The organism is Microbacterium oxydans, assembly GCF_900095745.1.
GTDB lineage: Bacteria > Actinomycetota > Actinomycetes > Actinomycetales > Microbacteriaceae > Microbacterium > Microbacterium oxydans_B.
Genome location: NZ_FMIR01000018.1, coordinates 509,307 through 566,442 on the forward strand (window position 1 = coordinate 509,307; position 57,136 = coordinate 566,442).

General features: G+C 68.1%; 50 protein-coding genes and 3 tRNA genes (2 of these 53 only partly in view). 24 read left to right on the forward strand and 29 right to left on the reverse strand.

Features of this window, described 5'->3' with window-relative positions; translation table 11 throughout:
- From ftsH to BQ2383_RS15225, 7 genes are all read right to left on the reverse strand, one after another.
- A protein-coding gene (ftsH, locus tag BQ2383_RS15195; RefSeq protein ID WP_091035756.1) for an ATP-dependent zinc metalloprotease FtsH crosses the window boundary here: on the reverse strand, positions 1-1,553 show its 5' portion. Its footprint begins 448 nt before the window's first position; the window shows 1,553 of its 2,001 coding nt (coding positions 1-1,553); it begins with the start codon at positions 1,551-1,553; the stop codon falls past the left edge of the window.
- A 71-nt stretch (positions 1,554-1,624) separates the two neighbouring features.
- A complete protein-coding gene (gene hpt / locus BQ2383_RS15200; RefSeq protein WP_029262844.1) occupies positions 1,625-2,176 on the reverse strand; it encodes a hypoxanthine phosphoribosyltransferase in 552 nt (183 codons plus the stop codon).
- Positions 2,177-2,231: 55 nt separating this feature from the next.
- The gene (locus BQ2383_RS15205) at positions 2,232-2,684 is read right to left on the reverse strand and encodes a hypothetical protein (RefSeq protein ID WP_091035758.1); all 453 of its coding nucleotides are present in this window, start codon (positions 2,682-2,684) and stop codon (positions 2,232-2,234) included.
- 148 nt (positions 2,685-2,832) lie between these two features.
- A complete protein-coding gene (locus BQ2383_RS15210) occupies positions 2,833-3,336 on the reverse strand; it encodes a hypothetical protein (protein ID WP_231481839.1) in 504 nt (167 codons plus the stop codon).
- Positions 3,337-3,362: 26 nt separating this feature from the next.
- Complete coding sequence (locus BQ2383_RS15215) at positions 3,363-3,806, reverse strand: hypothetical protein (protein ID WP_136025628.1); 444 nt, start codon at positions 3,804-3,806, stop codon at positions 3,363-3,365.
- A 62-nt stretch (positions 3,807-3,868) separates the two neighbouring features.
- Positions 3,869-5,764: an alpha/beta hydrolase gene (locus BQ2383_RS15220; RefSeq protein WP_091035760.1), complete on the reverse strand. Its 1,896-nt coding sequence runs from the start codon at positions 5,762-5,764 to the stop codon at positions 3,869-3,871.
- Positions 5,761-6,030 carry a hypothetical protein gene (locus BQ2383_RS15225; protein ID WP_029262849.1) on the reverse strand — a complete coding sequence of 90 codons (270 nt, stop codon included), beginning with the start codon at positions 6,028-6,030 and terminating at the stop codon, positions 5,761-5,763. Before BQ2383_RS15225 ends, BQ2383_RS15220 begins: the two co-directional genes overlap by 4 nt.
- Positions 6,031-6,168: 138 nt before the next feature.
- Between BQ2383_RS15225 and BQ2383_RS15230 the strand changes: the two genes are divergently transcribed.
- Positions 6,169-6,765, forward strand: coding sequence for a DUF937 domain-containing protein (locus tag BQ2383_RS15230; RefSeq protein ID WP_091035763.1), 597 nt, complete (start codon positions 6,169-6,171; stop codon positions 6,763-6,765).
- Positions 6,766-6,818: 53 nt separating this feature from the next.
- Here BQ2383_RS15230 and tilS read toward each other — a convergent pair whose 3' ends face one another.
- The gene (tilS, locus tag BQ2383_RS15235; protein ID WP_091035934.1) at positions 6,819-7,820 is read right to left on the reverse strand and encodes a tRNA lysidine(34) synthetase TilS; all 1,002 of its coding nucleotides are present in this window, start codon (positions 7,818-7,820) and stop codon (positions 6,819-6,821) included.
- A 64-nt stretch (positions 7,821-7,884) separates the two neighbouring features.
- Here tilS and BQ2383_RS15240 point away from each other — a divergent pair, with 64 nt between their 5' ends.
- Positions 7,885-8,532, forward strand: coding sequence for a TMEM175 family protein (locus tag BQ2383_RS15240; RefSeq protein WP_091035765.1), 648 nt, complete (start codon positions 7,885-7,887; stop codon positions 8,530-8,532).
- A gap of 40 nt (positions 8,533-8,572) precedes the next feature.
- Positions 8,573-9,064: an inorganic diphosphatase gene (locus BQ2383_RS15245; protein ID WP_046014122.1), complete on the forward strand. Its 492-nt coding sequence runs from the start codon at positions 8,573-8,575 to the stop codon at positions 9,062-9,064.
- A 79-nt stretch (positions 9,065-9,143) separates the two neighbouring features.
- Here the strand turns inward: BQ2383_RS15245 and BQ2383_RS15250 are convergent, their stop codons facing one another.
- Positions 9,144-10,475, reverse strand: a complete 1,332-nt coding sequence (locus BQ2383_RS15250; protein WP_091035768.1) for a M23 family metallopeptidase — start codon at positions 10,473-10,475, stop codon at positions 9,144-9,146.
- A gap of 210 nt (positions 10,476-10,685) precedes the next feature.
- Here BQ2383_RS15250 and BQ2383_RS15255 point away from each other — a divergent pair.
- The 4 genes from BQ2383_RS15255 to BQ2383_RS15270 all read left to right on the forward strand — a co-directional run bounded on the left by BQ2383_RS15255 (position 10,686) and on the right by BQ2383_RS15270 (position 11,422).
- Positions 10,686-10,758: transfer RNA gene (locus BQ2383_RS15255), tRNA-Glu, on the forward strand.
- Between the two features lie 29 nt (positions 10,759-10,787).
- Positions 10,788-10,861: transfer RNA gene (locus tag BQ2383_RS15260), tRNA-Asp, on the forward strand.
- Between the two features lie 72 nt (positions 10,862-10,933).
- Positions 10,934-11,006 (forward strand) — tRNA-Phe (locus BQ2383_RS15265).
- A 125-nt stretch (positions 11,007-11,131) separates the two neighbouring features.
- A complete protein-coding gene (locus tag BQ2383_RS15270) occupies positions 11,132-11,422 on the forward strand; it encodes a hypothetical protein (protein ID WP_091035770.1) in 291 nt (96 codons plus the stop codon).
- Positions 11,423-11,440: 18 nt separating this feature from the next.
- On the opposite strand, the gene BQ2383_RS15275 is transcribed toward BQ2383_RS15270, so the two are convergent.
- Positions 11,441-12,286, reverse strand: coding sequence for a hypothetical protein (locus BQ2383_RS15275; protein WP_091035773.1), 846 nt, complete (start codon positions 12,284-12,286; stop codon positions 11,441-11,443).
- Positions 12,287-12,335: 49 nt separating this feature from the next.
- Positions 12,336-13,661, reverse strand: a complete 1,326-nt coding sequence (locus BQ2383_RS15280) for a VCBS repeat domain-containing M23 family metallopeptidase (protein WP_091035777.1) — start codon at positions 13,659-13,661, stop codon at positions 12,336-12,338.
- A 137-nt stretch (positions 13,662-13,798) separates the two neighbouring features.
- Between BQ2383_RS15280 and BQ2383_RS15285 the strand changes: the two genes are divergently transcribed.
- On the forward strand, positions 13,799-14,101 hold the full coding sequence (locus BQ2383_RS15285; protein ID WP_091035937.1) for a hypothetical protein: 303 nt from the start codon (positions 13,799-13,801) through the stop codon (positions 14,099-14,101).
- Positions 14,102-14,303: 202 nt separating this feature from the next.
- Positions 14,304-15,695 carry a cell division initiation protein gene (locus tag BQ2383_RS15290; RefSeq protein WP_091035940.1) on the forward strand — a complete coding sequence of 464 codons (1,392 nt, stop codon included), beginning with the start codon at positions 14,304-14,306 and terminating at the stop codon, positions 15,693-15,695.
- Between the two features lie 86 nt (positions 15,696-15,781).
- Here BQ2383_RS15290 and BQ2383_RS15295 read toward each other — a convergent pair whose 3' ends face one another.
- The 4 genes from BQ2383_RS15295 to BQ2383_RS15310 all read right to left on the reverse strand — a co-directional run bounded on the left by BQ2383_RS15295 (position 15,782) and on the right by BQ2383_RS15310 (position 19,725).
- Positions 15,782-16,900: a fatty acid desaturase family protein gene (locus BQ2383_RS15295; protein ID WP_244176030.1), complete on the reverse strand. Its 1,119-nt coding sequence runs from the start codon at positions 16,898-16,900 to the stop codon at positions 15,782-15,784.
- Positions 16,901-17,047: 147 nt separating this feature from the next.
- The gene (locus BQ2383_RS15300; RefSeq protein WP_140403370.1) at positions 17,048-17,332 is read right to left on the reverse strand and encodes a hypothetical protein; all 285 of its coding nucleotides are present in this window, start codon (positions 17,330-17,332) and stop codon (positions 17,048-17,050) included.
- 202 nt (positions 17,333-17,534) lie between these two features.
- Positions 17,535-18,503 carry an intradiol ring-cleavage dioxygenase gene (locus BQ2383_RS15305; protein WP_091035781.1) on the reverse strand — a complete coding sequence of 323 codons (969 nt, stop codon included), beginning with the start codon at positions 18,501-18,503 and terminating at the stop codon, positions 17,535-17,537.
- A 79-nt stretch (positions 18,504-18,582) separates the two neighbouring features.
- Entirely contained in the window at positions 18,583-19,725 is a 1,143-nt protein-coding gene (locus BQ2383_RS15310) for a low temperature requirement protein A (RefSeq protein ID WP_091035945.1), read from the reverse strand.
- 351 nt (positions 19,726-20,076) lie between these two features.
- Here BQ2383_RS15310 and BQ2383_RS15315 point away from each other — a divergent pair, with 351 nt between their 5' ends.
- The 3 genes from BQ2383_RS15315 to BQ2383_RS15325 are packed head-to-tail and all read left to right on the forward strand — an operon-like array spanning position 20,077 to position 23,937.
- Positions 20,077-21,603, forward strand: coding sequence for a sugar transferase (locus BQ2383_RS15315; protein WP_091035784.1), 1,527 nt, complete (start codon positions 20,077-20,079; stop codon positions 21,601-21,603).
- Between the two features lie 4 nt (positions 21,604-21,607).
- Entirely contained in the window at positions 21,608-22,804 is a 1,197-nt protein-coding gene (locus tag BQ2383_RS15320) for a glycosyltransferase (RefSeq protein ID WP_091035787.1), read from the forward strand.
- Positions 22,801-23,937, forward strand: coding sequence for a glycosyltransferase (locus tag BQ2383_RS15325; protein ID WP_091035789.1), 1,137 nt, complete (start codon positions 22,801-22,803; stop codon positions 23,935-23,937). The genes BQ2383_RS15320 and BQ2383_RS15325 overlap by 4 nt, the downstream gene beginning before the upstream one ends.
- Before the next feature lie 34 nt (positions 23,938-23,971).
- Here BQ2383_RS15325 and BQ2383_RS15330 read toward each other — a convergent pair whose 3' ends face one another.
- The 9 genes from BQ2383_RS15330 to BQ2383_RS15370 form a co-directional block, all read right to left on the reverse strand.
- Positions 23,972-25,306, reverse strand: a complete 1,335-nt coding sequence (locus BQ2383_RS15330; RefSeq protein ID WP_091035792.1) for a lipopolysaccharide biosynthesis protein — start codon at positions 25,304-25,306, stop codon at positions 23,972-23,974.
- A 10-nt stretch (positions 25,307-25,316) separates the two neighbouring features.
- A complete protein-coding gene (locus tag BQ2383_RS15335; protein ID WP_244176023.1) occupies positions 25,317-27,860 on the reverse strand; it encodes a right-handed parallel beta-helix repeat-containing protein in 2,544 nt (847 codons plus the stop codon).
- A gap of 278 nt (positions 27,861-28,138) precedes the next feature.
- Positions 28,139-29,491 (reverse strand): polysaccharide biosynthesis tyrosine autokinase, encoded by a 1,353-nt coding sequence (locus BQ2383_RS15340; protein ID WP_091035795.1) that lies wholly within the window; start codon positions 29,489-29,491, stop codon positions 28,139-28,141.
- A 55-nt stretch (positions 29,492-29,546) separates the two neighbouring features.
- Entirely contained in the window at positions 29,547-30,857 is a 1,311-nt protein-coding gene (locus BQ2383_RS15345; protein ID WP_091035798.1) for a hypothetical protein, read from the reverse strand.
- A gap of 204 nt (positions 30,858-31,061) precedes the next feature.
- Positions 31,062-35,759, reverse strand: coding sequence for a PKD domain-containing protein (locus tag BQ2383_RS15350; RefSeq protein WP_205828739.1), 4,698 nt, complete (start codon positions 35,757-35,759; stop codon positions 31,062-31,064).
- An 85-nt stretch (positions 35,760-35,844) separates the two neighbouring features.
- Positions 35,845-36,396, reverse strand: a complete 552-nt coding sequence (locus tag BQ2383_RS15355) for a DUF4352 domain-containing protein (RefSeq protein WP_205828738.1) — start codon at positions 36,394-36,396, stop codon at positions 35,845-35,847.
- A 174-nt stretch (positions 36,397-36,570) separates the two neighbouring features.
- Positions 36,571-37,188: a hypothetical protein gene (locus BQ2383_RS15360; RefSeq protein WP_167381641.1), complete on the reverse strand. Its 618-nt coding sequence runs from the start codon at positions 37,186-37,188 to the stop codon at positions 36,571-36,573.
- Positions 37,185-37,904: a CDP-alcohol phosphatidyltransferase family protein gene (locus BQ2383_RS15365; RefSeq protein WP_091035807.1), complete on the reverse strand. Its 720-nt coding sequence runs from the start codon at positions 37,902-37,904 to the stop codon at positions 37,185-37,187. Before BQ2383_RS15365 ends, BQ2383_RS15360 begins: the two co-directional genes overlap by 4 nt.
- On the reverse strand, positions 37,895-38,848 hold the full coding sequence (locus tag BQ2383_RS15370; RefSeq protein WP_244176024.1) for a glycosyltransferase family 2 protein: 954 nt from the start codon (positions 38,846-38,848) through the stop codon (positions 37,895-37,897). The genes BQ2383_RS15365 and BQ2383_RS15370 overlap by 10 nt, the downstream gene beginning before the upstream one ends.
- A gap of 197 nt (positions 38,849-39,045) precedes the next feature.
- Here BQ2383_RS15370 and BQ2383_RS19545 point away from each other — a divergent pair, with 197 nt between their 5' ends.
- Positions 39,046-41,037 (forward strand): glycosyltransferase, encoded by a 1,992-nt coding sequence (locus BQ2383_RS19545; RefSeq protein ID WP_244176025.1) that lies wholly within the window; start codon positions 39,046-39,048, stop codon positions 41,035-41,037.
- Between the two features lie 39 nt (positions 41,038-41,076).
- On the opposite strand, the gene BQ2383_RS15385 is transcribed toward BQ2383_RS19545, so the two are convergent.
- Positions 41,077-42,099, reverse strand: coding sequence for a glycosyltransferase family 4 protein (locus tag BQ2383_RS15385; protein WP_091035809.1), 1,023 nt, complete (start codon positions 42,097-42,099; stop codon positions 41,077-41,079).
- A gap of 217 nt (positions 42,100-42,316) precedes the next feature.
- On the opposite strand from BQ2383_RS15385, the gene rfbA reads away from it, so the two are divergent.
- From rfbA to BQ2383_RS15400, 3 genes are read left to right on the forward strand one after another with little or no spacing between them, the layout of a single operon-like run.
- Entirely contained in the window at positions 42,317-43,189 is an 873-nt protein-coding gene (gene rfbA / locus BQ2383_RS15390) for a glucose-1-phosphate thymidylyltransferase RfbA (protein ID WP_091035958.1), read from the forward strand.
- Entirely contained in the window at positions 43,186-44,184 is a 999-nt protein-coding gene (gene rfbB, locus BQ2383_RS15395) for a dTDP-glucose 4,6-dehydratase (protein ID WP_091035812.1), read from the forward strand. The genes rfbA and rfbB overlap by 4 nt, the downstream gene beginning before the upstream one ends.
- On the forward strand, positions 44,184-45,599 hold the full coding sequence (locus BQ2383_RS15400; RefSeq protein WP_091035815.1) for a sugar nucleotide-binding protein: 1,416 nt from the start codon (positions 44,184-44,186) through the stop codon (positions 45,597-45,599). The genes rfbB and BQ2383_RS15400 overlap by 1 nt, the downstream gene beginning before the upstream one ends.
- Here the strand turns inward: BQ2383_RS15400 and BQ2383_RS15405 are convergent.
- Positions 45,596-46,816, reverse strand: coding sequence for a glycosyltransferase (locus BQ2383_RS15405; RefSeq protein WP_091035816.1), 1,221 nt, complete (start codon positions 46,814-46,816; stop codon positions 45,596-45,598). The genes BQ2383_RS15400 and BQ2383_RS15405 overlap by 4 nt on opposite strands.
- A gap of 119 nt (positions 46,817-46,935) precedes the next feature.
- Here BQ2383_RS15405 and BQ2383_RS15410 point away from each other — a divergent pair, with 119 nt between their 5' ends.
- Complete coding sequence (locus BQ2383_RS15410) at positions 46,936-47,391, forward strand: adenylyltransferase/cytidyltransferase family protein (protein WP_091035818.1); 456 nt, start codon at positions 46,936-46,938, stop codon at positions 47,389-47,391.
- Positions 47,392-47,416: 25 nt separating this feature from the next.
- On the opposite strand, the gene BQ2383_RS15415 is transcribed toward BQ2383_RS15410, so the two are convergent.
- Positions 47,417-47,809: an SIP domain-containing protein gene (locus BQ2383_RS15415; protein WP_091035822.1), complete on the reverse strand. Its 393-nt coding sequence runs from the start codon at positions 47,807-47,809 to the stop codon at positions 47,417-47,419.
- A gap of 129 nt (positions 47,810-47,938) precedes the next feature.
- Here BQ2383_RS15415 and BQ2383_RS15420 point away from each other — a divergent pair, with 129 nt between their 5' ends.
- From BQ2383_RS15420 to BQ2383_RS15440, 5 genes are read left to right on the forward strand one after another with little or no spacing between them, the layout of a single operon-like run.
- Positions 47,939-48,439, forward strand: a complete 501-nt coding sequence (locus tag BQ2383_RS15420) for a hypothetical protein (RefSeq protein ID WP_347876382.1) — start codon at positions 47,939-47,941, stop codon at positions 48,437-48,439.
- Positions 48,436-49,470: a cation transporter gene (locus tag BQ2383_RS15425; RefSeq protein WP_091035824.1), complete on the forward strand. Its 1,035-nt coding sequence runs from the start codon at positions 48,436-48,438 to the stop codon at positions 49,468-49,470. Before BQ2383_RS15420 ends, BQ2383_RS15425 begins: the two co-directional genes overlap by 4 nt.
- Positions 49,467-49,730, forward strand: coding sequence for a glutaredoxin family protein (locus tag BQ2383_RS15430; RefSeq protein ID WP_029262885.1), 264 nt, complete (start codon positions 49,467-49,469; stop codon positions 49,728-49,730). Before BQ2383_RS15425 ends, BQ2383_RS15430 begins: the two co-directional genes overlap by 4 nt.
- Positions 49,731-49,761: 31 nt before the next feature.
- Complete coding sequence (locus BQ2383_RS15435) at positions 49,762-51,156, forward strand: MFS transporter (RefSeq protein WP_237682290.1); 1,395 nt, start codon at positions 49,762-49,764, stop codon at positions 51,154-51,156.
- A gap of 28 nt (positions 51,157-51,184) precedes the next feature.
- Positions 51,185-52,981 (forward strand): aldehyde dehydrogenase family protein, encoded by a 1,797-nt coding sequence (locus BQ2383_RS15440; protein WP_091035826.1) that lies wholly within the window; start codon positions 51,185-51,187, stop codon positions 52,979-52,981.
- 3 nt (positions 52,982-52,984) lie between these two features.
- Here BQ2383_RS15440 and pip read toward each other — a convergent pair whose 3' ends face one another.
- Both pip and BQ2383_RS15450 read right to left on the reverse strand, forming a co-directional pair.
- The gene (gene pip / locus BQ2383_RS15445) at positions 52,985-53,992 is read right to left on the reverse strand and encodes a prolyl aminopeptidase (protein WP_244176026.1); all 1,008 of its coding nucleotides are present in this window, start codon (positions 53,990-53,992) and stop codon (positions 52,985-52,987) included.
- A 29-nt stretch (positions 53,993-54,021) separates the two neighbouring features.
- The gene (locus BQ2383_RS15450) at positions 54,022-54,906 is read right to left on the reverse strand and encodes a neutral zinc metallopeptidase (RefSeq protein WP_091035966.1); all 885 of its coding nucleotides are present in this window, start codon (positions 54,904-54,906) and stop codon (positions 54,022-54,024) included.
- Between the two features lie 52 nt (positions 54,907-54,958).
- Here BQ2383_RS15450 and BQ2383_RS15455 point away from each other — a divergent pair, with 52 nt between their 5' ends.
- Both BQ2383_RS15455 and BQ2383_RS15460 read left to right on the forward strand, forming a co-directional pair.
- The gene (locus BQ2383_RS15455) at positions 54,959-55,948 is read left to right on the forward strand and encodes a malate dehydrogenase (protein WP_091035832.1); all 990 of its coding nucleotides are present in this window, start codon (positions 54,959-54,961) and stop codon (positions 55,946-55,948) included.
- 112 nt (positions 55,949-56,060) lie between these two features.
- Positions 56,061-57,136: the 5' end (the start) of a DUF6571 family protein gene (locus BQ2383_RS15460; protein ID WP_091035835.1), read on the forward strand. 1,213 nt of this gene lie beyond the right edge of the window; the window shows 1,076 of its 2,289 coding nt (coding positions 1-1,076); the start codon lies at positions 56,061-56,063; its stop codon lies off the right edge, out of view.

Sequence of the window (57,136 nt, forward strand, 5' to 3'; positions counted from 1 at the left end):
CCGTACTCGAGCACCATCTTGCGGGCGATCGAGGTCGCCTTCTCGATGTCGTTCGATGCACCGGTGGTGGGGTCGTGGAAGATGATCTCCTCCGCGACGCGACCGCCCATGGCGTAGGTCAGCTGGTCCTGGAGCTCGTTGCGGGTGATCGAGTACTTGTCGTCCAGCGGCAGCACCATCGTGTATCCGAGGGCCTTGCCGCGGGGCAGGATCGTGATCTTGGTGACCGGGTCGGTGTAGTTCATCGCCGCCGCCGCGAGGGCGTGTCCACCCTCGTGGTACGCGGTGATCAGCTTCTCCTTGTCGCGCATCACACGGGTGCGGCGCTGCGGTCCGGCAATCACGCGGTCGATGGCCTCGTCGAGGGCGCGGTTGTCGACCAGCTGCGCGTTCGAGCGGGCGGTGAGCAGCGCGGCTTCATTGAGGACGTTGGCCAGGTCTGCACCGGTGAACCCGGGGGTCTTGCGGGCGACGACTTCGAGGTCGACGTTCTTCGAGAGCGGCTTGCCCTTGCTGTGCACCTCGAGGATCCGCTGGCGGCCCTTGAGGTCGGGGGCGTCGACGCCGATCTGGCGGTCGAAGCGGCCGGGGCGCAGCAGTGCCGGGTCGAGGATGTCGGGGCGGTTGGTCGCGGCGATCACGATGACGTTCGCGTTCGGGTCGAAGCCGTCCATCTCGACCAGCATCTGGTTGAGGGTCTGCTCGCGCTCGTCGTTTCCGCCGCCCATGCCGGCACCGCGGTGGCGGCCGACGGCGTCGATCTCGTCGATGAAGATGATGGCGGGGGCGTTCTCCTTGGCCTGGCCGAAGAGGTCGCGCACACGGGAGGCACCGACACCGACGAACATCTCGACGAAGTCCGATCCGGAGATCGAGTAGAACGGGGCGCCTGCCTCGCCGGCGACGGCGCGGGCGAGGAGCGTCTTGCCGGTTCCGGGAGGGCCGTACAGGAGCACGCCCTTCGGGATGCGGGCGCCGATGGCCTGGAACTTCGCGGGATCCTGCAGGAACTCCTTGATCTCGTGGAGCTCTTCGATGGCCTCGTCGGCACCGGCGACGTCGGCGAAGGTGACGGTCGGCGTCTCCTTGTTGACGAGCTTGGCCTTGGACTTGCCGAACTGCATGACCTTGCCGCCGCCGCCCTGCATCGACGACAGCAGCCACCAGAACAGGAGGCCCAGCAGCACGAGCGGGAGGAGGAGCGAGAGGAAGCCGTCGAACCAGGTCGCACGCGGCACGGCGTCGTTGAAGCCGTCCTTCGGAGCGGCTTCGTTGATCGCGGTGACCACCTCGTCGGCGCGGGCGTCGACGTAGTAGAACTGCACGTTCTCGGAGCCCTCGAACGCCTTGGACAGCGTCATGTCGACGCGCTGGTCGCCGTCGGTGTTGACGACCTCGGTGACCGTGGTGCCGGAGAGGAGCTTGAGCCCCTCCTGCGTCGTGATCTGCTTGGGCGCACCCAGATTCGAGATCAGCAGGAAGCCGCCGAACAGCAGCAGGCCGATCAGCGCGACGTAGATCAGCGGATTCCGGGTGAGCTTCTTCACATCCATGATCGGATCAGCGTATCGCGCGCGCCCTAGGGGGTCGCTGTACGTTCACCCACGGCGTAGCGTGCCGCGCGTCAGGAGTAGACGTGGGGGGCGAGCACCGCGACGTCGCGCAGGTTGCGGTAGCGCTCGTCGTAGTCGAGGCCGTATCCGACGACGAAGTCGGTGGGGATGTCGAAGCCGACGTACTTGCAGTCGATGTGGACCTTCGCGGCCTCGGGCTTGCGCAGCAGGGCGAGCACCTCGATCGACTCGGCGCCGCGGGATCCGAAGTTCTCGAGTAGCCAGCTGAGGGTCAGACCCGAGTCGATGATGTCCTCGACGATCAGGACGTGCTTGCCGTTGAGGTCGGTGTCGAGGTCTTTGCGGATCTGCACCACACCGCTCGACTTGGTGCTGGCGCCGTAGCTCGAGACCGCCATCCAGTCCATCGGGGCGTGGAACGGCAGAGCGCGGGCGAAGTCGGCCATGACCATGACGGCCCCCTTGAGCACGCCGACGAGGACCAGGTCCTTGCCCTCGTAGTCCTGGGCGACCTGCGTCGCCAGCTCATCGAGCTTGGCGAGGATCTCCTCCTCTGTGACGAGGATCTGAGCAAGGTCGTCCTGGATCTCCGCGGCGCGCATGGATCGATTTTAGGTGACGGAACCGGGTGCTCCGGTTCAGGGTTCTCCGTTGCGATCAGGAATGGATCTCGTCGTTGTCGCCGCGGGTGGTCTTCGGGCTGAGCACGCCGATCTCGATGGTCTCGTACTTGCCCTCCTCGGAGCGCACCCACGTTACCTCGACATACCAGTCGTCCTTACCGTAGGCGTCGGCGGTGCGTCGCCCCTCCGACGTCTCACGAGCGTCCGTGTGCTCCCACCCGTCTGCAAGTAGTTGCGCCGCGATCGCCTTCGCCGCCTCTTCAGACGCCCCGTCGCGCTGAACCGGCTCGACGTAGGTGTCGACCTGCCACCAGACAGAGTCCTCGGCAGACGGTTCGGCGGAGACCGGGTTCTGGAGCATCCGCCCTCGGGACTCCACATCGGGCGTCGTCGTCGGCGCGAGGTCCGCCGGGATCATCCCCACGATCTCCTCCGCCAGCGCCTCAGCCGTCACCCGATACTCGTCAAGGCGACTCTCGGCCGTCATCGCACACCCTCCCACGATGCATGCCGCAGCAAGCACCGCCAACGCACCCCAGAGACGCCTCATGCGTCAGGACGACAGCTCGTCGCTGTCGACGCGCACCATCTCCGGGCTCACCATGAGGACGCGCTGGCTCCCTGTTCGGCCTCGGTCAAGAGGAGATGTCATCATGGTCTCCGCGCACCGTCGTGGGGCTGACAACCGAGATGTCGAACCGTTCGACCTTGCCTGGTTCAGACTTCACCCACGCGATCTCCACGTACCAATCGTCCTGTCGGAAGCCGTCCGTGATCGTGCGGCCTTCGCCTGTCTCGCGGACGCGCTCCACCGTCCAACCATCCGACTTCATGGCCTCCGTGACGGCGGCAATCGCCTCAGCCGCTGCACCCTCCCACTCCACAAGGCTGACGTAGGCGCGAGCCTGCCACCAGGCGGGATCGCCCGGACGTTTCTCGGCGGTGACACCGTTCTGCGGCGCCTGCCCCCGCGACTCCAGCTCAGTATCGAGCGCCGGCTCCAGGTGAACGGGGATGAGCTCGACGACACTCATCGCGAGCGTCTCACTCTCCGCCTTGTACTCGTCGAGTCGACTCTCCGGTGTCGGTGGCACCGCGCATCCTCCCAGAATCAGCACGCAGACGAGCGCGATCATCATTCCCGTCAGTCTTCGCACCATTCGGCTCAGGAATGGATCTCGTCGTGATCGCCACGGATCGTGTCAGGGCTCACCACGAGGACCCTCAAGCTCTCGATCGTTTTCGGAGTAGAGCGTACCCATGCGACACGCACATACCATCCGTCCCGTCGGTACTCATCCGTCTTGTAGACCGGATCCGGGGAGCCCGACTCTTCAGCCTTCTTCCATCCGTCGTCAACGAGCGCGGTTTCGATTGCTGTGGCCGCGGTCTCGGACGCCGCAGGCTCGTCGAGCATGACCACCGAGGTCTTCACTTCCCACCAGGCGGGCGTTTGAGGGGTGTCTCCCATGCTCTGCGCCAGCCGCCCGGCGGAGGCACTATCCGGGGCTTCATCCGCAATCACTGCTGCGGGAATGGACTCCACGACCTGCTGCGAGATCGCCTCGCCTTCAGCTCGAAACTCATCCAACCGACTGTCAGCCGACACGGCACACCCTCCGATCAAGCCCACCGACGCGAGCAGTGCAACGATTCCCCACCATCTCCGCATCAGTCGATCCTCACATAGTGCGGCTCATAGTCCGAAGCATCGATCCCATCGATCGCAATGCTGGAGTACCCACCCGTGACGTACTCATTCGGAGCCCAACTGATCGCCTCGCCGCCGGTGATGACCTCGACGATGTTGTGAAACGCGGTCGACCGCGGATTGAGCACGGAGCTGTGACTCTCAATCCCATTCGGGAAGCCGTAGTCCTCGAGGTCGGCGCTATCGGGATCTGCATGGTCGATCCATCCAGTCTCCAGACGCGTAACGTCGTCGGCCAACAACGGGGACTGGCCGTGGATCGCATACCAATCGTCGTGATCACCCTGAATCATCCCCACCACGGCGTCGTTCCTAGCCATCATCGAGTAGTGCGGAACGCCGGATGTGTACGGGAAATCTTCGACGCCGGCCACCCCAGCCCCCATGCCGGCCGCAGAGACGTAGAGAATACGGTCGGCCTTCAAACCGGCCTGCTCCGCCAACCCCACGGTCGCGCCGCCGTAACTGTGTCCCATAACGGTGAGAGTGGAATCGGCCGGGCGTTCGATGCCCGCGACGAAATCGACCAGCTTCGGAGCGAGATCATGGGAGTACGAAGCATCCGTGGGGCCGGGGACTTCCAGCTGCGGAAAGCTACCGCCAGCCCATTGGAACACTGCGCTCCCCGGGCCGTTCGCATCGATAGCCGCGGAATAGAGACTTGCTCCGGTTCCGTGACCGAATTCACTGATTGTGGTCGTCGTTCCCGGCACGGAGACCGCCACGTTCTGCACCCAGACCGGGATGTCGCCGGTGACGGGGTCGATTGCTCCGTGATAGGTCGCAATGGCATTCGCATCAGCATTGAAGACGACGACCTGAGCTCCACTGTGCTTGTGTTCGCGGCCGGACTCGTCGTACCAGACTGGCTGCTCATCGAGCAGATCCTTCCACGCACCGATCGGCTCCCGCAGCTCGGCGATCTCGTCGCTCAGGCTCTTCCGTCGCTGGGCGCTCCAGTGGTTCCGCGCCGTCATCCCGTCGAGCTTCTCCTGGAGCCGGGCGATCTCGGCTTCCCTGCGTGCGATCTCGTCGCGGATGTTGGTGTGGTTCGCGGTGACCCGGTCACGGATCGGGATGCCGTTGAGGTTCCCGAGGATCATCGGGGATGCGGCAAGCAGCGCATCCCGCGTCGCCTGATCCATCGTGTTCCACGTCTCACGGATGATGTCCGGATCCCCGAGACCGGCCAGGGACTCGGCCGTGATCGCATTGACGTTCCCCGCCCACGCGAGGCTCGCCGCAGCGAACCCTGCACCGCGGACCTTCCCGCCCTGGGTGACGGCGGAGATGAGCGGCACGGCGGCGATGGCGTTCACCGCACGCCGGTCGATCTCCGCCCGCTCGTCGCCGAGCGCGTTGTACGACGCCCGCGCCGTGTAATAGTCGTCGATCGCATCCTGCCAGCGACGCAGGTAGCTCGGGTCGTCGACGTACATCCACGACGGCAGCACCGCGTCCCACGGCAGCGCCCAGCCCGTGACGAACTCGCTCGCCGCGCTCAACGCCTCGGCCCGACGCACGAAGATGTGGTCGTACGCATTCTGCGCGGCACGCAGCCGACGCGCAGCATCGCTCTTCAGCCCCTCAAGGTCGGTCGCATACGCCGACACCGCCGTCGAGATGCCGTCGAGCCCCTCAGCCGCCTCGCCCATGCGCTGCGACAGGAGCACGATCCGTGCACCGAGGGCATCCGCGGCAGATGCCGTCATCGACGTGATGCTCGCCAGCGCCGCATCCGCATCGCCCTTGCGCTCTCGCGACGACGCCGCCCGCGTGGAGAACGTGGTCGCATACCCACTCACGGCGCCCGCATCACCGCGAGCCGGATCGTCGATCAGCCCCGGCAGATTCATTGCGCCGCCTGCTGCGCGAGCGCCTCGTCGTTGGCGGTGAAGGTCGATGCCACGGATGCCGCATCGGTCGCAGAGTTGGTCGCCGTCTGCGCGAGGGCCGACAGGATCTGCGTCACCAGCGACTCGGCCTCGCCCAGCGCACCTTCGACCGAAGACGACCCGGTGCCTCCGAACGACAGGCACGACGTGATGATCGGCGCGGCCCCCGCAGTGAGCCGTGCCTGCGCTGCATCGAGCGCTTCTTTCTGAACATCGAGATCGGTCACCGATGCCCCTTTCCCCCCGGACCCGTCTACCCTACGTCACGCGTCCGACGCCGCCGATGGGCAGATCTCCCCATGCCCAGCGATCCGCACTACTGTGAGCGGTGATGCGGGCGGACGCCCCGGACGGAAGGATTCACCATGGCTCTTGACGACATCCTCAAGCAGGTTCCGATCGACGACATCGCCGAGAAACTGGGTGTCTCGCGAGACGAGGCGAAGGTCGCTGTCGAGCAGGGCGGCGCCGTGCTGCTGGGCGGGCTCGCGAAGAACGCAGAGACCGACGAGGGCTCCGCGGCCATCCAGAACGCGCTGAAGAAGCACGAGGGCACGGCCGGCGCTTCGAAGGTCGACGACATCGATCAGGCCGACGGCGACAAGATCGTCGCGCACATCCTCGGCTCCAAGAAGACGGAGGTCACGAAGGAGCTCACCGAGTCGAAGGCGACTCCCGGCATCGACTTCGGCAAGCTCCTCCCGATCCTCGCCCCCATCGTGATGGGCCTCATCGCGAACGCGACGAAGGACAAGACTGCGAAGGCGGATGCCGGAGCCGAGAGCTCGGGCGGCATCGGCGACGTCATCGGCGGGATCCTCGGCGGTGGCAACAGCGGCGGCTCGGCAGGCGGAATCGGTGACGTGATCGGCGGACTGCTCGGCGGTGGCAAGAGCGGCGGCTCCGGCGGAGGCATCGACCTCGGCGGCATCCTCGGCGGCCTCTTCGGCGGCAAGAAGTAGGACCTCACCCGACGCATCCGGTCGCGAGGCTCAGGCGCTTCGGCGGAGGGTCCTCAGCGACCGGATGCAGTGAACACGATGCGGCCGCCCTGGCGCACAGCCGCGCACCCGGGCAGGTCGATCGGCCCCTGACCGCGCCAATCGGTGACGAGCCGCGCGACCTCGATGGTCTGCGTCCTCGTGAGGCTCACCCCGAACTCGCTGTCGACGACGAGGCGGATGATGCGGTTGCGCAGTGCCGCGGGGTTGGCGGCGAGCGCCGCGACGCTCACTGAGATCCCCGCCTCCGCATGCTCGACGATGTCCTCGATCGTCTCGTGGATCATCTCGTCGAAGGCCTCAGCGTCCTCCCGCAGCTGCTCCGCGGTGCGGACGAGGGCCTCGGCGATGCCCGGACCGAGTTCAGCCTCGAGCACCGGCAGCACGCGCTCCCGCACCCGCACCCGCGCGTAACGGTCGTCGAAGTTGTGGGGGTCGTCCCAGACCTCGAGATCGGATGCCACGCAGAACGCCCGCGTCGTCTCCCGCCGCACGCCGAGTAGCGGACGGACCCAGCGGAGCCCGTCGTCGTCTTCCCGCGAGGGCGCCATGCCCTGCAGGCTGGTGGCGCCCGAGCCCCGCGCGAGCCCCAGGAGCACGGTCTCCGCCTGATCGTCGAGAGTGTGGCCGAGCAGCACGGCGGCCGCGCCTTCCGCACGTGCGATTCCGCCGAGTGCCGCGTAGCGGGCATCGCGAGCGGCGGCCTCGATCCCTGAGCCGGACGAGCTGTCGACCTCGACGCGGGTCTGCAGCGCGTCGTCGACTCCGATTTCTTCCGCCGCGACCGCCGCCGTGCTGGCGATGAGGGACGATCCCTCCTGCAGGTCGTGGTCGACGGTCAGGCTGAGCACTTCGATCCCCCGGCTGCGAGCCTCGAAGACGGTCGCGGCGGTGAGCGCGAGCGAGTCAGCGCCGCCGGAGAGCGCGACGATCACGGTCGACCCTTGGGGGATATCGACGAGCGCGGTGCGCACGGCCAGGCGGATCTCGGCGATGGCGGGAGAGAGTGATGGCACGGTTCCACGGTAGGGCACGGTCACACCCCTGCGGGCGGCACGACCACGGGACTATCCTGACGCCGTGAACGATCACCCCCGCACGCAGCCGTTCCGGTCCGAACGGTTCAAGGCCTTCGCCGATGCCGTGGTGGCGATCGCCATGACGTTGCTCATCCTGCCCCTGATGGAGTCGGTGTCCGAGGCCGCATCCGACCATAAGAGCACGGCCGAGTTCTTCGACGAGCACTCGGGTCAGCTGCTGAGCTTCGGGCTGAGCTTCCTCCTGATCGCGACGTTCTGGATGGGACACCATCGCCAGTACCGGGACGTGGAGTTCGTGACCGGGCCCCTGCTGTGGATCAACGTCGCGTGGATGGCGACGATCGTGTGGCTCCCGGTTCCGACCGCGATGATCGGGCAGATGGACACCGACCCGCTGCAGGCCGTGGTGTACATCGGCACGCTGATCATGACACAGGTGACCACCCTCGCCGGATGGCTCTACCTGGCGCGCCATCGCGACCTCGGCACCGTGTCGACCGAGACCATCCGCCTGGGGGCCATCGGCGATGTCGCCTCGATCGTCCTGTTCACCGCCGCACTCGCGATCGCCGTCGCGGCTTCGCCGAACGGATACACGGGGCTGTTCCTGCTGCTCCTGAGCGACCCGATGAGCCGTCTGCTGAATCGTCTCCTCCGAAAGCGCCGGAGCGAGCCGCAGGTAGGCTAGTCCGCGGCATCCAACCGAACTTTTCCTGAGGAGCACACGCATGGGCGCACACGACGCCGTCATCGAGATCCCGCGCGGCAGCCGCGTGAAGTACGAGGTCGACCACGAGACCGGACGAGTGCACCTCGACCGCGTCCTCTACACGACCTTCGGCTACCCGGCCGACTACGGCTACTTCGACAACACGCTCGGCGAGGACGGCGACCCGCTCGACGTGCTCGTGCTCCTCGACCACGCCATCTACCCGGGCGTCGTCGTCGAGGTCCGTCCCGTCGCCGTGCTGAAGATGAGCGATGAGGCCGGCGGGGACGACAAGCTCGTCGCCGTCCTGTCGAAGGACCCGCGCTGGGCACACATCCAGGACATCGACGACATCGCCGACTACACGAAGAAGGAGATCTCGCACTTCTTCGAGCACTACAAGGACCTCGAGCCCAACAAGTGGGTCAAGGTCGACGAGTGGGGGAACGCCGCCGAGGCGCAGCGCATCCTCGACGAGGCGATCGTCCGTTTCGGCGAGCAGGGTCACTGACTCGCTGAGTCGCCAGACACGAAAGACCCCCGGGCCGCAGAAGCGGCCCGGGGGTCTTTCGGTTTCGGTGGGCCTGCGATCAGGCGGAGACGCCGTGCCGGGCCAGGAACTGCACCGGGTTGATGGCGTTGCCGCGGTCGTAGACCTCGAAGTGCAGGTGGCATCCGAACGAGCGACCCGTGTTGCCGGCGTAGGCGATGACCTGCCCGGAGCGGACCCACTGGCCGGACCTGACGATGATGCCGCCGTTGCGGATGTGTGCGTAGCCGGTGCCGATCCCGCCGCCGTGCTGGATACGGATGTAGTTGCCGTAGCCGCCGTTGTAGCCCGCGTAGTCGACGGTGCCGGACTGCGCGGCGTAGATCGCGGCGCCGCAGCCGTTCGCGAAGTCGGTGCCGTAGTGGAAGCTCGAGGAGCAGCCCTGCGGACCGCACTGCTGCGAGCGCGGACCGTAGCCCGAGCTCTTGCCCCCACCGTGCGGACGGCACCAGCCGCCGCCGTTACCGGCGGCAGCCGCTGCTGCCTCGCGGGCCTCGCGTTCCTTGCGCTTCTTCTCCTCGAGGGCGACACCGGCCTTGTAGCCTTCGACGGTCTTCGCCGTCGCGTCCTTGAGTGCTGCGAGCTGCGCCTGCATGGTGGCGAGGTTGGCGGACTGCTCGTCGAGCGCGGCCTGAGCGGCGTCGGCAGCCTGCTGTGCCACGACCATCTTCTCTTCGGCGATCTTCTGCAGCCGATCGCGCTCGTCGCGGGCGACCACGGCCTGGTCGCTCATCGACTGCGCGGAGTTCCGGGCGGCGACCGCATCGTCGTACACCGACTGGTTGTACTCGAAGAGCTTGTCCATCGTGCCGAGCCGCGCGAGCAACTCGTCGGCGTTATCGGCAGAGCCGGTGAAGAGCAGCTCGAGCGAGGTGTCGTCACCGCCGTTGCGGTAGAGCTGCGCGGCAACCTGGCCGGCCTTCTTCGCGGACTCGTCGGCCTTCGCCGACTGCTCGTCGGCCTTGGCCTGCAGGGAATCGGCTTCGGTGGCTGCAGCGAAGTACTTCTGCTGGGCGTCGTAGAACTCGTCTGCTGTGGCCTTCGCGACCGCCTGCGTCTCGGCGACCTTCTGGGTCAGCGACTGGATGAGCCCTTCGATGCGGGTGACCTCGGCGGCTTTGGCCGCTTCGCTGCTCTTCGCACGCTGCACGTCGTCCCAGCTCGGGTACGAGGCGGCATAGGCGGCGGAGACTCCGTTGGAGATGCCGAAGGCGCTGAGCGCCACGACGCTGAGCACGCCGAGACCGAGTGCGCCACGGCGGCTGAGGCCGTCTTTACCGAACGCACGGCGTTCGGTCGGGCTGGGCGCGCAGCCGCAATCGTCTGAAGCCGCGGCAACCGCAGCGTCCAGAGTGTTCTGGTCGTCGTTCACACGGCCCCTTCCGCCGGTTTCACAAATGCCACACTAACAACAACCGTCACATCTGCACCAGGCCGAGCATGCGGTCGCCAGCGCACGCCTGACGGGTCCATCGTCCTCCTGAAACACGCCCGGGGGAAGCCGCCGCGCCCTCGATTCGCGATTTGCCCAGAACATCCCTTATGCTTGAGCGTCGGCAAGGAAGTCCCCCGGGACTGACTCGGCCCCATCGTTTAGCGGCCTAGGACGCCGCCCTTTCACGGCGGTAGCACGGGTTCGAATCCCGTTGGGGTCACACCTTCCGATACAATTGAAAACAAGTATGGCCCTGTAGCGCAGTTGGTTAGCGTGCCGCCCTGTCACGGCGGAGGTCGCGGGTTCAAGTCCCGTCAGGGTCGCTCCGTTCGACGGGCTCTTTCTTCGGAGAGAGCCCTTCGTCTAGGACGCGACAGGTTCGCCGGTCGCACCACGGCTCTGTAGCTCAGTTGGTAGAGCGCACGACTGAAAATCGTGAGGTCACGGGATCGACGCCCGTCGGAGCCACAGGGTGATCATTACAATCACCTTAGAAACCCTCGCCTAGCTTCTACATGGCGGGGGTTTTGCCTTTCCCCCTAGGCTTCGATCATCATGGATGACGCCCGCCCCGCACCCGTACGAGGGATCGAATGAACGTCCGTCGGATCGAGCTCACCATGCGACGTCCGCGGTTCGCTCTCTATGCGGGGATCAAGCCGACGCTCGTCATCGGTGATCGCGGTCAGCCGACGCAATGGGGTCGAGGCACGTGGCAGGTTCCGTCCGACCGGTCGGTGACAATCGGCGTCTACCTCTTCAACCGGGTGTGGCGCTTCGGCCAGGCGGAGGCCGCCGTCGATCCGGAGGATGCCGCCGCGTGGGAGTATCGGGCGCCGACGCTGCCTTTCCTGCCGGGGCGCCTCGGCCGTAGCCGCAGCTGACCCCGCCGTCTGGACGCCCTACAGCTCGTCCAACGACTTCTGGGCGTGCGTGACGGCTCCCGCCGCAGCCTTCGCCTGCTGCCGGGCATCGGCCTGCCGTTCTTTCGCCTGCGGCAGCTCCTCCCCCACGCGCTCCGCCTCCGCACGGGTCTTGGCGAGCTGCGCTTCGAGCTCGGCCACGCTCCGGGCGAGGTCTGTCGCCCTGGTCTGAAGCTCCTGCAGGGCCGCGTCGCGCATGGTGAGTTCGCGCTCCGCCGCCTGGTGCTCCTTCTCCACGCTCGCAAGCTGTCGCTCCGCATCCCGGCGGAGGCGTCTCGCCTGCAGCTCGTCCGGCGGTCGCTGCGGCACCGACTCCAACTCCGGAATCTCACCTGCCACGGCATCCCGGGTGTCTTCGGTCGATGCCGAGGGCTCGATCGCCCGCACCAGCCGACCGGAGGCGACCGCGCCCGCCGCCGCCGGGGCGAAGAAGGCGGCCGAGATGCTGCCTTCCACCGCCTCCCGCGTCGCGGGTGTGATCTTCTCACCCCGGGAACCGGCCAGCTCGGCCGCCATCTCCGCGAGGTGCCTCGTGAGCGCACGGCGCTCCCTGCCGAGCTTCGCCAGTGCCGGCGCATCCAGGTCGTCCTGTGCCTCACGCAGCTCGGCCGCCAGCTGCAGCGCCTCCCCCAGCTGACCGGCGCGCTCCTGGGCGAACACGTTCACCACCCAGGCGGCGACCGACGGCTTTCGCAGCGCACGGATCCGGGTCGCGAGTTCGCGGTCGTCGACACTCTCTGCACGGGCTTTCCTCGACGACACGAAGGCTTCCGGCGGACCGGCGTACAGGGCGGCGGCGATCTCTTCGAACGTCGGGTCGGCCATGCGCCAACGATACGCCGCGTGCCCTCCTGCGAGGCGGGAGAGGACGCCGCTACTCGATGGCGAGGTGGTCCGCCCAGTCGGCGCTGATCAGGGTGCGTCCGCCGAACGTGCCGTTTCCGAGGCCGGGGTACAGATAGAGCTGTCCGGAGGCGGTTCGCGCCAGCAGATCGGCATGACCGTCGCCGTTGTAGTCGACCCCTCCGGTGAGGGCGGTGAACTCACCCCATCCGGACCCGACCAGACGCATCGCGCGGAAGCCCCCGGGGACTCCCGAATAGAACCGGAGAGCGCCGTCCGTATCGATTGCCATGATGTCGCCACTGCCGTCGTTGTCGAAGTCACCGCCGACGAGGAAGTGGAACCCTTGCCACCCTCCGCCGAGCGAGATGTGCGGGCCGCTGAAGGCACCGGCACCGTTTCCCCGGTAGATCGTCAGGAGGCCTGTCGCGGAGACGCCGATCACGTCCTGCTTGCCGTCTCCCGTGTAGTCCGCGCCCGACGTCACATGAAGCAGGTCGTACCAGACCTTGCCGATGCTGACGGCCGGCGCGAATCCGTCTGCGCCGTTGCCGGCGTAGAACTCCAGGTCACCATCCGATCTGGTCGCGAGGATGTCGGCCCTGCCGTCGTTGTTGAAGTCCGCATGGGTGAGGTGTCTGCGGGATCCGCCCCAACCGCCGAAGAGAGTCTTCGCCGCCGAGAAGCTGCCGGAGCCGGTGCCCGCACGCAGCCGGAGATCACCGTTCCCGGCGATCGTCAGCAGATCGGCTTTCTTGTCACCGGAGTAGTCGGCCGAAGCGACGCCCGGCGGCTGACCGGAACCGAGTCCGGGGAAGTTCAACGGGAGAATCCCGCCGCGGGTGACGTTCGACAGGCACGTGAACCCGTTGTTGATCGCCGTGTACACCGCACCGTTCAGCCGCACCTCGAAGTGCAGGTGGTACGCGGGAGAGTTTCCGGTGTTGCCGACGACGCCGATCTGCTGCCCGCGGGTCACTCTGGTGCCGGGCGCGTACTTTCCGGGCGCGGCCATATGCGCATACCGGGTGACATATCCGCCGGCATGCTCGACGTCGGTGTAGTTGCCGTAGCCGCTGTTCGAGGTGCGGGACTTGATCACTCCGCCGTAGGAGGCCACGATCGGCGTGCCGCCCCCTCCGCCGATGTCGATGCCGTCGTGCGCACGGTAGTTTCCCCGACAGCCGTCGCCGACCTTCGATTGGATGTTGCCCGAAGACGGGTACACCATCTGGTCGTTGACGGCGGCGGTGGCGACGGTGCTCGCTGTCAGGGACGGTGCCACTGCTCCGATCACGACCGCGAGCGCGGTGGCGATCCCGATGCGGGCGAGGCGCACGCGGGACGGTCGCTTCATCTCGAAGTTCTCTCTTGCTCGGCGGCCCCAAGGACGTGATGCCCTCCGCCGTCACCGTACCAGGGCTGCGCTCTCCTTCCGCGAACGCCGCCGAGGAACCGGAGTATCCGTGCGCACCCACGGTGTACCGTGCATTCATGGGCAGACTCAGGTACGACGGGACGTCGGAGCCGATCCTCATCGAGGACGAGACGCTCGCGCACCTGAAGATCGTGATCGCGACCAAGCTCCGCCGCCAGGAGAGCTTCATGATGACGTGGCGCCCGTCGAGCGGAACCGACAAGCGGGCGACCGTATGGATCCATCCCGCGATCCCCCTGCAGTTCGGGTTCGACAACGCCGAACCACCGTCCGTCGATGCGCGGCTGGTCGCCGAGATGATGAAGGCTCTCAACGCCACCGGCGAACTGGTTCTGGACCACCTGATCGCTCCGAGCTGACGAGCTGTCCGCCGCAGAAACCCGGCACACAATATTCGGCCTCCGCAAGTAGGCTGGGAGGCGCGCCCCGCCCTGCCGGACCTCCGCCGGGTCACGGTCGTGGCGTGAGCCCAGACGACCTCCTCCTCCGGTCGCACGATCCCGTCCATCGGGATGGAGCCGCAGCTCCGCCGTGTGGCCACGCCAGAAAGGCATGAACCTCATGAGCGAATCCTCCGGAACCGCCGACCGCGACGGCGAGCGCTCGCCGGACTTCTTCGACCAGCTGATCGAGACCCCGCCGCGCGACCAGCAGGGCGCGTTCACCGTCGGCTTCCGCGGCTACGACAAGGGAGAGGTCGACGCCGCACTCGCGACCCTTCGCAATCAGCTCAAGCAGGCCGCCGCCGATGTCGCCGAGGCGCAGGCCCGCGAAGAGGAAGCCGTCGAAGCGGTGCGGGAAGAGGAGCGCAAGGCCCGCGAAGCCCTCGAGAGCGACCTGACGGCGGCGAACGCCAAGGCATCCGACGCCGAGCAGCAGGTCGCGACGCTCACCTCCGAACTCGTCGACGCTCCGCAGCCCGACGGCGAAGAGGCACCCTCGCGCCAGCAGTTCGAGGCGATCCTGCGGGTCGCCGAGGAGCAGGCGAACGTGCTCATCCAGAACGCGGCTGTGCAGGCCGACCGTCTGATGACCTCCGCCCGCGAGGAGGTGACCGCACAGCGTGCCGAGGCCGAGGCCGACGCCGAGCGGATCACCGCCCAGGCGCAGCGCGACGCCGACCAGGTGCGCCTGAAGATGGACACCGAGTACACGGCGCACGAGGCTCGCATCGAACGCGAAGCCGCACATGCAACGGAGAAGGTGAACCAGGCTGCTCAGGAGGCCACGGCGATCCGCACCGAGGCGGAGAAGGGCGCAGCCGCGCTGCGCTCCCTCGTCACCCGCGAGACGACCCAGCTGCGCGCCGACGCCGAGCGCGACGTGCGCGACATGAACGCCCGCGTGCTCGAGTTCGAGGAGACCCTCACCCGCCGCCAGGACGACGCGCAGCAGGAGTTCCTCGTGCTGCACAACCAGGCCGTCGCTCACGCCGAGCGCATCACGAACGACGCGAACGAGCAGGTCTCGGCATCGCTCGAGCATGCACAGCGCATCTCGGCTCGGGCCGAGGACTACGAGCGCCTGACCCGCTCGCAGGCGCAGGCCATCGAAGCCGAAGCCCAGGTGCGTGCCCGCGAGACCCTCGAGCGCGCTCGTGCGAAGGCTCAGAAGATCGTCGATTCGGTCACCGGTCACACCACCGCGGTGCTGCACGACGCGGAAGACCGCACCCGTCAGCTGCGGTGGCAGCAGCAGCAGCTGTCGAGCTTCATGGCTGAAGTCAAGGAGCTCATCCGTCCCGACGGGATCTTCTCGGACGACTCGCTGCCCACGGAGATCACCGGAGCGGACGCACCCGCCGCCCCGGCGCCCGCGTACACCGGCGCAGACGAGGCGCCGGAGGAGACCTTCCTCGGCGACGAAGTCCTCGAAGACGAACTCGACGACGACCGCCCGCTCGAGAAGATCACGATCGACGTCGTGGAGACCAAGAAGAAGTCCTCCAAGTAGGCGCACGAACGACAGAGGCGCGAGCAGGGATTCCTGCTCGCGCCTCTGTCTTTGCCGGACTGATCAGGCCCGGTGATGTCTGGGGTTTACGGTCGACCGAACTGCGCCACTGCGGGGCAGTCGAAGGGGTCGGCGCCGGCGGAGAGTCCGACGCGGTTCAGGTACTCGATCACGATCATGTACGAGCGGCCGAGGCTGGTCTCCGTGTACGGCACGTCGTTCGCCGCGCAGTAGTCACGCACGATCTCGCGCGCCTTCGCCAGGTGCGGTCGCGGCATGCTCGGGAAGAGGTGGTGCTCCACCTGGTAGTTGAGGCCGCCCATGAGCCAGGTCGTCCACCATCCACCGCTGATGTTGCGGGAGGTGCGGACCTGCTTGGTGAAGAAGTCGAGACGGGCGCCGGGCTCGATGATCGGCATGCCCTTGTGGTTCGGTGCGAACGCGGCTCCCATGTAGACGCCGAACACCGCGAACTGCACGCCCATGAAGGCGAAAGCCATGCCGAGCGGAAGCATCATGAACACGGGCACGAGGATGAGGGCGAACCGCAGCGCGATGATGCTGAGCTCGATCCAGCGTCCCTTCACGTTCTTCGTCGTGAGGAGGTACTTCAGGCCGAGGAAGTGGAGGTTCAGTCCCTCTAGCGTGAGCAGCGGGAAGAAGAGCCAGCCCTGCTTGCGGGTGATCAGCTTGATCAGGCCCTTCGCCTTCGCCGCGTCCTCTTCGAGGAACGAGATCGTGTCGACCTCGATGTCGGGGTCCTTGCCGACCTGGTTCGGGTTTCCGTGGTGCTTGGTGTGCTTCGAGTCCCACCACGAGTAGCTCATGCCGATGCTGGCGATGACGATGCGGGCGAGCTTGAAGTTCGCCGGCCCGGTGGTGAGGATCTGACGGTGCGCTGCCTCGTGACCGAGGAACGCGATCTGCGTCAGGACGATGCCGAGGCCCGCGGCGATGAGCAGCTGGAACCAGCTGTCGCCGAGCAGGATGAAGCCGGTGATGAGTCCACCGAGGGCGACAGCGATACCGGCGGCCACGAAGACGTAGAACCACTGGGTGCGCTGCAGCAGGCCGGTCTCCTTGACCACCTGCGACACCTGCTTGTAAGCCTTGGCCATGGGCGGGAAGTCCGCGTTGCCGGAATACGTCTGACGAATCGGACCCAGCGTTGCCGCGGTCGGTTCGATCTGTGTGATGGAGATGATCTTCTCCTGACGATCGGAGCCCTTGAGCTGTGGAAGCCCAAGGCAGCTGCCCAACGCTTACCTCACAGTAGCCCTGCCCGCATGCGCCTTCGGGAATACATCCGCACCCCTTGACGGAGCGCGTTCAGTGTGCGTAAAGCCCTGATTTCAGGCGCGAGCGCGGCGCGTCTTGCGCCGCCAGGCCCGCGGAAGAATCGGAGCGAAGGCGGATCCATGCCGTGTGGGCGCATGCGCGTCTTCGAGCGCGCGGAAGGCGTCGTCGAGGGCGGCGAAGGCACCGAGCTCGGCGCCGTGGTTGTCGCGCACGAGGTGCGTGGTGCCGTCGAACTCGACGAAGCCTGCGAATTCGCCGGCACACGTCGCGACGTGCACGTCGGCGTCGGCCTGCTTCCAGGTCAACGGATCGGATGGTGGATAAGTGGTCGTGCTCATGGTGATGCTCATTGCTGTGTGGCGGACACGCGTCGGCGCTCCGCAAGATGTGAGATCGAGGCGGATACCGCACGCATCGATGTGCGCGGTCCTTTACGGCCCTGATCAGTGGCGACGTGGCGGCCGAGAGGGGCGAAGCACACACGTTGCATGATCAGCATAGCAGACCTCCCTCCCGGCCTCGAAACGGTCCGGGTCGCGGTCAGCTCGCCGGCGGCTGTCCGCCGCCTCCCGGTCCTCCCTCGCCACCCCCCGGCGCGGCGCCGGCGGTAGGTGCCGTCGTCGTGTCGACGCCGACCATCAGGGTGGCGGCGTAGCCCCCCGAGACACTCCCGCTGACGGTCGCGACCTGCAGGGCGCCGGAGTCCTCACCGAACACGTTGTCGCTCGCGAGCGTGATCTGAGAGAGGTTCCGCGCAGAGCCGTCGTACGCCGCCTCGGCGTACACGGCCGCGCAGGCATCCTGCGGAAGGGCCAACTGCGACGTGGCGATCGCCGTCGTCGAGTCGGTGATCGACGCGACGCCCGGGTAGATCTCGAAGTGGATGTGCGGCCAGCGACCGGAGTAGCAGCCGGGGAAGATCGAGGTGAACGACACTTTGCCGTCGGCATCCGCCACCTGCACACCGCGCAGATAGGTGACGTCTTCCAGGCCGGAGGAGTACATCGAGTACTCTCCCTGAGCGGTACAGTGCCACGCGTAGACCGCGACACCCGAGAACGGAACGCCCCCATTGGCAAGATCGAGGATCTGCAGTTCGAAGGTGAGCGGCACACCGTCGGCGGTCGCTGCTCCGTCGATCGAGGAGCGGATGTCCTGCCGGACGATACCCGAGTCCTCGAGCACGTCGGGGCCGTTCGACCCGTCGCCCGGATAGGGCCCCGCCGTCTCATCGGGGATCTCGGTCACGCTCGCCGAGCCCGCATCGGCGCCGGAGGAAGTGGTCGGAGTGGGGGTGCTCGACGCGCCGCCAGACGCCGCCGGTGCGCAGGCCGCGAGCACGACGGCCCCCAGGCCGACACCGGCGAGCCCCAGGACGCCGCGCCTGCTCATCAGCGTGCGGATGTCGAATGCGGCGCCCTGGTCGACGACCTCCTCATCGACGCGGTCGAGCAGTCGCCCCTCGTACGACGGACCATCGGGGGTTTGGGTGGGTTCGGGAATGCGCATGATCTGGTTCCTCTCGAGCGGACCGGTGATGGTGGGTCACCATGGTCCCCGAGCACCTGATCAGGGCCCTCTGCGGCGCCTATGCCCTGTCTATGTCCGCGCGGGCCGCCGGTGGACGGAGCACGAGCACCACGACGATGCCGACGAGGATCAGCGCGGTGAGCGTCACCGGGATCGGGAGCACGGGGTCGAGCAGCACCAGGAGCGCGCCCAGGGGGACGACCGTGTTCACGACGCGGTCGGCATTCTCGCGAATCGCGATCCACCAGATGCCGATGAGGAAGATCGCGATCGGGATCGTGACCGTGAAGGAAGCCGCGACGTTGGACAGATGGCTCTCCCCCGTGAGCACGTCGATCTCCACTTCGATCCCTGCCGAGAAGGCCGCGGCGGCCGCGAACACGAAGTAGTGGGTGTAGCCGTAGCGGAGCGAGCGGCGGAAGGTCGTGATCGCACGGTGATGGGGTGGCCAGAAGTAGATCCACCAAAGAGACGCCGTCACCACGAGGGTCAGCACCGCGATCGCGATCAGCGGGCCGAGGGATTCGACCTCGTCGAGCGCGTCGATGATGGCGTTGGCCGACGCCAGCAGGCTCTCGCCGAGAACGATCAGCGTGAACAGGCCGTACCTCTCGGTGATGTGATGCGGGTGCCACGGCGTCTGTCGGCGGTGTTCGGCGAACACCGGGACGCCGATCTCGACGAGCGCGAACACCACGAAGGCGGTCAGCTGCAGAGGTCCGGACGGGATGAGGAGGAACAGAATCCACAGCACCTGCACCGCAGCGATGCCGAAGGCGTACCGTCGCGTCGCCGAACGCAGCGGCCCAGCAGAACGCGAGGCACGGAGCCACTGCGCGACCATCGCGACGCGCATCACGACGTAGCCGAGCACCGGGACCGTGAAGTCCCCCTCGACGAACGCGCCGGGGACACCGGCGGCGAGTACCAGGACTCCCCCCATCTGGACGAACGTCGTCACGCGGTAGAGCCAGTCATCGGTGTCGAACGAGGTGGCGAACCACGTGAAGTTCATCCACGCCCACCAGATAGCGAAGAACACCATTGCATAAGAGGTGACGCCGTGCAGGAAGTCGCCGTGGCCGAGTGCGTGATGCAGCTGAGCGGAGGCGATGCTCACCGCCACGACGAACACCAGGTCGAAGAACAGCTCGAGGGTGCTCGCGGTGCGATGCGGCTGCGAGGGATCCCGGGGCGCCATCGTGCGCAGACGGAAGCGCGAGGCGGATGAGTCGGCGTTCACCGCCACAGGATAGCGCTCGCACGACACCCGTTCGGAAACCGGGTTCATCCATTCGTGAGAAATACTTCCGATTCATAGGCAGGTTCCGCTACAGTAAGAAAGTCTGCAGTGCCTGCTGTCAGCGATCACCGTGTGGGACGGTGAAAACGCACTCCGTGATGTGGGAATCACAGAGGGTTTCAGCAGGACCCGAGGGGTCGGGACGCAGACGAATGCCGTGAACGTGGGGTTCATGGTCTGGGGAAATCTGGGGAATCAAATGACGCACTGGGGAATTCTGCGTACATTCACGGCTCAAGGGGCCTCGGCATGACTTCCGTCGAGGATGCTCTGAGCATCGCTCGTACGGGCTTCGTGCCGGTCGCGGCTCCGCGAGCCACCAAGTCGGTGACGCGCACGGTGGTCACACCGCGCACTTCGGCGACTCTGGAGAGGCGCCGACAGTGGGAACGCCGCTACCGGATTCGGCTGCGGTTGACGGATGCAGCCGTCATCCTGTTCGCCGTCGGTCTGGCGGCAGCAGTCCAGCTGTTCATCGGCGTCTCCGCGATCGAGGTGCTGAGCGGCGCCGTTCCGCTCGCTGCTCTGTGGTACCTCATGCTGAGCGGGCTGCACACGCGGGACGCCGCGCTGTTCCGCGCGAGTGCCACCGAGTACCGAGGCGTGGTCCACGCCAGCGGGCTCGCCTTCGGGATCATCGCCATCGTGGCGGTGCTGCTCGCGTGGGAGTCGATGCAACCGATGCTGCTGCTGGGGCTGCCCATCGGAGTGTTGACTCTTCTCGTGACCCGATGGATGTGGCGCCACTGGCTGCAGACGCAGCGTTCGCACGGGCGGTTCGCCTCCCGCACGCTCGTCGTGGGCAACCGGGACGACGTCGAGTATGTGGTGCGCACGCTGCACCCGATCGGCGCGTCCGGTTACCAGGTGGTGGGCGCGACGCTGCTCGACGGCAACGCGCGTGACATCGAGGTCGGCGACACGAAGTTCCCGGTTCTGGGGAACGTGAACTCCGTGTCGTCGGTTGCCGCCGAGGTCGGTGCCGACACGATCATCGTGGCGAGCCGCCCCGAAGGTGAGCCGGAGTTCGTGAAGCAGCTGAGCTGGCAGCTCGAGGGGACCGCTGCCGAGCTCGTGCTGTCGAGCCGACTCACCGATGTGGCCGGTCCGCGCATCTCCTTCGCCCCCGTCGAGGGCCTGCCCCTCATCCAGGTGCAGATCCCGCGGTACGAGGGTGGTCAGCACCTGCTCAAGCGCGCGCTGGACGCCGCAGTGGCGACCTTGGCGCTCATCCCGATCGCTCTGCTCGCCCCGGTGCTGGCGCTGCTCATCAAGCTCGACTCGCCGGGCCCGGTCTTCTTCTTCCAGGAGCGGGTCGGCCGCGACGGACGTCGCTTCAAGATGGTCAAGTTCCGCTCCATGAAGACCGACGCCGAGCAGCAGCTCGCCGCGCTCAAGGCACAGAACGAGGGCGCCGGACTTCTCTTCAAGATGAAGGACGACCCGCGCGTCACCCGTGTGGGCCGGGTGCTGCGCAAGCTCTCGCTCGACGAGCTGCCGCAGTTCTGGAACGTGCTCGTGGGCGACATGAGCGTCGTCGGGCCCCGCCCGCCGCTGCCCAGCGAGGTCACCGCTTACGACGGCACGGTCTTCCGCCGCCTCTACATCAAGCCCGGGATCACCGGTCTGTGGCAGGTCTCCGGACGCAGCGACCTCTCCTGGGACGAGAGTGTGCGACTCGACCTGCGGTATGTCGAGAACTGGTCCGTGATGAACGATCTGCAGATCATGTGGCGCACCGCCAAGGTCATGGTGCAGCCCAGCGGGGCATACTGATCGGATGAGCAATTCGAACCGCCTCACCATCGCGATGGTGGGGACCCGAGGAGTGCCCGCGGCCTACGGCGGATTCGAGACGGCGGTCGAGGAAGTCGGCCGCCGTCTCGCGGACCGCGGTCACGACGTCGTCGTGTACACCCGCGGGTCGGAGCGACGGGAGAAGGAGTACCTCGGCATGAGGGTCGTACACCTTCCTGCCGTCCCCGTGAAGCAGATCGAGACGCTCAGCCACACCGGGCTCTCGGCGCTGCACCTCTTCTTCCGGCGCCGCCCGGATGCGACCTTCGTCTTCAACGCCGCCAACTCCCCCTTCCTCCCGCTCCTCCGTCTGCGCCGAGCCCCGGTAGCCCTGCACATGGACGGCCTCGAATGGCGCCGCTCGAAGTGGGGCCCGCGTGGCAGGGCTTACTACCGCTGGGCCGAGCAGTTCGGAGTCCGCACCGCCGACGCCCTGATCGCGGATGCCCCGGGCATCGCCGACTACTATCGCCATCAGTTCGACGTTCCGACGGAGATGATCCGCTACGGCGCCCCGATCCTCGAAGAGCTGCCGGAACGCGGCGTCGCGGAGATGGGACTCACCACAGACGGCTATCACCTGGTCGTTGCCAGGTTCGAGCCCGAGAACCACGTGCTCGAGATCGTCGAAGGCTATCGTGACAGCGACGCCACGCTCCCGCTCGTCGTCGTCGGGTCGGCACCCTACAGCGCCGGGTACACGCAGGAGATCCAGCGCGTGGCGGACGGCGACGACCGGATCAGGCTCGTCGGTGGGGTGTACGACCAGGAGTTGCTCGATGCCCTCTATGCCAACGCGCTGACGTACCTGCACGGTCATTCGGTGGGGGGCACGAACCCTTCGCTCCTGCGCGCCATGGGTGCTGGAACGGCAGTGATCGGCTTCGACGTGCCCTTCAACCGCGAAGTTCTCGACGGCAACGGGTGGTTCTTCACCGACGCTGCCGACGTCGCGGCTCAGGTCGTCGATGCGGAGGCGGACCCGAACCTGACCGCGTCACGCGGCAAGATCGTGCAGGAGATCGCCCGAACCCGGTTCCGTTGGGACGATGTCGCGGACGAGTACGAAGCCCTCGCGCACCGGCTCGCTGAGGGATCGAGCATCCACCCGTCAGCTCGACGTGCGCGGCGACGCGCCACCGACTGGTCCCCCGCTCCTGCTGGTCCGGTAACGCGATGAGCGGCGACGGAGACCGGCGCACGGTCCTTCTCGTGCACCCCGGTGCGGAGCTGTTCGGCTCGGACCGCATGCTGCTCGAGAGTGCGATCGGCCTCATCGAAGCGGGTGCACGGGTCGTGGTCGCGCTGCCGAGCTCAGGGCTTCTCGTCCCCGAGCTGCGCGCGGCCGGCGCTGAAGTCGTCATCCTCCCGATGCTCGTCCTGCGCAAGGTCCTGCTGACTCCGCGCGGACTGCCCCGCCTCTTCCGCGACACCTTCCGGGGTCTCGGCGCCGCCTGGCGTCTGATCGGTCGGATTCGCCCCGATGTCGTGTACGTCTCGACGATCATCATCCCGCAGTGGCCGCTGATCGCGCGGTTACGGCGGACCCGCTCGGTGAGCCATGTGCACGAAGCCGAGGCGTCGGGCAACAGACTCGTGAACGGCATCCTCTACTCCCCCCATCTCGCCTCCGAGCGCACGATCGTGAACAGCCGGTTCAGTCTCGACACGATCCGTGCCGCGCTGCCGGCGCTCGCGCGTCGCGCGCACGTGGTCTACAACGGCGTCGCCTCGCCTCCGCAACCCCTCTCACCCCGGCCGCGCATCGAGCAGGCGCTCCGCGTCCTCTACATCGGCCGACTGTCTCCGCGTAAGGGCCCCGACCTCGTCATCGAGGCGGCCTCGGTACTGCACGCCGCGGGTCGCGAGGTCGAGGTCACGCTCCTCGGTGCGGTCTTCGAAGGATACGAGTGGTTCGAGCGCGACCTTCGCGAACAGGCCGCAGCGGCGGGCGTCTCCGTCGACTTCGCCGGCTTCCACTCCGCGATCTGGCCATTCCTCGCCGAGGCGGATGTGCTCGTCGTCCCCTCTCGCGTCGACGAGCCGTTCGGGAACACCGCGGTCGAGGGCATCCTCGCTCTGCGGCCCGTGATCGCGAGCGACAGCAGTGGACTCCGAGAGGCAGCCGGCGGCTACGCGACCGCCCAACTGGTCACCCCGGGCGATGCGGAATCGATCGCCGCCGCACTGACCGAGATCCACACGCGATGGGACGAGATCGTGTCGACCGTCGCAGACAGCCGCGCGGAGGCTCTCCGCCGCCACGCCCCTGACGTCTATCGCGCGAGCATCACGGCACACGTCCTGCGCTGACCCGGCCGCCAGGCGTCTGCGTGCGGACGCCTGGCTACGCGGCGTCGTCGCTCGGCTGCGCCACCGACTCCTGGCTGCCGACAGTGAGCCGGGTCTTGTGTCGCACGATGTAGATCGAGAACGGGATCAGCTGGCACACCAGCAGCGCGAACGCGACGCCGATCAGAGGTCCGGCGATTCCGAGCACGGGGGTGAGGACGAAGGAGAGTCCGATTCCGACAGCCGCCATACTCAGCGTGGGGATCACCTGGAATCGGATGCCGGGCTTGTCCATGATGAACATGCCCAGCGGATACACGGCCGCGGTCATCATGATCATCAGCCCGAAGGCGAAGATGGTGCTCGGCCGCACCGTCAGCTCGCCCTGCGTGATGAAGCCGAAGAGCCAGGGACCGACCAGCCAGACCATGACTGTCGCGACCGCGATGGCGACGGCGAACAGGGCGGAGAGCAGAAAGGGGCCACGCCGGAGATCGCCGTCATGCCGCATTCGCGCGAAATGTGGCCACAGGGCCAGGCCACCGGCCATCACCAGCCCGTTGAGAGCGAAGAAGACCTGTCCGGCCACGCCGTATTCGGCGACATCGGTCGGCCCGCCGAGCTGCGCGATGACGTATCGCTGGGATCCCACGGCGATGGGATAGGTCACCATCTGCGCAAGCATCGGCCAGCCGACATCCATCACGCGCACGCCGGGGAAACGGCGCGGACGCAGAACCATCCGCACGGCCGACGGGATCAGCGGCGACGTCGTGCGCGCCGTGATCAGGATGCCCAGCACGGAAACCAAGAAGGACGCCGCGAACGAGGCGATCGCGACGAATGAATGGAGGTTCTCCCCGCCGAACGTGAGGATCAGCCACACCCCGGCCATCGTGAGCGGAGAGATCAAGCCCTGCAGCAGGATCACGACGTGGTTGCGGCGCTGTCCGAGCATGATGCGCACCCAGATGCCGAGCGGGATCCCCAGGCAGAAGATGGTCACGCAGTAGAACGCCGCCAGCGACGCACCCGGGCGTCCGCCGGCCTCTCCGAAGACCAGCTCCCAGGCGCCGGTGAGGACGAGGACGGTGTTGATCGCCATCGCGCTGGCCGCGAACATGAGCAGCACGCGTCCGACGGAGGTGAGCTGGTACCTCAGCTTCTCGTCGGTGCGCACGTCGTCGCTCGTCGCGACGGCGTTGACCAGGACCGCCCCGCTGCCGAGGTCGGTGAACGTCAGCAGCGAGGGGATCGTGGTCAGCAATGTGTAAAGGGCGAAGCTGTCGACGCCCGCGCCTCCGATGATCATGCGCGTCGTGAGAACGCCACAGACAAGCGCGATGACCATCGTCAGCGCGCGGGCGCCGACAGCGAGAAGTGAACCCATACCTACATCGTCACCGCTGTCGGGCTCCCAGCGACGCGCCGTTGACGGGGAGTCGCGATACCGAGGCGATATCTGCCGGCACCGGGACCCCTGCGGACGCGCGGGTGGCGAGCAGCATGAACTCCCCGTTGACGACGCTCGCCCCTTCGACGAACTGCGATCGCCGGTCGTGACCGGTCGCCGCGGTGAACGCCGCAAGCGTGTCGGCTACCGTCGGGTCCTTCGACACCGCGCCTCGGGACCATGCCGAGAACCATCTCGGTGTGCCCGGCGCCGTGCGGTGATACAGGTTGCCGTCGATACTCGACACCATCTGCGCGCCGGTGAATCTCAGCGAGTAGTCCTGCACGCACACGAGGCAGTTGCCCGCGCTCTCCGCGATGACATTGTTCGATACCACCGTGTTGCGCACGGTCCACGGTGCCAGCGGGGCGTACCTCGTCCGGGGGTCGTGACCCGCGGCGTTCGGATCGGAGGCGCTGCGCGCATCCTGCCCGATGCTGATGTTGCGGTTCGCGTTGCCGACGAAGGTGTTGTTCCAGATCTTCACGTTGCCGGAGTTGAGCACGAAGAGACCGAAGTCGCCGTTGCGCGCGATGATGTTGTCGGCGACGATCGCCCGCTCGGACAGCTCGACCATGACACCATGACCGGTGTTGCCGATCACGTCGTTGCCGGTGAAGGCGATGTCGATGACGGACTCGTCGAACCACGGTCCCCGCCCGTTGTTCGCGGTGAAGGCGCTGTCGGACACCGTCACCTTCTGCGTTCGAGTGACCTTGAAGGCGCCCGAGACCGGAGAGTGGTTGAAGCCCTCGGAGTTGTTCCCGGTCGAGAGCATCTGCGTCACCTTGAGCCCGTCGGCCTGCGAGGCTCCTCCGCCGAGCAGCCCGTTGCCGATCAGCGACACCCGATTCAGCGTGGTCCGCGGAGACCACGAGTAGAAGCCCGTCGTCGAGTTGTCACGGATCGTCACGTCGGTGAGCGACACGTCGGCGGCAGCCGCGATCACCGTGCCCATCTCGGGGACGGTGGTGGCGTACCGACGGACGCCGATCCCACGGATCGCCGTACCGGCCGAACGGATCGAGAGCGCCTGTGTGAGCACGCTCGCCTCGACGGGTTTGCCCGTCGGGTTCGTGCCGATCACGAGTCGCTTCGCCGCGTCATCCACGAAGAACGTCCCGGCCTTGACCTGCGCCGCGGTGGCGACCTGGCGCAGCTGCACGCCCGCCACCCAGACCTGGTCCGGGTGGGCGGCCATCGGACGCTCCGGGTTCACGAAGCGCCACTCGGCCTGCGTGTTGTCGGGAGCGCCCTTGGTGTAGGTCGGGCTCGAATCGAGCTTCGTCGTCCAGCCGTCGACGACCCAGGTGCTCCCCGATGCCTTCCACCCCGTGACGGACTTCGCGCCGTCGAGCCAGACCGCCTCGTTCGACGCCGGCTGGATGGTGACCTTCTTCTGCGGGGGGATCACGATCTGCTCGTGATACGTGCCGCCACGCAGAACGATGGTCCCGCCATTCGGGACCAGACGCAGGGCGGCGCCGATCGTCTTGACCGGCGAGTTCTTGGTGCCGGCAGCGCCGTCCGAGCCCGCGGGAGCAGCGTAGATCGCCGTCGCCGGGGCGTCGTAGGAGAGCGAGCCCGGGACTCGTGCACCCGGCTCACCGCGCACACCTGCCGGAGTCGCGGGAGTGACGGGCCCGGGAGCCGGTGCCGGAGCGGGCGCCGGTGCGGGTGCCGGAGCAGGCGCCGGTGCGGGCGCCGGTGCGGGTGCCGGGGTCGGTGCCGGTGGACGCGTGGGGGCCGGAGCAGGGGCCGGCGCCGGAGCACCAGCGGCGGTGGCGCGGATGTCATCGATGCCGACGGGTACCGCCGACTTCGCCCCGGACGAGGTGTAGAGCGCGAAAGCGTAGCCACCCGGCTTCTGCAGGCGCGCGGAGGATGCATCCGAGTGCGAGACCTGCCACGCCGACGGCTCTGCGGCACCCGAGACCCATGCCTTCGCCGAGAGGGCGACGGGGTTCGTGCCGGTCACTCGGAATGCGACGTCCAGCGAGGTCCCACTCTTCACGGTCAGCGGAAGGCGACGCTCGGCGAGGTTCTGAACCCCGGTGAGGTCGGTGAGTCGGACGACGGACACGTAGGCCGAGCCATCGGGGTGCACGCGCACCCGCACTCCGTACGAGTCCTTCCCCGAGACCCGGACAGCCTGTGCCAGGTAGAGCGGCCCACCGACGGGGAGCTTCGGGATCGAGAGCGAGAACCGGCTGTCGACGTCGGCAGCCGAGACGCCGGCCACGGTCGCCCGGGCGGTGATCCCGGGTTTGCGGCTCGCCAGGAGAGCCACATCTCCGGTGACGCTGGAGGCGCCTTCGGTGACGCGCCACGCGCCGACCGCCGAAGAACCCCATCCGGAGCCGACCGTGCGGTCCATGTCGTCGTCGATGACGGGGGCAGGAGCCGCCGCCGCCGGGCGCGCCGCTCCCTGCGCCAGGTCTGCCGACGCGGATGCCGGAACCGACGTCAGCGCGGCTGTGACTCCCAACACGGCGGCGAGAGCACCCGCGAGCGCTCGTCGGCGGTGTTGTCGGGGCTGGCGGGAGGTCTTTCGGGATGAGGCGAGCTCAAGGAACGGAAGGGACATATGTCACCGTTTTCTGGGGCAGGTTCAACGATCAACCAGCACCTCGCCGCTGTTTACACCCCGGCGGTGAAGTGCGAGTCCCCCTCGCAACTCATGAAGAGTAACCGGCTCAGGAGGCAAAGACAAACGGGCACCGCCTTCCGACCGATATACGCCATGATGGCGTGAACCCCGGTCAGCGGTCAATCGCTGTAGTACTCGCTGCGATGTCTATCGGGTCGAGCCCTGTTCAGCACCGTCCCGAGAATGCGGGCACCACCGGACTCGAGCGACTTGATGCTCTTCGTCAGCGCGGCACGGCGCGTCTTGGTCGCATCGACGACGAGGATGACTCCGTCTGTCTGGGTGGCGAAGAGGTTCGCATCCGCAACGCTCAGCGTGGGGGGAGAGTCGATAACGACGTAGTCGTACTCGGCTGCGGCGAAATCGAGCAGCTGCGCCATGCGCGACGACGTGAGCAGTTCGGCCGGGTTGGGAGGCACCGTGCCGGCGGGCAGGATGTCCAGCGTGCTGTCGGCGACGCTGTGCTTGGCCACCTCGAACTCGACCTCGTCGAGCAGCACGCTCGTGAGACCGATGGACCCATCGATGCCGGCGTGCTCGTGCGCGCGCGGGCGGCGCATGTCGGCGTCGATCAGCAGCACGGAGTTGCGGAGGCCCGCGAGCGTCATGGCCAGGTTCACCGACACCGTCGACTTGCCCTCGGCCGGCATGCCCGACGTGACCAGGAGCACCTTCACGCGCGACGACACATTCGCATAGGCGAGGGCGGAGCGGATGCGGCGGAACTCCTCCGATGTGTGCCCCAGCGGCTCCTGCGCCACGGCGATGCCGCGCGTCGCCAGCAGCGGGGACTTCGACACGACACCGAGCACAGGGTCGCCCCCTGCCTGCGTGAGCGACTCCTCGTTGCGCACACGGGTGTCGAGGACCCCGATCAGGATGGCGACGGCGAGGCCGAGCACCCCGCCGAGGAAGCCGCCGAGAAGGGCATCGCGAGGCTTGCTCGGGGTGAACTGGAACTCCGGCACGACCGCATCGTCGATGACCTGCGCGGTGATCGTGGACTCGCCCTGCGGATCCTTGGGAGCCACATCCTTGACGGCGACGATGAGCTGGTCTGCGACGGCGTTCGCCAGCTCGGCCGATGCTTCTGCGTCGTCCGCGATGCCGGTGATGCGGAGCGTGACCGTACTCTGCGGGATCGACACCTCGATGTCACGGGCCAAAGCGTGTGGCGTGGTGTCGAGGTCGAGTTCTTCGATGACGGGCTCGAGCACGCGCGAGCTGGTGGCGAGCTGAGCGAACGACAGCATCTGGCTCTGCGTGTACACCGATCCCTGGTTGAGGTCGGAGGCGCTGGTTCCCTGGTTGAGGGCGAAGTACAGCGAGGTCGTCGCCTGGAAGAGCGGCGTCTGCAAGGACGCATATCCGTATGACCCCGCCGCCCCGAGAACGGCGGACAGCACGATCAGCCACCAGAACTTGCGCAACGAGCTCACGATGACGCGCAGACTGACCCGGCTCTCGCCCATGGTTCCCCATTCCCCCTGAGATTTCGATTCTAGATGAGTCAACGTTTCGGCATCCTCACCCTTGTGGATGCGACGCCCTGGCACCTTGCGGCAGCCGCAGCCCCTCCGGCGGGCCGATGTCGACGCCCGCGGCTTCGTCATCGGCCCCTCCGAGCATCGCCGAGTCTCTCGCCCAGGTGATGGCCAGGCCGACGCAGAACCAGAGGAACATGCTGTACTGCGTGATGAGGGCGACCACCACCAGGCTCGGAAGCTGTCCGACGACCGCGAGCGCGGCGGGGCTTCGCGTCGAACGCCTCAGTGCCATCCACGCCGCGCAGACGACGGCAGCCATGATGAGGAAGGTCGGCACGTACCCGTACCGCAGCAGGGTGAGGACGAGTGCGTTGTCGACGGATCTGGCGAAGTAGCCGAGGTAGTAATCGCCCGAGACCAGGGAATGCCAGTCGCCCGGGTTGCCGAAGACCTGCACCTGTTCGAGGAGCACGAGCAGGTCCGTCCGATAGTCCGCGCTACCGCCCGCCTCTTCCCCCGCTGCTCCGAAGACCGTATCGATGATGGGGATGACGATGGCCGTTCCGACCGCACCGGCCACGGCGACGGTCGCCCGGAACCGGGTGGAGACCCCAGCGATCAGGAATGTGGAGAGGATGAGCGTGAGCACGAGCGTCAGGAGTCCCACGCGACTGAAGGTGAGGACCGTCGCCACCGCGATGATCACCACCCCGCTGATCTTCGGGGCGAGCCGCCACCTGGTCGCGACGACGAACGCCGACGACATGGCCAGGGCTGCGCCGAGCGCGATCGAGTGTCCGAAAGCGCCCTCCGCCCTCAGCACTCCCCCGCGCTCCTGCAGCGGGCTCCAGGTGTCGTAGATGACCCCCGACCCCGGTATGAGCACGAACGGGTTGAACGAAGTGAAGAACTCCACGACGGCGAGGGTCGCGGCGACCACGGCGACGATCGCGATGGTCGAGGTCACCCATGCGGTGCCGACCCGGGCGAGCACCACGCGGCCCCAGATATAGGGGATCACCCATTCGAGCAGCGCGGCGACGAGGGACGCGAGGTCCACGGAGCCGAAGGCGTACAGGCCGACGGTGACGATGATGAACACCGCCACCCACGCGTCGGCCGCCCTCAGCGGGACGATCGACCAGTTGACGACGATCAGCAGCGCTGTGAGGAGCGTGATCGCGGCCCAATAGAAGCCGATGTTCACCCCCACCCAGAGGGGGACGAAGAAGAGCACGCACGCCCAGATGACGAATGCCGCTCGAGGCATCATCCGGAGCACGAGAACGACGAGGGCCAGTGCGGCGAGACCTCCGACTGCGAGGAGCACGATCGGAACAGCAGTGGCCATGCGTCAGGATCCTACTCGGGGGTGGTGGCGCGGAACGAATCTCATGAGCCTGTCCTCCCCGCCGGTGTCACCGGGCGCTATGCGCTCGGGCCGCAGTCAATATGTAACACGTCAGCACTCACGAACAAGTGAGGCGCGCCCTCGTCCGCCGGCGCGTGAGCACCGACGGACGGGAGCGCACCTCACGTGCGCCGCGTCGCTCCGCTACGGGGCGGTCACCCGGAACGAGTCGAAGGAGACACCGAGTGCCGCCGTCGCGCTCCCCGAGCGGTTGCCGCTCAGGCCGACCGAACCGGCCCCCTGCAACGGCGTCGCATCCGTCGCGTTGAGCTGCCAGTTCGCCGGCTCCGTGCCACCCGACGCCCAGATCTTCGCCGAGATCGCCGTCGGCGACGTGCCGGTGACGGAGACCTTCAACGTGTAGGAAGTGTTCGCCGTGAAGGCGAGCCCTGACACGGGCTGCGTCAGCAGCACGGTGCCGTCGCGGTGAGCCACGAGCCAGATGGTCCCGTCAGGACGGAGCCATGCCCGGACCAGGTACTTGCCTGCGGCCGACTGACGCGCGATGACTCCGATGTACGCGCCGCCCGCTGCCGGGGCCTGATCGACGCGGAACTGCGTCTGAAGGACGGCGTCGGTGATCGAGGTCGTGTTGAGTGTCGCGTGGCGCGTGTCCCCGGCGATCAGAGCCATCTTGCCCTGGCCGTCCGCCACGGTGGCCGCTGCCTGCGAGCCGCCGGCGATCGTCCAGGCGCCGCCCACGACCGCGCTGCCCCAGCCGGGGCCGGAGGTCCGCTCGAACTCGTCGCCTGCCAACGGAGCGGGTTCGGGCTCGGGATCCGGGTCGACAGGAGCCGCGGCGACCGTGACCTGCTTGGTCGCGGTGTGCGTCGCCCCCTTGTTGTCTGTCACGGTGAGCGTCACGGTGTAGGTTCCGGCTGCGGCGTAGGTACGGGAGCTGGTCGCACCCGTGCCCGTGGAGCCGTCGCCGAAGTTCCAGGCGTAGGAAGCGATGGTGCCGTCCGAATCCGTCGACGCGGTGCCGTCGACGTTGGCCGTCAACGCCGTCGCGGTCGCCGAGAAGGCGGCCACCGGTGCGACGTTGGTGGGCTCGGGCTCCGGCTCGGGATCCGGCACCACGGCGCCGAGGTTCTTCAGCGTGAAGTCGTCGAAGCTCGCGAGGTTGGTGCCGGTCGCCGTGCCGGAACGGTACGAGTACACGGTGGGCGCTCCCGCGACCTGGAGGGCCGGAGTCGCGTCCGTCGTCGACAGCTGCCAGCTGGCGGGCTCTGCGGCTCCGCCCGCCCACAGCTTGGCGCGGATGGTGGTGGTCGTCGAACCGGTCGTCTCCATCGCCAGGTTGAACGTGCTTCCCGCTGTCCACGTGAGACCTGCGACAGCGGTGCTGGCGATCGCCGTGCCGTTGCGCTGGATCACGAGCCAGGAGCTGCCGTCGGCGCGGTGCCATGCGAGTGCGCGGTAGCCGTTGGAGCCGGACCGACGTGCGCCGAGCCCTTCATAGGCGACACCCGTCGACGGCCCGGAGGACAGCGTGTAGCTGATCCGTGCCGAGGTGTCGAGCAGAGACGTGCCCTGCAGGAGCATCTCGCGGGTCTCACCCGGCGTGAGGTTGACCTTGCCCACTCCGTCGCCGACGGAGGTGACAGCGGCGGAACCGCTCATGGGTGCCCACGTGCCACCGGCATCGGCTGCACCCCAGCCGCTCGAGACCACGCGGCCGAACGAGTCGGATGCCGCGAAGACCTGAGCCTGCGTCGTCACGGACTTCGTGACGCTCGCCGACCCGCCGAGGCTGTCGGTCACCGTCAGGGTGATGTCATGTGCACCCGCCTGGCTGTACGTGTGACCGGCGGTGGCTCCCGAACCGGCGGGAGTACCGTCGCCCCAGTTCCAGGAGTAGGACAGCGTCGCCCCGTCAGAGGCACTCGACCCGGCCGCCGAGACGTTCACGGTCATGCCCGAAGCCGTCGACGTGAACGTCGCGACCGGATCTGCGTGAGTGGTGACCGCCTGACGCGTGGTCGTCGCGGTGCCGCCCCGGTTGTCCGTGACCGTCAGGGTCACCGTGCGCGTTCCCGCCGTGGCGTACACGTGGCTGGCGACCTGGCCGGTCGACGTCGTTCCGTCACCCCAGTTCCATGCGTACGAGGAGATGGTGCCATCGGAATCGGTGGATGCGGACGCATCCGCGGAGACCGAGAGTCCCGTCCCGGTGACCTCGAAGGACGCTGTCGGCAGCACGTTCGCCGCCTGGACCACGACCGGCTTCTCCGTCGTCGCGGCCAGCCCGTTGCTGTCCGTGACGGTGAGCTTCGCCGTGTAGGTTCCGGAAGCCGCATACGTGTGCGAAGCCGTCGCTCCGGAGCCCGCCGGCGACTCGTCTCCGAAGTCCCACTGGTAGTCGGTGATCGTCGCGGAGCCGGCCGGAGCCGAGGCGGCGGCGTCGAAGGCCACATCGAGATCCGTCGCGGTCGCCGTGAAGGACGCGGTCGGTGCCTGGAAGCCCTTGCCGACGCCGTAGTGCGTCTGCACCTGGGCCGGTGTCAGCGCGAACGGGTAGACGGCGACCTCGTCGAGCGCTCCCTTGAAGTACTTGGAGCTCGGTGCCGAAGGCCAGCTGCTGAGGTTGTCCCCGCCGATGCGCCAGTAACCGAGGTAGTTCTCCGCGCTGGTGCCGGAGGCGTCGGATGCGACGAGCGTGCCGTCGACGTACAGCTTCATCCCCGCAGAGCTCTGCGTCGCCACGGCATGGTGCCAGGCGTTGTTGTTCAGGGCCGTGCTGTTCTGAATCGTCCGAGTGCTCCCGTCATAGGCGCCGAAGACGAGCCGACCGTTGTTGGTCATGTAGAGGTGACGGTCGTAGCTGGTGGAGTCGCCGGAGGCGGCGCTCCCGTAGCCGATCAGCTTTCCACCGGTGGTGGAGTTGGTCTTGAACCACAGCTCGGTCGAGTACTCGGAGGGTGCGGCGACCTTGTTCGTCGTCGCGACGCGTCCCGTGGAGGTACCGGTGAATGTCGATGCTCCCGTCGCGGTGTTCGCGACGCCGGACGTGGATGTCGTGACGCCCGAGCCGAAGACGGGCGTGTTCGTACCGGCCCAGTCCTGCGGGGAGTTACCCAGCGGGTAGTAGAGCTGCGGCGCGTCGGCGGTCACGGCATCCACGTACGTGGATGCTGCCCCTGCCGTCACCGTCGCGCTGACGGCCTGGCTGCTCACCGCGTTCCCGTTGCCGTCCTTCGCGACGACGGTGTACTCCTGCTGAGTCCCGGGAGGCGCCGTCTTGTCTTCGAGGCTGATCGTGGGGCGGTTCCACCAGGTCGCGTCGGCCGTCAGAGTGGCGACCGGCGTCGCGGTGCCCGTGCGTCGCAGCTCGTACGTGAGCGTCAGATCGTCACGATCCCAGTTCGAGGGGATCGAGACGCGCACGCGACCGGGGATGAAGGACTGCGCGGTGGCGGTCCAGTTCGCTCCGGAGAGACGCGGACCGTCCTTCGCTCCGCCCGGAGGCGTCGTCGAGAAGCGCACGAGGCCCTCGAAGCGCCCGTTGTTGACCGAGCGGAACTCTCCGCCGATCGAGATCATGTTGCCCGCTCCGGTGATGGAGAGGCCGGCCTGCCCCATGCCCGTCGTCACACCGACAGCCCAGTCGGGCGTCCAGGCGTAGCCGGACGGCGCCGGTGTACCGGCCCAGTTCTTGTAGGTGCTGCCGGCCGCGGGCTGGTTCCCCAGCGTGCCGCGGGCGTCGGCCGTGTAAGCCTCGGAGTAGCGGTGCGTGCGCGGGTTCTGCTCGGGGTGCATGCCCATCGTGCCGCAGGCGTGCGTGTGGCTCGTCGTGTACACGACCTTGCCTGTGGAGTAGACGCCGTAGTGGTCGCCGAGGCAATCGGAGATCCAGCGCACCTGGCCGGTCCCGGCCTCTGCCGCGAACGTCCCTTCCAGGTTTCCGGTGGCGGCGTCGGCATACACCCAGCCGGTGCCGTACACGGCGTTGGCATCGGCGGCCAGGCCGAAGATGCCGGCCTTGCCGGAGTTGGCGCCGGTGATCGAACCGTTCTTGACGGTCTGCGGGAGGGCCCAGGCGGTGTCGACGGCGCCCGTCGTCTTGTCGAGCGCGACGGTGCCGCGCATCGCCAGGTTGCCGTTGACCTGCGAGAAGCGACCGGCGGCGATGACGTTCTGCCCTGCCGGGTCCATCACCATCGCGTCGACCTGGAGGTCGCTCTGCGGTGCCCAGCTCAGCAGGGCGCCGTTGGCGGCGTTGAAGCCGGCGAGGTTCTTGCGGGCCGTGCCGTTGCCCTGCGTGAACAGACCACCGACGTAGACACTCGACCCGGATGTGGCCAAGGCGTAGACGCCCGTGCCGCCGATCGACGGGTTGAACCCCGGCACCAGCTGGCCGGTCGCCGCATCCAGGGCGGCGAAGTTCCAGCGCGCCTGTCCGTTGACCGAGTTGAACGACCCGCCGATGTAGATGCGACTGCCGTCGGGCGAGGCCGCGACCGCCTTGATCACGCCGTTCACCTGCGGCGCGAACGACAGCAGCTGGCCCGTGTTGATGTCATAGGCGAGGACGTTCGACCGCGCGGTCAGACTCGTGCCCGGGACCGCCAGAGGCGCGCGCGCATTGTCGAACTTGCCGACCGCGTACACGGTCGAGCCGATCGTCGTCTGCGCCCAGACGTAGCCGTTGTCGATCTGGACCGTCGGAATCGGATCCGACGTCACGACGTTGTCATCCCGCTGCAGCAGCGGCGGCGGAGACACGTCGGCAGCCGAAGCGGCCTGTGCCCCCAGCGTCGTCATCCCCGCGACCAGCAACGCTGCTGTCACGACAGAAGCCAGCGCTCCCAGCGCCCGCTTCGTGATTGTTGTGTTCCCCATTAGTGACTCCCCAGCCGCCGAACGTTCTTGAGTATGAAATTGCGAAAGTGCGATGAAAGATCGGTGCGCGCCAGCGCGCTCATTGTCAGGACAGCGTGCCGGCGAAGGTCGCCACCGGCTCGCCCGCGGCGTAGTTGACGCTGATCTTCACGGAGCGCCCCTTCGTCGGATCGAGCATGAAGACGTAGGTCCCGGTGGCCTTCGCGCCGGCGGCCAGATCGCCCGTCAGCGGCTTGTTCGGCCCCGCGGTCGTGCCGACCCCGATATCTCCGTCGTCCGTCGTCAGACTGACGACGGCGGATTCGACGCTCTGCGCCCGCTTCGAGTCGTTGGACACGGAGACGGCGACCACGACGGCCGGACCGGCGTACTCGCCCGGCGTCTCCGGCTTGACGGTCATGGTCGAGATCTTGTCGATCGTGACGACCATGTCGGTCGACAGGGCGATCGGCTCGTCGAGCGCTCCGCTCTCCTCCGTCAGTGACGGCGCCTCGGTGGGCCCTGCGGCCTCATCCTCGGCAGGCGGCGTCCAGTCCGTGGTGCTGGTGCCCTCGGGCGTCGGCGACTCGGAGGCGTCGGGGGCTGCGGTGCAGCCTGCCGTCACGAGTGCGAGCGCCACCAGAGGCGCGATGAACATCGCGCGTCTCGAGCGCGAAGTGCCGTCCCCACGACGGCATGATGAAACATTGAACACTGCAGCTCCCCAGAACCCAGATCCCCATTCCGAAGCCCCCTCGGCCTCGGTCCCCACCGCGCAGAACGCGGCATCGGCTAATGATAGTGCGGGGAGCGGGAAACCACAAGGGTTCGCTCAGGATGCGTGCCGTCGGTGCCCGCCGAGCTGGGCGAGGATCGTCGCCGTCGACGACTGCACCTCGGCGAGGGTATCGCGGTGGCCCCGGCTGCCGTGCCGGTCGGCGATGCTCGCCGGGTCGGCGGATCCTCGGTTTCCGAAAAGACGTCGGATCCTGCTCCCGACTCCGTCGCTGCTGGCGAGCGGCACCGCCCGGGACCGCGCTCGATCCAGATACGCGACGTAATCCGCCACACGGTCGGGTCCTGTCGACGAGAATCCCGCTCCGAGATGGGCGGCTTCCTTGAGCGTGAACATCCAGTCGCGCGAGCGCGGAGCGAGCCGCACCAGCTCGCCGCGGATGTCCCGCGATGCGGTGAGGATCAGGGTCGACTGCTCGATGAGGTCGATGGTCACCGGCCGCGCGTGGTGGGACTGCGCCTGTTCGCGCCATCCCTCGTCATCGTGGAGCGACGAGACCAGCGTGCAGATCGCATCACCCTCGGTCGCGCGGACGCCCGCACTGCTGACCGATATCGATGAGTCCTCCCCGAGTCCCCGTCGCAAGGCGAGCTCCGCCAACGGCGACCGGCAGACGTTCGCGGCGCACACGACCAGGATCTTCTCACCGGTCATGCGTCGGCACCGAGCCTTCCGATCTCGCGGAACCATTTGACCGCGGCGAGCGCGAGGAACAGGACCGCAGCGGCGCACAGCAGGCCGTAGCCGATGAGGAACGCCGGCGTCCACCCCCACAGCACGAAGACGAGACAGACCAGACCGAAGTCGGTCGGCAGCAGGACGAGCGATCGCACGAGCGTGCCCCCACCGCGCTCGTGGGTCGACGCCACCGCGTGCTTGCCCTTGAGCAGGTCGTTGAGGAGCATCCCCGAGAAGGTCGTCGACGCGACGATGCTGAACACGATTGGGATCAACAGCAGCACCGGTGTCTCCGGGAGGACCCGGTAGAGACCGATCAGCACCCCGAGGTGGAGGGATGCGATCTTGAGGGTGTCGATGAAGTGGTCGAGCCATTCGCCCTGCGGACTGCCTCCGCCGCGCAGACGCGCGACCTGGCCGTCGGCGGAGTCCCAGGCGTAGCCGAGCACGAGCAGCACCGCGATCAGGAAGCCCATGGGCACGTTCACGGGTCCGAACGCGATGAGTCCGATCGCGACGAAGGAGTGCACCGCACTGATGATCGAGACCTGGTTCGGCGTGAGCCCGATGCGGTAGGCGACGGCGGCGAGGACCCGTCCGATCCGTCGGTTCACGTACACGGAGTACGCGGGGGCACCACGTGCATGGCCCTTCTGCGCGCGCGCGAGACGTCGGTATGCGTCTACGACCATTTCCTGCCCTTCCGATCGGTCCCCTGGGTGCGTGCGATCCGTCGAGCCTCTCGCACCCCGCGAAGGTAGGCGCGGATCGGAGCGGCCGACTGGATCAGCTGACGGCGTCCGCCGCGGAGGATCACCTCGCGGGCTGTTCGCGGGATCGAGCGGCGCCAGCGCCGCACGCCCGCATCATCGAGGTGACGCACCGCGAAGAGCATCCGGTTCCGGATGTTGTAGTAGTAGTAGGTCTCGGATTTCGCCCGCGAGACCTGGGGATCGGCGCGCTGCGTGCCCCCCTCGTCGTGCACCGCACTCGCGTCTTCGACGAGCGCCAGCGATCCGCCGGCCGACACGACCTTCCGCGAGAAGTCGACATCCTCCCAATAGAGGAAGTAGTCGTCGTCGAATCCTCCGGCGAGCTCCCAGACCTCACGCGTGATCCACAGGCATGCACCGCTCAGCCAGGGTTCGAAAGGCTGCGGATCACCCGACACGCGCTTGCGTCGTGCGCGCATCGTGCCGTCGTCGAGCAGGAGGTCGATACCGGCGAACCACGTGCGTCCGTCGGAGTCGGAGATCATCGGTGACGCGAGTGTCTTCCGGGAAGCCGCGGTGGCGGATTGCAGTCGGCGCAGCGACTCGCGGTCGATGTGCGCATCCGGGTTGATGACCAGGACGTCGGTCGCCCCGTCGGCGAGCGCGCGCTCCACGCCGATGTTCACACCGCCGCCGAAGCCCGTGTTGGACTCGGGGGCGATCAGCACCCACTCGTTCGCCCGCGCGACGTCTTCCGCGGCTCGACGCTCGTCAGCGGTGGACCAGTTGTCGACCACGATCACCGTCGCGCCGGGGTCGATCGTCCGCGCCTCGCGCGCGACGACCACCAGATTGCGCTGCAGAAGCTTCGCCGAGGCGTAGTTCACGACCACCACGGCGAGCCGACCGTGCTCGGTTGACACGCGATTCTCTCCCCCCGGATCCGCATCGCGGATCACCTCGGGTCGCCGGCCGAATTCCCCAGAGTCGCGACCGACGTCGACTCCCAGGAGAACGACTATACGCGAGAGACGCCTCCGGGCATGGGCTTCAGGGCGATCACGGTACGATGATGCCCGCGCCGGAGTGAAGGCGCGAGACTGCCATGGGGATGGTGCGGATGACCAGGGGACCGGAATCGAGCGACATGATCGCAGTGACGATCGGCATACCCACCTACCGGAGGCCGGACCTCCTGGAGGCACTGCTTCGCACCCTGCCGTCGCGTATCGCTGAATGCGCCGACCTCGGTCTCGACATCGACGTGCTCGTCGTCGACAACGACCCGGAAGGGTCGGCACGCGAGGTGGCCACCGGCACAGAGCTCCCTGTTCGCTACGTGGTCGAGCCGACGGCGGGGATCGTCGCCGCTCGCAACCGGATCCTCGACGAATGCGGCGATCGCGACCTCCTCGCCTTCATCGACGACGACGAGATCCCGCGGGAAGCCTGGCTCTCCTCTCTCCTCACGGTCTGGCGCGAGCAGGGAGCCGACGCGGTGATGGGACGGGTCATCTCCGTCTTCGACGAGGACGTCGATCCCTGGCTGCTCGCTTCCGGCACGTTCCGGCGACCGCCGAGGAAGACGGGCACGGTTCTGCAGGTCGCGGCCGCGGGGAACCTCCTGCTCGACCTCCGCTCCATCCGCCGGCTCGGCCTGCGCTTCGATCCGTCGCTGGGGCTCGGCGGCGGTGAAGACACCCTGTTCTCCCGACAGCTGGCTCAGCGCGGCGGCCTGATCGTCTGGTGCAACGAGTCCGAGACCGAAGACCTCGTCGTCGCCGCGCGACTCAGCCGGGCGTGGGCGGCGCAGCGTGCCTTCAGCTCGGCGAACGCCGGCACCCGGATCCAGTTGCAGCTCACCGAGGGGCGGGCGCGACGAGGGGTCCTGCGCGTTCGCGCCCTGGTCGGCGGTGTCGCCAGGATCATCGTCGGCGGTCTGCGACGAGCCTTCGGCGCGCTGACCCGCAACATCACCCACCACGCCAGAGGCACGCGCCTCGTGCACCGAGGTCGCGGCACGATCGCGGCCGCTCTCGGTCGCCGCTACGACGAGTACCGTCGCCCATCGGAGGATGACACCACCATGACCGAGACCGCTTCCACCATCCGCGTGATGCAGTCACTCGGCGCGCCGCGTGCGACGACGAACCCGTACAACAAGATGCTCGACGAGGCTCTGGGGTCCACCGAGGGGCTCGAGCGACTGCGCTTCTCGTGGGGCACGGCGCTCTTCGGGCGCTACGACGCCTTCCACTGGCACTGGCCAGAGGCCAAGCTGCACGGCTCGACCTGGTGGAAGTCGACCGGGAAGTTCCTCCTCACCACCGCGCTCGTCTTCCGGCACCGCCTCTCGCGGCGGATCGCCGTGGTGCGGACGGTGCACAACATCGAGCTCCCCGACGACAACGCGCCACGGTTGTGGCTGCTGCGCTTCATCGATCGCCACACCGACTACCGGATCGTCATCAACGAGACGACGCCGCTCCCGCCGGGGACGCCGCACAGCCTGATCCTGCACGGGCACTACCGCGACTGGTACGCGAAGTTCCCGGCGGCCGAGCGGGTGCCCGGTCGACTCGGATCGTTCGGCGGGGTGCGCCGCTACAAGGGCCTGGAAGGGTTCATCGACGCCTACGCGGAGGCCGTCACGACCGAGCCGACGCTGAGCCTGAAGATCGGCGGGCGCCCGTCCACCCCCGAGCTCGGCGACGACTTGAGGGCGCGGACCGCGGGCCTTCCCGGCGTCGAGCTGCACCTCGACTTCCTGACCGATGCCGAACTCGTCCAGCTCGCGACCTCGTCCGAGCTCATCGTGCTGGCGTACCGGTTCATGCACAACTCGGGCAGCGTGCTCGCCGCCCTGTCGATGGCGCGCCCGGTACTGGTGCCGCGCAACGAGGCGAACGAGGCGCTGGCGCGCGAAGTGGGCGCCGCGTGGGTGCTCATGTACGACGGCGACCTCGATGCACCCACGGTCGTCGAGGCCTGGCGCGCCGCATCGACGCTGACCGGGTCACCCGACCTCTCCCGACGTGAGTGGGCCGATGCCGGCCGTGCGCACCGGGACGCGTTCCGCGAAGGCGTCGCCCTCAAGCGTCGGCACCGCTGAGCGGCATCGCGCCACGGCGTCGGAGCGCGTCCACCCCGATCACACCTCGTGCAGCAGTCCCTGCACGAGGGCCGCGACCATGGTCTGCGTCGTGAAGCCGCGCTCCACCTCGGCCCTGCCGTTCCGCCCGAGTTCGGCTGCGCGCTGCGGGTCCTCGAGCAGCCTCAGCATGGCATCCGCGAGTTGCTCCGCATCCCCCGGAGGCACGAGGTGTCCGGAGTGCCCCTCGCTCACGTACTGACTCATGCCGGGCGTGTCCGAGACGACGACCGGGCGGGCGGTCGCGAGCGCTTCCAGCGCAACCGTCATCCCCGAGGCGTGCAGGTTCGGCCTGGTCGGGACGACGATGACACTGGCGGTCGCATAGAGATCTCGAAGCTGCGCGTGCGGCATGTGCCGCACCACCCGAACCCCCTCGGGCGGTGCGAGATCAGAAGAGGTCTGCACCACGACCTCTGTCTCCGGCCGCGCGGCGAGCACGCGTGCGAGCGCCGCGTAGAGCGTCGCCGGATCGCGGTCTCGGTCGTTGCCGACACTGACGATCCGCTGCTGCGTCGGGAAGGGCTGCGCGCCGAAGAAGTCGCTGTCGATGCCGAACGGGATCGGGAAGACCCGCGGACCCCGGTTCCCCAGCAGGCGCCGGAGCGGGTCGACCTGCGCTTCGCTGAGCACCCACGCCGACTCGGCCCCGCTCAGCATCGAGAGCAGGCGGGTCGGAGTGGATCCGGCCTGCGCCATGTCGGTGAGCCAGATGACCCCGGTGGCGTAGCGGACGTGGGGATGGAGGATCTGCAGACGATACGCGGTGTTCTCGTCCCACGTCACGGCCAGGCCCTCGACGGGGCGAGGTCCGATGCCCAGCCGCGCTCGCACACGAGCGACCCGACCGGGCGGCGGGAGATCGACCACCTCCACGGCCGCATGATCACGCAGCGCATCCAGCCCGTAGGGCCAGACGCTCGGGACCTCTCCCCTGGCATGGCTCCGCTCCCAGGCCGGTACCGACTGTTCGGCACGATGAGCCCAGGTGAGAGACAGCGAGGCACCACCCTCGGATTCCACGAGCCAACTATGGACCTCCGCGCAACTCCTGACAAGGATCGGTTTTCGGCAGTGCACGCGCCGAGCTCGGCACTGCGGGTGTCACAGCATCCTCTCGCCCTGCGACGAGGGGACCCGGTAGAGTCGGTCGTACGACTGTGGGGGTCGTCGGACGGCAGGGGATGGCCGTCCCTTCTGTGACGCCACCATGGACATCGACGTTTTCACGAGGGGGATCATGAAGGGCATCATTCTGGCGGGCGGTTCGGGCACGCGACTGCATCCGATCACACTGGGGGTCTCGAAGCAGCTCATCCCGGTCTACGACAAGCCGATGGTCTACTACCCGCTGTCGACGCTGATGCTCGCCGGGATCCGCGACATCCTCGTCATCACCACGCCCCACGACGCCGCCCACTTCGAACGGCTCCTCGGAGACGGCTCGCAGTTCGGCATCTCGCTGACGTTCGCCCAGCAGGAGTCGCCCGACGGGCTCGCGCAGGCCTTCACGATCGGTGCGGACTTCATCGGCGACGACAGCGTCGCCCTCGTCCTCGGCGACAACCTGCTCTACGGCCCCGGCCTGGGCACGCAGCTCAAGCGCTTCGCCGACATCGACGGTGGCGCGGTCTTCGCCTACTGGGTCGCCGAGCCCGAGGCGTACGGCGTCGTCGCGTTCGACGACGACGGCCAGGCGATCTCGCTCGAGGAGAAGCCGAAGAACCCGAAGAGCAACTACGCCGTGCCCGGTCTGTACTTCTACGACAACGACGTGATCGAGATCGCCCGCAACCTGGCTCCCAGCGCGCGCGGCGAGTACGAGATCACCGACGTCAACCGCGAATACCTCGAGCGCGGCAAGCTCCAGGTCGAGGTGCTGCCGCGCGGCACCGCCTGGCTCGACACAGGGACCTTCGACCAGATGACGGATGCCGCCGACTACGTGCGCACGATGGAGCGCCGCACCGGCATGAAGATCGGTGTGCCCGAAGAGGTGGCCTGGCGGCAGGGCTTCCTCGACGACGACGAACTTCGCGTGCGTGCCGAGGCGCTCGTGAAGTCGGGCTACGGCTCCTACCTGCTCGAGCTCCTGGAACGAGGAAAGCGATGACCCGGCTGCTCGTGACCGGCGGCGCCGGCTTCATCGGATCGAACTTCGTGCACCATGTCGTGGCGCATACCGACGCGCACGTGACCGTGCTCGACAAGCTGACCTATGCGGGCAACCGCGCGTCGCTCGCCGGCCTCCCCGCCGACCGCGTCGAACTCGTCGAGGGCGACATCGCCGACGCCGAGCTCGTCGACGCGCTGTTCGCGAAGACCGACGCCGTCGTGCACTATGCGGCGGAGTCGCACAACGACAACTCGCTGCACGACCCGCGACCGTTCCTCGACACGAACATCATCGGCACCTACACGCTGCTCGAGGCCGCGCGCCGGCACGAGCGCCGATTCCACCACATCTCGACCGACGAGGTGTACGGCGACCTCGAACTCGACGACCCGCAGCGCTTCACCGAGAACACGCCGTACAACCCCTCGTCGCCGTACTCGTCGACGAAGGCCGGCAGCGATCTGCTGGTGCGCGCCTGGGTGCGGTCGTTCGGAGTGCAGGCGACGATCTCGAACTGCTCGAACAACTACGGTCCGTACCAGCACGTCGAGAAGTTCATCCCGCGCCAGATCACCAACGTGCTGCGCGGCATCCGCCCGAAGCTCTACGGCGCGGGCCAGAACGTGCGCGACTGGATCCATGCCGACGACCACTCCTCGGCCGTGCTCACGATCCTCGACAAGGGCGAGATCGGTGAGACGTACCTGATCGGTGCCGACGGCGAGAAGGACAACAAGTCGGTCGTCGAGCTCATCCTCACGCAGATGGGGCAGCCGGCGGACGCCTACGACCACGTGACCGATCGCGCGGGCCACGACCTGCGCTACGCGATCGACTCCACGAAACTCCGCACCGAGCTGGGCTGGGCGCCGCAGTTCTCCGACTTCGAGTCCGGCCTCTCCTCGACCATCGACTGGTACCGGGAGAACGAGGACTGGTGGGCACCGGCCAAGGATGCGACCGAGTCGTTCTACGCGGCGAAGGGCCAGTGATGACGGAGTTCGGCAAGGCGCTCACGGTCACCGAGACGCCGATCCCCGGCCTGCTCGTCGTCGACCTGCCGGTGCACGGGGATTCGCGCGGCTGGTTCAAGGAGAACTGGCAGCGCGAGAAGATGGTCGCCGCCGGCCTCCCCGACTTCGGACCGGTGCAGAACAACATCTCCTTCAACGATGAGGTCGGCACCACGCGCGGCATCCATGCGGAGCCCTGGGACAAGTGGGTCTCGGTCGCCACCGGGAAGATCTTCGGGGCGTGGGTCGATCTTCGCGCGGGCGAGACGTTCGGCACGGTCTTCACGACGGAGATCGATCCGTCGCGCGCGATCCTGGTCCCCCGTGGCGTCGGCAACTCGTACCAGACGCTCGAGGCGGACACGGCCTACACCTACCTCGTCAACGACCACTGGTCGCCCGACGCCGAGTACTCGTTCCTGAACCTCGCGGATGAGACCGCCGCCATCGCGTGGCCGATCCCGCTCGCCGACGTCGAGGTGTCACCCAAGGACCTCGCGCACCCCCGCCTCGCCGACGTGACGCCGATCGGACCGAAGAAGATCCTCGTCCTCGGCGGCGCGGGCCAGCTCGGACTCGCCCTGCGCGACGCACTGGGCGACGCCGAGCACGTGGAGTACACGACCCGGGACACGCTCGACCTGCGGGCCGACGACCTGGCCACGGCGCGGCGCTGGCGCGACTACCGCGCGATCATCAATGCTGCGGCCTACACCGCGGTCGATCTCGCCGAGACCGACGAGGGGCGCGGTGACGCCTGGTCGTCGAACGTCACCGGCGTGACGGCGCTCGCGCGCATCGCCGCCGAGAACGGCATCACGCTCGTGCACGTCTCCAGCGACTACGTGTTCGACGGCACGAAGGCGGGCCCGTACACGGAGTCCGATCCGGTGCGCCCGCTCGGGGTCTACGGCCAGACGAAGGCCGCCGGCGACGCCGTCGCCGCCACGGTTCCGCGGCACTACATCGTCCGCACGTCGTGGGTCATCGGCGAGGGCCGCAACTTCGTGCGCACGATGGCCTCGCTCGCCGAGCGGGGCATCTCTCCGCGGGTCGTCGGCGATCAGATCGGGCGCCTGACCTTCACCGAAGACCTGGCCGCGGCGATCCTGCATCTGCTGTCGACCGACGCGCCCTATGGCGTCTACAACGTGACTGGCGCCGGAGAGCCGCGGTCCTGGGCCGACATCGCGCGCGCGGTCTACCGCCTGACCGGGCATGACCCGTCGGGCGTGACCGACGTGACCACGACGGAGTACTTCGCAGACCAGGCCGGTCCGGTCGCTCCGCGTCCGCTCAACAGCGTGCTGGACCTCGGCCGCATCCAGGCGACGGGATGGACGCCGCGGGACGCGGATGCCGCCCTCGAGACGTACCTCGCCGCGAGCAGCTAGAGCTCGCCCGGCTTCATCGCCTCGGCATCGATCGCGCGGATGACGCGCAGGGCGGCGGTGTCCGTCGGCGGTTCGGCGGCGGCGTCGTCGCCCTTGCGTCGCCGCTGCGGTGCGTACACGACGAGCGAGTGGAACAGGAACCGGGCGAAGAACGCCACGATCAACGAGAGCGCCGTCGCGAGCACGCTCGAGATGTGCCAGGACTCGACCATCAGCGCCATCACCGGGATGCGCAGCGCGGCCTCGACGTTGTTGAACGCGAACGAGCTGGCGAAGCGGATGCCGAGGGCGCGGGCATCCGTGCGCATGTCGGCGAACACGAACCGCTCCTGCAGCAGGAAGTTGCCGATGATCGTGACCTCGGCGCCGATGATCGCGGCCCAGACGTAGGGCACGCCCGTGGCGGTGAGCGCCCACATGATCCCGAGGTTCGCGGCCGCGCCGATCACGCCGATGAGCGCGAACAGCGACATCTTCCCGAAGCGCAGCCGGGCGAGGTGCGCGATGAAGGTCGCCCCCTGGCGCAGGCTCGCCTTCGAGGTGCCGTGCCGGCGCTCCGCGAACTCCATCGGCACCTCGGCGATGCGCAGATCGTTGCGCGCGAGGATCTCGAGGAGGATCTTGAAGCCCTGCGGCTGGAGCGCCGTGAGGTCGAGCCGACGGCGGTCGACCAGGAAGAACCCGGTCATCGGGTCGGTGCTGCGTGCGAGACGGAGGGGGAACATCGCCCTGGTCAGCCAGGTCGCCACGCGGGAGACGCCGAAGCGCACCGCCGTGCCGAGCCCGCTGGTGTCGCCGCCGCCGATGTAGCGCGACGCCGCCACCACGTCGGCATCCCCGGCGGCGTGACGCTCCAGCAGCACGGGGAGCAGTTCCGGCGGGTGCTGCAGGTCGCCGTCCATCACGACGCAGACATCGGATGCCGCGGCCTCGAGTCCGACCACCACGGCCCCGCCCAGTCCGTTCGTGTTCTCGGTGCGATGGATGACCCGCACGGGGATCGATGCGTCGACCGCGACCCGTTCGATCTCGACGGCGGTGTCGTCGGTGCTGTCGTCGACGAACAGGATCTCGGCGTCCCACCCGGCGAGCGCGGCCGCGGTTCGGGCGACGAGCTCGGCGACGTTCTCGCGTTCGTTGAACGTCGGCACGATGACCGTCACCGGTGTCCCCACGTCAGCCCCCTGTTCCGCGCACGCACCACGTGCGGCCTCCATCGTTCCATGGGTTGCTGTGGGGAATGAAACCCGGACCTGCTAGACTGTCGAACCGCGGCTGTGGGAGTCGCGAAGCGGATGGGGATCCGCTTCTGGGGAATTACTGATCTGGGGAGATCATGGGGACGCGTATCGGCTATGCCGTTGGTGCTTTCGACCTGTTTCACGTCGGGCATCTGAATCTACTTCGTCATGCCAAGCAGCACTGCGACATTCTGATCGCAGGCGTCGTCAGCGACGAGATGCTGCGCCAGGTGAAGGGCATCGAGCCCGTCATCCCGACGGCGGAGCGTGCGGAGATCGTGAAGCACATCTCGTTCGTCGACGACGTCTACGTGGAGACCACGCCGTCGAAGATGGACTCGTGGCGCGACGTGCAGTTCACCCACTTCTTCAAGGGTGACGACTGGCGCGGCACCGACAAGGGGCTGCGGCTGGAGAGCGAGTTCGCCGAGGTGGGTGTCGAGGTCGTGTACTTCCCGTACACGGCGCACACGTCGAGTTCGTCGCTGCGCCGCGCCCTCGACGCGATCACCGCGGGCGCGAACGCCCCCGCGATGGCCGCGAGTCGCTGACGCCACCGACCGCGCGTCGGCTCGGTCAGTTCGCGACGCCGAGCAGGCTGCGCGCCATCCGCGCGACGTGCGGCGGCGTGTGCGGCCCGAGCCAGACGGTCCACTGCGACGGCGGCTCGGAGCAGGTCCACTCCACGCACCAGGCATGCACGGCGTTGGCCAGCCGCTCGCCACGCGTGTGCGCGCGGATGCCGTCACCGCGCACCAACCAGCGCACCGACACCCCCTCGGGCACGTCGATGTGACGGAACTGGATGCGCGCCGCGGCTTCGAGGATGATCACGCCCTGCGCGTCCCACGGCAGTCGCGCGGCGATGCTCGCGATGACGCCGGCATCGGCCGCGTCACCGGCGATGAGCACGACGCCTTCGATGTCGTCCCAGTCGGGATCCTGCAGGTGCTCGCATGCGCTGCTCATGGTCTCGAGTATAGGTAAGGGTACCCTTACTCACAAGGGGCGGCTCCCGATCTGCGTCGCGCTAGCGCTCGGCAGCGACCTTCGTCAACGGCTTTGCAGGACGACGCCACGCGGAGCACTCTCGGGGGCGTGGACAGATCTGCGTTGCCGCATCGACGGCGCATCCGGCGCCCGGTCGCCTCCCTCGCCGTGCTCGCCGCCATCACCTTTCTCGCCGGGTGCGGCCTGAGCATCCCCGCCGACCCCGACGGCACCCTGGACTCCGTCACGGGAGGAGTGCTGCGCGTCGGAACGTCCCCGGATGGCGAGCTGGTGGAGGTGAGCCGTGGCGACCCCTCCGGGCCGATCATCGACCTCGTGGACCGCTTCGCCGACAGCATCGACGCCGACACCGAATGGACCGTCGCCTCGGAGGAGACACTGGTGACGGAGCTCGAGGCAGGCGACCTCGACCTCATCGCCGGCGGCATCACCCCCGACACCCCGTGGATCGACAAGGCGGGTGTCACCCGGGGCTATCGCGGGATCGAGGGCTCCGACGGGCGTGAGCTCGTGATGCTGGTGCCGCTCGGCGAGAACGCCTTCCTGTCGACACTGGAGACCTTCCTCGACGAGGAGGTCGGCGGATGACCGAGACCCGGCAGTTCGGCCGCACCACGCTGCCGCCGGAGCAGGCGCGGGCGGTTCGTCGCGCGGTGAAGTGGGAGATCTTCACGATCGTCTACACGTCGATCACGATCGCGGTGATCGCGCTCGTGGTGGGCGAGTCGCAGGCCATGCGGACGGCCTGGATCGAGGACATGCTCTCCTTGATCCCGCAGTTCGCGTTCCTGACGGCGCTCATCTTCGTGCGCCGTCGCCCCACGAGGAAGCACCCCTACGGACTGCATCGCGCGATGGGCGTCGGGCATCTCGTGGCCGGAGTGGCGCTGCTCGCCGTGGGCCTGAACCTCGCCGTCGAGGCCGTCACCGGGCTGATCGCGGCCGAGCACGCCACGATCGGCACGGTGCAGTTGTTCGGACAGACGATCTGGCTCGGATGGCTCATGGTGGGCGTCATGGTGGTCGTGATCATCGGGCCCGTGTTCTTCTACGGCCCGGCGAAGTCGAAGCTCGCCCCTGTGCTGCACAACAAGCTGCTGTACGCCGACGCCGACATGGCGAAGGCGGACTGGCAGACCACGGTGGCGTCGGTGGTCGGCGTGCTCGGCATCGGAGTCGGCGCGTGGTGGCTGGACGGGGCGGCGGCCCTCTTCATCTCCCTCGGCATCATCTGGGACGGCTTCCGCAACACCAAGACGGCCGTGGTCGACCTCATGGATCAGCGCGCGCGCACCTATGACAGCAAGCATCCGCATCCGCTGGCCGCCGACATCGTGTCGTACCTGCGGAGTCGACCCTGGGTCGCGCAGGCCGGAGTGCGGATGCGCGATCAGGGTCAGGTGTTCCACATCGAGGCGTTCGTCGTGCCGCATCGCCGAAAGGTGGCGCTCGACGATCTCACCGCCGCGGCAGAGGGGATCGCCGACATCGACTGGAAGATGCAGGACGTGGTCGTGATCCCCGTCGAGCATCTGCCCCGCGAGGTGGACACCGGTCGCCGAGCACCCGGCCGACGCTCAGCGCCACCCCATCCGGGCGGCCGTAGGCTGGACGCATGACTTCTCCTGCCTCCGACACCATCACGATGTTCGGCGCCGACTGGTGCCGCGACTGCATCCGCACCAAGAAGCAGCTCGATGCGCTCGGTGTCGAATACACCTACGTCGACCTCGTCGCCGAGCCCGCCGCCGCGGACGTCGCGAAGGAGATCTCGGGACGCACGAACATCCCGGTCGTCGTGTACCCCGACGCCTCGCACCACGTCGAGCCGTCGAACGCCGACGTCGAGTCGAAGCTGCGCGAACTCGCACTGATCTGAGTGGCCCGCATCGCGCCGCTACACTGGCGCGATGAGCACTGAGGCTCGGCCCGAACGAGCATCCGTCCGTCTCTCCCCGCGCACGATCGTGCTGTACGCGATCGGGTCGCTGGGGACCGGCGGCTACGCCACCCTGCCCGGGCTGGTGCTGACGTATTTCCTCACCGACAACCTCGGCGTCGCCGCGCTCGCGGCCGGACTCATCGTCACGGCCGCGAAGATCTGGGACGTCCTGATCGATCCGTTGATCGGCGCCGCGTCGGACCGTCAGCTCGCTCGCACCGGCTCCCGTCGCGGGTTCATGGTGACCGGCGCTCTGGCCCTCCCGCTGTTCTTCGCCCTCACGTTCGCGGTGCCGCCCTCCTGGGGCCCGGTCGCCGGGGCGATCAGCGTGCTGCTCGCATTCCTCGCCACCGCGACCGCGTTCAGCCTGTTCCAGGTACCGTACGTCGCCCTCCCTGCGGAGCTGACCGGCGACTACGACGAGCGCACCCGTCTGCTGGGTTGGCGCGTGGTCGTGCTCACCGCGGCGATCCTGCTGTTCGGCGCCGGGGGTCCCGCGCTGCGCAATGCCGGCGACGACCCCGTCTTGGGGTACCTCTTGATGGGCATCGCCTCGGGTGTCGTGATCGGGATCGGCATGCTGATCGCCGCCCGGACGGCGACGATCGCCGCCCGGCGCACCGAGGCAGCCCCGGCCGCCGCGATCGCCGACTCGACGTGGCGCGATCAATACATGTCAGGCTTCCGGGCGCTGAGGCGCAGCCAGCCGTTCCGCGCGCTGCTGGGCACGTTCGTGCTGCAGGCCCTCGCCACGGGGACCATGCTCGCCGGCGCGCAGTACGTCGCGACGTGGGTGCTGCGCAGCGAGGATGCCGTGACGTTCGTGTTCGTGGCCCTGGTCGGGCCCGCACTCCTCGCGACTCCGGTGTGGACGGTGATCGCGAGGCGCATCGGCAAGGAGCGGGCGTTCGCGATGGCCAGCGTCCTGTTCACCGCCGCCGCGGCGACGCTCGTGTTCGCGGTCTGGACGCCCGGCGCCTGGATCTACGCCTCGGTCGCGGTGGCCGGCATCGCCTACGCCGGACTCCAGTCGCTGCCCATGGCCATGCTGCCCGATGTGATCTCGCACGACGAGCGCACCAGCGGTCCGGGACAGGCCGGCACGTTCACCGGCATCTGGACGGCGGGCGAGACCGTCGGCTTCGCACTCGGCGCCACCGCGGTGTCGCTGACCCTCGCCGCGACCGGCTACATCTCCACCGTCGCCGGAGCCACCGTCGAGCAGCCGGAGGCCGCGATCACGGGCATCGTGCTCAGCTTCAGCATCCTTCCCGCCGTGCTGATGGCCGCGAGCCTGCTGACGCTGCGCCACTACGGCCTGCGTCGCGCCGACATCGAAGCCGTCGGAACCTCCGACGCCTAAGCTGGGATCCCGTCCGAAGGAGACGCCGATGACTTCTGCGAGCACCGCCCCCGCCCCCGCATCCGCCTCGAAGAGCACGTCGACAGCGGGGTCCGTGTCGCTGAGCGAGAGCGAACAGGAACGCCTCGACACCGCGATCGACGACCTGCAGGCCGGATCGCGCACCTGGTCCGCTCTCACCATCGCCCAGCGGGTCACGCTGCTGCGCGCTGTGCGCACGAGCGTCGCCGCCACGGCCGAGGACTGGGCGAACACGGCCGCCGCCTCCAAGGGGCTCGACGGTAAGCACCCGCTGCGCGGCGAGGAGTGGCTGAGCGGCCCCTACAGTGTGCTCGGCGCGCTCGACGCCTACATCGAGACGCTCTCCCGCCTGGCGAAGGGCGTGAACCCGCTCGACGGCCTCACGATCGATCGCGCCCCCGGCGGACGCACCCGCGTGCACGCCTTCCCTCTGACCGGCATCGACAAGTTCCTGCTGTCGGGCTTCACCGGCGAAGTGTGGCTCGAGCCCGGCATCACCCCGAACGCCGCGCGCGCGGGTGCCGGCCTCGCCCATCGCACCCCCACCGAACCGGGCGGGGTCGGACTCGTGCTCGGCGCGGGCAACGTGACCTCGATCCCGGTGCTCGACGTGCTGTACGAACTGCTCGCCCACAACCGCACCGCCCTGCTGAAGGTCAACCCCACGCAGGATGCCCTGGTGCCGGTGTACAAACGAGCACTCGCGCCCCTCATCGAGCCGGGGTTGCTGCGCATCGTGCGCGGCGGCCCGGCAGTCGGCGCGTATCTCACCGGCCACCCCGGACTCGTGCACGTGCACATCACCGGCTCCGCCGCGACGTTCGACACGATCGTGTGGGGGCCGTCGAAGGGCGAAGGGGCTGCCGCGACGAAGCGTCGTCGGCGCGAGAACCGCCCGCAGCTGAAGAAGCCGATCACCGCCGAACTCGGCGGGGTCTCCCCCATCATCGTGGTGCCCGGCGCGTGGACCGACGCCGATCTCACCTACCAGGCCGAGCACATCGCGACCATGCGCCTGCAGAACTCCGGCCACAACTGCATCGCCGGCCAGGTCGTCATCATGTCGTCCGACTGGGACCAGGCCGATGCGTTCCGCGCCGCGCTGCGCCGCGCCTATGCCAACGCCCCGGAGCGACCCATCTGGTACCCGGGCTCCCCCTCGCGGATGGACCTCGCGACCGACGCCTACCCCGACGCTCTCGTGCTGGGCGACCGGCTGCTCGTCGAGATCGACGCCGACGACGACGCGACGGCACTCGAGACCACCGAGTACTTCGCGCCGGTGCTGGGCGTCGTCACCATTGCGGGCACCGGTCAGGAGTTCCTCGACGCGGCCGTGGCCCACGCGAACGACAAGCTCCAGGGCACCCTCGGCGCGAACCTGCTGATCGACCCGGCGACCGAGAAGGCACTCGGCGCCGGTTTCGAGCGGGCCATCGCGGCGCTCCACTACGGCTCCATCGCGATCAACAGCTGGACCGCCTTCGCGTTCATCACCCCGACCCTCACGTGGGGCGCGTTCCCCGGCGGCACGATCGACGACGTGGGCAGTGGCATCGGCGTCGTGCACAACGCGCTGCTGCTCGACGGGGTGGAGCGCTCGGTGCTTCGCGGACCGTTCCGCCCGTTCCCGCGGTCGCTGCCGATCGCGAACGGCGGCGGACGCCTCACGATCCTGCCGAAGCCGCCGTGGTTCGTGTCGGCGCGCACGGGCGCGGCCGTGAGCGAAGGGCTGACCCGGCACCGTGCGGACGGCGGCGTCGTCGGGCTCCTGACGACGCTGACGAAGGCGCTGCAGGCCTGAGGCTCAGCGCGCTGCGCGGGCGAAGCGGTCGGTCGCGGCGCGCAGCGCCTTCTGGGTCCCCGGCTCGGTGGCGGCGTGACCGGCGTCGTCGACCACGACGAACTCGGCCTCGGGCCAGGCGCGGTGCAGGTCCCACGCGGTCATCATCGGCGTCGCGACGTCGTGCCGCCCCTGCACGATGACGGTCGGGATATGGCGGATGACGTCGACACCGGCGATCAGCTGTCCCTCTTCCCACCAGCCGCGGTGGACGAAGAAGTGATTCTCGATGCGGGCGAACGCGGTCGCCTTCTCGGGGTCGGACATCCCGGCGATCTGCGCGGCATCCGGCGTCAACGTCACGGTCGCCGCCTCCCAGGTCGACCAGGCGATCGCGGCCGGCACGTGCACGGCGGGGTCGGGATCGAACAGCCGCCGGTGATACGCCTCGATCATGTGCGAGCGCTCGAGCACGGGGATCGGCGCGAGGAAGCTCTCCCAGAGGTCGGGGAACAGCGCGGCGGCGCCGCCCTCGTAGAACCACTCGAGCTCGACGCGACGCAGCGTGAAGATTCCGCGGAGGACGAGCTCGGTCACCGCATCCGGATGCGCCTGCGCGTAGGCGAGCGCGAGGGCGCTCCCCCACGATCCGCCGAACACCTGCCAGCTGTCGATGCCGAGGTTCTTGCGCAGCAACTCGATGTCGGCGATCAGGTGCGCGGTGGTGATGTGACGGAAGTCGGCATCCGGCGCACTCGCGTGCGGCGTGCTGCGTCCGCAGCCGCGCTGATCGAACAGCACGATGCGATAGACCTTCGGGTCGAAGAACCGGCGCTGCCACGGCGAGGTGCCGCTGCCGGGACCGCCGTGCAGGAACACCACCGGCTTGCCCTCGGGGTTGCCGCTGACCTCCCAGTAGACGCGGTGCCCGTCGCCGACGAGCAGCTCCCCCGTGTCGTGCGGTTCGATCGGTGGATACAGTGCATCCGTCTTCTTCATCTTCGGTCCCCCGGCCGGTCGTGCAGACTTCATCGTCAACGCTAGCGGGTCGCGCGCTGCGGCTAGGGATCCAGCTGGTCGGCCGGCAGCGTCAGCACCTGCTCGCAGACACCGAGGCCGTTCTGATACCCCTCGGCGAACCAGCGCTGTCGCTGCTCGCTGGAGCCGTGCGTCCAGCTCTCCGGGTTCGAGAAGCCGGACTGCTCCTGGATGTGGTCGTCGCCGACCGCGAACGCCGCGTTCAGGGCATCGATGCGCTGCTTCTCGGTGGTCGGCTGAAGATACGGGATGCCCTCGCTGTCGGTCTCCTCCGAGATCCGTCCGATCCAGGCACCCGCATAGCAGTCGGCCTGCAGCTCCGTGCGGACGCCATTACTTCCGGGACCGGTGCCGTTGTTCGGGTAATCGTCCATGACCCCGGTGATCCATTGGATGTGGTGACCCCACTCGTGCCCGACGATGTACAGCTGGGCGAGTTCGCCCGCGGATGCACCGAACTGCTCCTGCATCAGCTGGAAGAAGGTCGGGTCGATGTAGACCGTCTCGTCGCCGGGGCAGAAGAACGGCCCGACGGCGTTGGATGCCGTGCCGCAGGCCGTGTTCGTCGCCCCGTCGACGACGATGAATCCGGGCTTGCGGTAGCCCTCGACCTCGTCGGCCCAGAACTCGTCGAGCACGAGCTGCGCTCCCGCCATGCGGCAGTCGACATCGGCGTTCGCCTGCGCACCGGTCTCGCAGTTCTCGATGACCGATCCCCCGGCGGGTTCGCTGCTTCCGCCGGGCGCCCCGCCGCCGAGCAGGCCGGTCAGGTCGATGCCGAGCAGCGGTCCGGCGATGAGCGCGATGATGCCGAGCACACCCACGCCCACGCCACCTGCGATGGCTCCGTTGCGGCCGCGTCGACGCGTGGTGTTGCCCGAGATGTCGGCGTCGGGATTGAAGGTCATGCGTCGAGGGTACTCCGCGCGGACACCGGCCGAACGGTCGTAGGCTCGGAGCATGACGACCACGATCACCATCACCGGCGCGGGCGGACAGATCGGCTACGCACTGCTGTTCCGCATCGCGGCGGGAGACCTGCTCGGACCTGACGAGAAGGTGCGGCTCCGGCTGCTGGAGATCCCGCAGGGACTCGGTGCCGCAGAGGGTGCGGCGCTCGAACTGCAGGACGGCGCGTTCGGTCTGCTCGAGCACGTCGAGGTGACGGATGACGCGGCCGTGGGGTTCGACGGGACCGACCTCGCACTGCTCGTGGGCGCTCGCCCGCGAGGGCCCGGCATGGAACGCGCAGACCTGCTCGCGGCCAACGCCGGCATCTTCGGCCCGCAGGGTGCGGCCATCGCGGCGAATGCGGCACCGGGCGTGCGCGTCACGGTCGTGGGAAACCCCGCCAACACCAACGCCCTGATCGCGGCCGCTGCAGCCGACGGCGTGCCCGCCGAGAGGTTCGCCGCCCTGACCCGACTCGACGAGAACCGGGCGCGCGCGCAGCTGGCGCAGACGCTCGGCGTCCCCGTGCACACCGTGCGCCGGGTGCCGATCTGGGGCAACCACTCGGCCACGCAGTTCCCCGACATCTCGCACGCGACCGTCGGCGGGAAGCCCGTCGGCGAAGCTCTCGAGCAGATCGTCGGCGACGTGCCCGCGTGGCTCGACCAGACCTTCATCCCGCGCGTCGCGAAGCGCGGCGCGGAGATCATCGAGGTGCGCGGATCGTCGTCGGTGGCCTCCGCGGCGAGCGCGACCATCGACCACGTGCGCGACTGGGTCCAGGGCACTGACGACTGGACCTCGGCCGGCATCGTCTCGCACGGCGAGTACGGGGTTCCCGAAGGTCTGATCTCGTCGTTCCCCGTGCGCTCCGTCGACGGCGAGTGGCAGATCGTCGAGGGCCTCGAGTTGAGCGACTGGGCCCGCTCCCGCGTCGACGCCTCGGTGGCCGAGCTGGTCGAGGAACGCGACGCCGTGCGCGGCCTCGGCATGCTGTGATCGCCTGACCGCCGCGCCGCCGACCGCATGGGGAGTTCTGCCCATCGCCGGACTTCGGCACCCCCGCTAGATTTGCTGGGGACGGGAACACCGTCGAGGAGGGGCGCACGACATGACTCAGTGGGACGAACTGCATCCAGGCCGGGGGAACACCGGCGCGGTCAACGATGCTGCGACACGCGTCAGCAACCGGAACACCGGCACCGAGACCGTGCGCACGGCTCTATCGAACGCGGCCACCGGCACGACCGAGGAGATCTGGGCGGGTGACGCGGGTGCCGCGTTCCGCACGTCGCTGGCGAAGCCCCAGACCCTGTGCGACGAGCTCAAGACGGAGTTCGCCGCCGTGCAGGCCGCCCTCTCCGCCTACGCGACCGAGGTCGACCGCATCCGCGTCGCCACCACGGCGGCGCACCAGGCGTACGCCACCGGCTATGCCACGTGGAAGGCCGCGGAGCAGGAGGACAGCCCGTTCCTGCCGTCGACCTTCACCCCCAACGCCCCGAACGCCACCCTGGGGTCGAACCTCTGGGTGCCGAGCGGGAACAAGCCCGGTCTCTACGACATGCGGATGGCCGCGCAGCAGCTGCGCACCCTCGCCGACCAGCGCGAGACCGCCGACAGCACGCTCTCCACGGCGCTCCAGCCGCCGGCGTCGGCACGATGGGACCAGATGCAGTCGGCGTTGAGCGCCGCGGGCATCGACGACATCGACGACCTGACCTTCGAGAACCTCGGAGACGCGTTCGCGAACCTCGCCGACGAGATCGCCGAGGGCGACGTGACCGACGAGAACGTGCAGGCCCTGCAGGACTTCTTCTCGGTCTGGGGCGAAGACACGTTCGTGATGTCGCAGTTCTTCCTCGAGGTCGGCGGCGAGAGCACCGTCTCGATGATCGACAACCTGGGTGACGCGGTCAGGAACGAGAACTTCGACCCCGCGGCGGCGCTGGCGCTGGCCACCATGATCCGCGGTGGCCTGTCGACCGGATCCCAGATCTGGATGCCGTCGACCTCCAGTGACTTCGCCGAGAGCATGCTCGAGGGCGCCTCCTCCACGGTGGGCGGCGCTGTCGCCGCGATCGGCTTCCTCTTCTCGGACGAGAAGAACAACCCGCTGGGCGTGAACCTCACGGTGGCCATGGCCGACGAGATCGACCGTATCGAGCGCGACCCGATGAGCATGCA

Excerpts from the sequence above, each read along its gene's own strand:
- BQ2383_RS15210 (WP_231481839.1), bottom strand. The coding sequence starts at position 3,336 with ATGATGATCGCGCTCGTCTGCGTGCTGATTCTGGGAGGATGCGCGGTG.
- rfbB (WP_091035812.1), top strand. The coding sequence starts at position 43,186 with ATGACCCGGCTGCTCGTGACCGGCGGCGCCGGCTTCATCGGATCGAAC.
- BQ2383_RS15355 (WP_205828738.1), bottom strand. The coding sequence starts at position 36,396 with ATGTTCATCGCGCCTCTGGTGGCGCTCGCACTCGTGACGGCAGGCTGC.
- BQ2383_RS15310 (WP_091035945.1), bottom strand. The coding sequence starts at position 19,725 with ATGGCGCCCCGGGATCCCTCGCAGCCGCATCGCACCGCGAGCACCCTC.
- BQ2383_RS15365 (WP_091035807.1), bottom strand. The coding sequence starts at position 37,904 with ATGGTCGTAGACGCATACCGACGTCTCGCGCGCGCGCAGAAGGGCCAT.
- BQ2383_RS15410 (WP_091035818.1), top strand. The coding sequence starts at position 46,936 with ATGGGGACGCGTATCGGCTATGCCGTTGGTGCTTTCGACCTGTTTCAC.
- BQ2383_RS15290 (WP_091035940.1), top strand. The coding sequence starts at position 14,304 with ATGAGCGAATCCTCCGGAACCGCCGACCGCGACGGCGAGCGCTCGCCG.
- pip (WP_244176026.1), bottom strand. The coding sequence starts at position 53,992 with ATGAAGTCTGCACGACCGGCCGGGGGACCGAAGATGAAGAAGACGGAT.
- BQ2383_RS15230 (WP_091035763.1), top strand. The coding sequence starts at position 6,169 with ATGGCTCTTGACGACATCCTCAAGCAGGTTCCGATCGACGACATCGCC.
- BQ2383_RS15245 (WP_046014122.1), top strand. The coding sequence starts at position 8,573 with ATGGGCGCACACGACGCCGTCATCGAGATCCCGCGCGGCAGCCGCGTG.
- BQ2383_RS15435 (WP_237682290.1), top strand. The coding sequence starts at position 49,762 with ATGAGCACTGAGGCTCGGCCCGAACGAGCATCCGTCCGTCTCTCCCCG.
- BQ2383_RS19545 (WP_244176025.1), top strand. The coding sequence starts at position 39,046 with ATGACCAGGGGACCGGAATCGAGCGACATGATCGCAGTGACGATCGGC.
- BQ2383_RS15340 (WP_091035795.1), bottom strand. The coding sequence starts at position 29,491 with ATGGGCGAGAGCCGGGTCAGTCTGCGCGTCATCGTGAGCTCGTTGCGC.
- BQ2383_RS15360 (WP_167381641.1), bottom strand. The coding sequence starts at position 37,188 with ATGACCGGTGAGAAGATCCTGGTCGTGTGCGCCGCGAACGTCTGCCGG.
- BQ2383_RS15305 (WP_091035781.1), bottom strand. The coding sequence starts at position 18,503 with ATGCGCATTCCCGAACCCACCCAAACCCCCGATGGTCCGTCGTACGAG.
- BQ2383_RS15285 (WP_091035937.1), top strand. The coding sequence starts at position 13,799 with ATGGGCAGACTCAGGTACGACGGGACGTCGGAGCCGATCCTCATCGAG.
- BQ2383_RS15440 (WP_091035826.1), top strand. The coding sequence starts at position 51,185 with ATGACTTCTGCGAGCACCGCCCCCGCCCCCGCATCCGCCTCGAAGAGC.
- BQ2383_RS15270 (WP_091035770.1), top strand. The coding sequence starts at position 11,132 with ATGAACGTCCGTCGGATCGAGCTCACCATGCGACGTCCGCGGTTCGCT.
- BQ2383_RS15425 (WP_091035824.1), top strand. The coding sequence starts at position 48,436 with ATGACCGAGACCCGGCAGTTCGGCCGCACCACGCTGCCGCCGGAGCAG.
- BQ2383_RS15450 (WP_091035966.1), bottom strand. The coding sequence starts at position 54,906 with ATGACCTTCAATCCCGACGCCGACATCTCGGGCAACACCACGCGTCGA.
- BQ2383_RS15455 (WP_091035832.1), top strand. The coding sequence starts at position 54,959 with ATGACGACCACGATCACCATCACCGGCGCGGGCGGACAGATCGGCTAC.
- BQ2383_RS15350 (WP_205828739.1), bottom strand. The coding sequence starts at position 35,759 with ATGGGGAACACAACAATCACGAAGCGGGCGCTGGGAGCGCTGGCTTCT.
- hpt (WP_029262844.1), bottom strand. The coding sequence starts at position 2,176 with ATGCGCGCCGCGGAGATCCAGGACGACCTTGCTCAGATCCTCGTCACA.
- BQ2383_RS15220 (WP_091035760.1), bottom strand. The coding sequence starts at position 5,764 with ATGAATCTGCCGGGGCTGATCGACGATCCGGCTCGCGGTGATGCGGGC.
- BQ2383_RS15325 (WP_091035789.1), top strand. The coding sequence starts at position 22,801 with ATGAGCGGCGACGGAGACCGGCGCACGGTCCTTCTCGTGCACCCCGGT.
- BQ2383_RS15280 (WP_091035777.1), bottom strand. The coding sequence starts at position 13,661 with ATGAAGCGACCGTCCCGCGTGCGCCTCGCCCGCATCGGGATCGCCACC.
- BQ2383_RS15205 (WP_091035758.1), bottom strand. The coding sequence starts at position 2,684 with ATGACGGCCGAGAGTCGCCTTGACGAGTATCGGGTGACGGCTGAGGCG.
- BQ2383_RS15400 (WP_091035815.1), top strand. The coding sequence starts at position 44,184 with ATGACGGAGTTCGGCAAGGCGCTCACGGTCACCGAGACGCCGATCCCC.
- BQ2383_RS15300 (WP_140403370.1), bottom strand. The coding sequence starts at position 17,332 with ATGAGCACGACCACTTATCCACCATCCGATCCGTTGACCTGGAAGCAG.
- BQ2383_RS15315 (WP_091035784.1), top strand. The coding sequence starts at position 20,077 with ATGACTTCCGTCGAGGATGCTCTGAGCATCGCTCGTACGGGCTTCGTG.
- BQ2383_RS15345 (WP_091035798.1), bottom strand. The coding sequence starts at position 30,857 with ATGGCCACTGCTGTTCCGATCGTGCTCCTCGCAGTCGGAGGTCTCGCC.
- BQ2383_RS15405 (WP_091035816.1), bottom strand. The coding sequence starts at position 46,816 with ATGGAGGCCGCACGTGGTGCGTGCGCGGAACAGGGGGCTGACGTGGGG.
- BQ2383_RS15330 (WP_091035792.1), bottom strand. The coding sequence starts at position 25,306 with ATGGGTTCACTTCTCGCTGTCGGCGCCCGCGCGCTGACGATGGTCATC.
- BQ2383_RS15320 (WP_091035787.1), top strand. The coding sequence starts at position 21,608 with ATGAGCAATTCGAACCGCCTCACCATCGCGATGGTGGGGACCCGAGGA.
- BQ2383_RS15275 (WP_091035773.1), bottom strand. The coding sequence starts at position 12,286 with ATGGCCGACCCGACGTTCGAAGAGATCGCCGCCGCCCTGTACGCCGGT.
- BQ2383_RS15430 (WP_029262885.1), top strand. The coding sequence starts at position 49,467 with ATGACTTCTCCTGCCTCCGACACCATCACGATGTTCGGCGCCGACTGG.
- rfbA (WP_091035958.1), top strand. The coding sequence starts at position 42,317 with ATGAAGGGCATCATTCTGGCGGGCGGTTCGGGCACGCGACTGCATCCG.
- BQ2383_RS15415 (WP_091035822.1), bottom strand. The coding sequence starts at position 47,809 with ATGAGCAGCGCATGCGAGCACCTGCAGGATCCCGACTGGGACGACATC.